We start from the raw sequence: 42142 nt of genomic DNA, 5'->3' as shown, positions 1-42142 counted from the left end.
GGCTTCAACACACTCAACCAGACGCAAGCGCAGATCGTTCGATAGCGGTTTAGGCATGGCGGTCACCTCCGCTTACCTTGAATCACTCCAGAACTGATTTGGGAAGACTTCAGATTCAATCTGACCACCCGATGCTCTAGATCGCACTCCCACACGACAATTACGGTCCAGCCCAAGGCTTCGAGGCTTACTGTGGCGCTCTCATCGCGAGTCATTGTCCGGGCGATCTTCGTCTCCCAGAATTCTCGGTTCGACATTGGCAGACGACCGCCTGGGCAATCCGTGTGATGATGCCAAAAGCAACCGTGGACAAAGATGACGACCTTGTGACGCGGCAGACAGATATCCGGCTTGCCCGGAAGGTCATTGCGATGCAGCCGGAAGCGATAGCCAAGGCGATGAAGCAACGACCTAACTTTGAGCTCCGGTCGCGTGTCTTTGCCCTTCACGCTACGCATGATCCTGCTGCGGGCTTCTTTGGAGATGAAATCGGCCATTTCAGCCGAAACATAGCAGAACGGCTACCGCCGGCCAGCTTGTCGCTTAGAAGCGGATCTTTCCAGCTTCGGCTTCGGGTAAAGCGGCTGCGGGCTAAAGAACTGGTGCCGGATGAGGGGATTGAACCCCCGACCTTCGGTTTACAAAACCGCTGCTCTACCGCTGAGCTAATCCGGCCCTCTGACACCGCGTTCGGTGCCTATTCGGTACTCGCTCGAACCGCACGCTGCATAAGCGCATGATCCGATTCGTCTTATCGCCTACAGACCCACCAATTACAAAACCGCTGCTCTACCGCTGAGCTAATCCGGCCTTCGCTCCGCCGCCTGCGGCTGGCAGGCGGTGGGGAGTGGTCAAAGCATTTTCAGGTCAAGTGGGCGCCGGTTGACCGTCGAAAATGCGACCAAAACTGCTCTAGAACGCCTCGACCCCCGTGGCAACAGGCAAGAGGTGGCTCTCCGCCACGGCTTGTGACGAATCGGTTGGCGGCTTCTAAAGTGCCGGCGTCTCAGCAGCGGTCCGGGTGTCATGTCCACTTCCACCTACAAGCGTATCCTCCTCAAGCTTTCCGGCGAAGTTCTGATGGGCGGCCAGCCCTATGGCATCGATCTTGACACGGTTGGCCGGTTGGCCGACGAGGTGCTGGCGGTGGCCCGCACGGGGGTGCAGCTGGCCCTTGTGATCGGCGGCGGCAACATCTTCCGGGGCGTTGCCGGGGCGGCGAAGGGCATGGACCGGGTGTCGGCCGATCACATGGGCATCATGGCCACCGTCATGAACGCGCTGGCCATGCAGGGGGTGCTGACGCACAAGGGCATGGACGCGCGCGTGCTCTCCGCCATCGCCATGCCCACGGTGTGCGAAACCTATTCGCGCGCCAAGGGCATTCACCACCTCGAGGCGGGCCGGGTGATCATCTGCGCGGCGGGCACCGGGCTTCCCTTTTTCACCACCGACACCGGGGCGGCGCTGCGCGCGGCCGAGCTCGGCTGCGACGCGCTGTTCAAGGGCACCAGTGTTGACGGCGTCTATTCCGCCGATCCCAAGACCGATCCCTCGGCGCGCCGCTATGACCGGATCACGTTTGGCGAGATTCTGGCCAGGGACCTGCGCATCATGGACCCCGCCGCCATTGCCCTTGCGCGGGACAATGGGATTCCGGTAGTGGTCTTCTCGATCAGAAAGCCCGGCGCCGTGCTCGAAGTGGTGAACGGCGGCGGGCTGTTTACCACGGTGACGAAGGATTGACCCCATGGCCCAGCCCCAGGCTTTCGACGCGGCGGACATCAAGCGCCGCATGCATGGCGCGGTTGACGCGCTGAAGCACGATTTCGGCGGGTTGCGCACCGGCCGCGCCTCCGCGAGCCTGCTGGAGCCCGTCCATGTCGATGCCTATGGCGCCAACATGCCTCTGGCCCAGGTCGCCTCCGTCTCGGCGCCGGAGCCGCGCATGCTGCAGATCAACGTGTGGGACAGGGGCCTCGTCATCGCCGTCGAAAAGGCGATCCGCGCCTCGAACCTCGGTCTTAATCCGCAGACCGAGGGCCAGGTGATCCGGCTGCGCATGCCCGACTTGACCCAGGAGCGCCGCAAGGAGCTGGTCAAGGTCGCCCATACTTACGCCGAAAAGGCCCGCGTGGCCGTGCGCAACGTGCGCCGCGACGGCATGGACCACCTGAAGCAACTCGAAAAAGCCCATCTCATCAGCGAGGATGAGCACAAGAAGAAGGCCGACGAGGTGCAGAAGATGACCGATGACGCCATCAAGGACATCGACCAGGCGCTGAAGCACAAGGAACAAGAGATCATGCAGGTCTGAGGCGCAGGCGGCCCCCTCCCATGTCAGCCAGCCCCGGCCCGGACGGCACGCCTGCCCACGTCGCCATCATCATGGATGGCAACGGCCGCTGGGCAACTGCGCGCGGCCTGCCGCGTTCGGCCGGTCACCGCCAGGGGGTGGAGGCGCTGCGCCGCACGGTGCGGGCGGCGGCCGAGCAGGGCCTGCGGGTTCTCACCCTCTATTCCTTTTCGACCGAGAACTGGTCGAGGCCCCAGGCGGAGGTGCGCTTTCTGCTCGAACTGCTGCGCCGCTTCATCCGCACCGACGTGGCCGAGCTTCACCAAGCCAATGTCCGCGTCATGATCATCGGCGGGCGTGACGGGCTGGAAACGGGCCTGCGCGCCATGTTCGAGGAGGCGGAGGCGCTGACGCGCGGCAACACCGGGCTCAAGCTGGTCATCGCCTTCAATTATGGCAGCCGCCAGGAAATCGCCCGCGCGGTGCAAGCGCTGGCCGCACGGGTGGCGGAGGGCCTTCTGGCGCCCGCCGCGATCACGCCGGAGCTGATCTCCGGCGAGCTGGACACCGCGGGCCTGGCCGATCCGGACCTCCTCATCCGCACCGGCGGCGAGCAGAGAATCTCGAACTTCCTGCTGTGGCAATGCGCCTACACCGAATTCGTGTTCCTGCCCGAATACTGGCCGGAATTCGACGGCCAGAGCCTGGCCCGCGCCATCGGCATCTTCCGCGGGCGCGACCGGCGCTTCGGCGGCCTCAAAGCGCAGACCGCCTGATGGCTGCCGAACCCTCGCCGCCCGTGGCAAAATGGGGCGATTTGGGCGTCCGGGCGCTCTCCGCCGCCGTGCTGATCCCGGCGGTGCTGGCGGATGTGTGGGCGGGCGGCATCTGGTTCCACCTCTTCGTGGCGCTGATCGGCATCCTGATGGCGCAGGAGTGGGTGGCGATCGTCCACAACGGCAATCCGCGGCAATTCGCGCTGCACGCCGCGGGCGCCCTGTGCGGCGCGCTGCTGCCGCTCGACATCGGGCTGGCGGGCGGGCTTGCCGCCATAGCCGTGCTGAGCCTGCTGTCCATCCTCGTGGCGCGCCGCGAGCAGCCGGATGGGCCGGTCTGGCGCTATCTGGGCGTTCCCTATGTGTCGCTGCCGCCCATTGCGCTGGTGGTGCTGCGGGACGATCCCGCCTGCGGCGCCGCCGCCATCGTGCTGGTGATGCTGATGGTGTGGGCGGCGGATACGCTGGCCTATTTCGCGGGCCGCATCATCGGCGGCCCGAAGCTTGCCCCGCGAATCTCGCCGAAGAAGACCTGGGCGGGCCTCGGTGGCGCCATGGCGGGCAGTGCGCTGGCGGCACTTGGCACCGGCCTGGTTCTGGGCCTCTCCGGCTTGTGGATACTGCTTGTGGTGGCAGCCTTGCTGGCGCTGGTGGAGCAGGGTGGCGACCTGTTCAAATCGGCTATGAAGCGCCATTACGGGGTAAAGGATTCGGGCCGGCTCATTCCCGGCCATGGCGGTGTCATCGACCGGGTGGACGGGCTCGTTGCGGTGGCCACCGCGGCGGCCCTCATTGGCGCGCTGCGCGCCGGGATTGGCCATGCGGGGGCCGGAATCCTGGTCTGGTGACCGGATTTGGCCGAAATCTTGCCGTATTGCTCCCGTCCTGTGCCGGGTCAGGGCGCGAGGGACATGACCGTTAACAATGACGGCCCCTTGGCGGGCCGGGGAAGTGGAAAATGAACCTGTCTGAACTGCTGCACCTGCCGCTGAGCACGTTCGCCGTCTATGCCATTCCCTTCCTCGTGGGGCTCACCATCATCGTGTTCATCCACGAGCTCGGCCACTTCCTGATGGCGCGCTGGTGCGGGGTCGACGTCGAGGCCTTTTCCATCGGGTTCGGGCGCGAAATTTTCGGCTGGAACGACCGCAAGGGCACGCGCTGGAAGGTGGCCTGGCTGCCGCTCGGCGGCTATGTCCGTTTCCGCGGCGATGCCAATGCCGCCAGCCTGCCCGATGCGGAGGCACTGGCGCGCGCCAAGCAGGATCCCGGAAATTTCCACGGCAAGCCGGTGTGGCAGCGCGCGGCGGTGGTGGCCGCAGGCCCGATCGCCAATTTTATTCTCGCCATCGCCATCTTTGCCGGCGCTTTCATGATCGTGGGGCGGCCGGTCATTCCGCCCAGGGCGGACGTGGTGCTGCCAGGCAGCGCGGCGGAGAAGGCCGGCATCCGTGCGGGCGACATGATCGTCTCGATCGACGGCGCGCGCATGCGCGACTTCGCCGACATGCAAATGGCGGTCATGACCAGGGCCGGCGAAGCGCTGACGGTGGAGCTGGACAGGAACGGCGAGAGACTCACCCTCACCGTGGTGCCGCAATTGCACGAGGAACCAGACGGTTTCGGCGGCAAGGTGCGCAAGGGCCTCCTCGGCGTGAAGAGCGATTCGATGGGGCCGGTCTTCTCTGAGCGGCTGGGGCCGGTGGCCGCCATCGAAGGCGGCATCGAGCGCACTTGGTTCATCGTGCACGCCACCCTCGATTATGTCGGCAAGCTGTTCACCGGGCGCGAGAACGCCGACCAGCTCGGTGGTCCCATCTCCATTGCCAAGGCGGCGGGCGACGCGGCTTCCGGCGGCTTCTGGCAATACATTATGGTGATTGCCTTTTTGTCGGTCAGTATCGGTCTGCTTAACCTTTTTCCAATTCCTATGCTCGATGGTGGTCACCTTGTTTACTACGCCGTCGAGGCGGTGCGGGGCAAGCCCCTGGGCGAGAACGCGCAGGAGTGGGGTTTTCGCATTGGTTTCTCGCTGGTGATCATGCTCATGCTGGTCGGCACCATGAACGATATCATGCGGGTGGCGACGGTGTGGCTGGGTGGGTGAGTGCGTGGGAAGGTTTCAATTGCAATGCACCGCAGGGTGGGTAAAACCCTTCCCGGCGACTCGGATGCTGACGGGACGCCGCGCGAGCGGAAATGGCCAATTGATGCGTTATAAGTTTGTATTCGTTGCTTTCCTGGCCTTTGTTCTGAGTGTTCTCGCCCCGGTCGCCGCGCCAGGAGTTGCCGCAACGGCAGTCTATGCGGACGTTGTCACCGCGATCGTCGTCGAGGGCAACAAGCGCATCGAGAGCGACACGATCCTCTCCTATGTGCAGGTCAGCCGCGGGCAGAACGCCACGCCCGAAAAGGTCGACGAGTCGGTCAAGGCGCTGTTCCAGACCGGCCTGTTTTCCGACGTTCAGATCACCCGCAGTGGCAACACGCTGGTGGTCAAGGTCGATGAAAACCCCATGGTCAACGAGGTGAACTTCGAGGGCAACAAGGCGGTCAAGGACACCGACCTGGCGAAGGAAGTGGAACTGAGGGAGCGCATGATGTTCACGCGCGCGAAGGTCCTTTCCGACGTTAACCGCATCATCGCCGTCTATCGCCGCGCCGGCTATTACAACGTCAAGGTCTCGCCCAAGATCATCCGCCTGCCCGAAAACCGCGTGAACCTCGTTTATGAGATCAACGAGGGCGGCGAGACCAAGGTCAGGCAGATCGACTTCGTCGGCAACAATGCTTTCAGCGCCGGTCAGCTCAAGAGCGTCATCGGCACCCAGCAGTATGCCTGGTGGCGTTTCTACAACCGCAACGACACATACGATTCAGACCGCCTCGAATACGACAAGGAACTGCTTCGCCGCTATTACCTTAGGAACGGCTTCGCCGATGTGCAGGTGATCTCGGCCGAAGCGGTTCTCACCCCGTCAGGCGACGGCTTCATAATAACCTTCACCATCGACGAGGGCCCGCGCTACAAGGTGGCCGATGTGGCCGTTAACGTCGGCGATGCGCAGCTCGATTCCAAGGATCTCATCGCCAAGGTCAAGACCGGGGTTGGCGACTACTTCGACGCCACCAAGGTCGACAAGACGGTCGAACAGCTCACCCTCGAGGCGGCGCGCCAGGGCTTCGTTTTCGCCCGGGTCAACCCGGATATTGCGCGCGACGCCGGCGACAAGAGCCTCAACATCACCTACAACATCGTCGAGGGTCCGCGCACCTATATCGAGCGCATCGACATCGTCGGCAACTACCGCACCGAGGACGAGGTCATCCGCCGCGAACTCAATCTCTTCGAGGGCGACGCCTTCAACCGCGTCGTCATCGAGCGCGCCCGCCGCCGCCTCACCGCGCTGGACTATTTCGAAAAGATCGACTTCCAGGAGTCGGAAGGCTCCGCGCCCGACCGCGTGGTGCTCACCGTCGTGGTGCAGGAAAAGTCCACAGGCTCGGTCAATTTCTCGCTCGGTTATGCGAGGCAGGAAAAAATCGTCGGCTCGGTGTCGCTGCAGGAGCGCAACTTCCTCGGCAAGGGCTATGACGTGAAGGTGAACGTGTCCGGCAGCTGGTATCGCCAGAACGTCACCCTGAGCTTCACAGACCCCTATTTCATGGGGCTGCCGGTCTCCGCCGGCTTCGACGTCTTCGCCACCAACGTCGACAACCAGCAGGAGTCGAACTACAACAGCCAGATGCTGGGCTTCGCGCTGCGCACCGGATTCCGTATCGACGAATACAGCGGCATCAGCTTCAGATACGGTTTCACCTGGCGGGACGTAAACGGCATCAACAAGGCCCAGGCCTCGCCTGCGGTCATCGAGTCGGTGGGCGAGTCGACGAAGTCGGCCGTCATGGCCTCCTACACCTGGGACAATCTCGACAACCCGGTGCGCCCGACCAACGGTTTCCGCGGCCAGCTCGAGGGTGAACTCGCGGGTCTCGGCGGCGACGTGCATTACGGCAAGCTGGAGGCCCATGGCTGGTACTTCCTGCCGGTCTACGAGGACGCCGTGGTGCTGAAAATCGAGGGCAACGCGGGTCAGATTCTGCCCTTCAACGGCGACAATGTCCGCCTGCAGGACCGCTTCTTCAAGGGCGGCGACACATTCCGCGGCTTCCAGCCGGCCGGCGTGGGTCCGCGCCAGCGCGGCAACAGCGGCAGCACCGACGCGGTCGGCGGCAAGACCTATGCCATCGGCACGCTGGAAATGACCTTCCCCATCGGCCTGCCCGAGCAGTGGGGCGTCCTTGGCGAGGCGTTCACCGACTTCGGCACGGTCTTCGACTCGGGCGTCGACACCGTTCTCGCGGGGCAAGGCGATTGCTCCTATGGCAACAACAAGCTGCCGCTGGGCTCCAAGGCCAGTAATTGCACCAGCTATGACTCCGCCGCCTTCCGCCTGTCGGTCGGCACGGGCGTGATCTGGTCCTCGCCCTTCGGCCCGCTGCGTTTCGAGGCGGCTTATCCGCTGCTGAAGGCCGAGCGCGATAAGACGGAGTATTTCCGCTTCTCGGTCGGCACCGCCTTCTAGACGGACGGCGCGGCACAGCCTAAGACACTCGTGGCCGGCCGCTGGGCCGGCCGCTGCCTCTTTGGGAGACAAGACCGGCAATGACCGAGACCGCGGCAGCGCCGCACCTGCAGACGGCGGATATCGCGCGCATCATGAAGCTGCTGCCGCACCGCTATCCCTTCCTGCTCATCGACCGCATGTATGACATGAATGGCGAGGAGAGCGGCGTCGCCGTCAAGAACGTCACCATGAACGAGCCCTTCTTCCAGGGCCATTTCCCCGGCCGCCCCGTCATGCCCGGCGTGCTGCTGATCGAGGCCATGGCGCAGACGGCAGGCGCTCTCGTTCTCAATCACCTGGGCGACGAGCACGCCGGCAAGCTCGTTTTTTTCATGTCGATCGAAAAGGCCCGCTTCCGGAAGCCTGTGGCGCCGGGTGACAGCGTGCACATTCATGTCAAACTCACCCACAAGCGCCCGCCGGTGTGGAAATACTGGGCCGAGGCCATGGTCGAGGGCAAGAAAGCCGCCGAAGCCGAAATCGGCGCCATGCTGATGAACGAGCGCGGCGCATAATCGTCCTATTGTTTTTCGTCTTCCCCATCGGGCGAGAGGGCAGGGCGATGGAATGCGTGCGTGCGCCGCATATTGGAAATTGTTGCTCGAACGCCTCCGGCGCGGACACATCCGCACACCCGTTCCGGAACCGGCCCGTCACCTCGCATCCGCGAAGCCGGATTAATGCGCGATGCGGCGTCTCAGGACTTCCGAAGCTGACTGCCGGCGAATGCCAGGACCGCAAGGATGATGGCAACCCAGAAGAGGATCTTGGCGCCCGCCATGGCGGTCCCTGCCACGCCGCCAAATCCGAGAAGCGCAGCGACCAGCGCCACGATGAGGAAAATGATCGCCCAGTGCAACAGGTTCGAGAAGTTCATAGGCAATGTCTCCTGATGTTGGCCGCCCTTGAATGCGGCGATGTTTTCTGAGTTATCGGACATCGTCGTCACGCCTCCGGCGGCCGGATGTCATCCGGCCGGAGCCGATGCTGCTGAGTGCGGACGACTATGTAAGTCCGTTCACCGCGTCTCCTGTCTGACCCGCCAGGTTGCAATGTCTCCCAGAGCAAATTGGAAAAAGGTCAGACAGGGAAACGGGCGGATTACCACTTCTGGTCGTTATACCAGCCTTCGATGTCCTTGCGGACTTCGTCCTTCGCGAAGCCGTAACGCTCCTGAATCTTGCCTTCGAGCTGCTCGCGGCGGCCATTGATCACGTCAAGGTCGTCGTCAGTCAGCTTGCCCCACTTCTCTTTGACCGCGCCTTTGACTTGCTTCCAGCTGCCTTCAACACGATTCCAGTCCATGACTTTCTCCATAAGACGCCGCTTGGTGAAGCTCTGGAGCGGCGCCGTTTCCAGATTGTGGTGTCAATCGAATTGGGAGTGTGGGCCAAACGGCACAATCGAACTTCGGCTCGCGGCCGAAGCGAAGTCAATTTCCGGCGGCCGGCGCCGGCATCGCAACGGTATATTCGTGCATCGAAAAAAGCTGCTTCAGGAAGTCATATCTTCCCCAGCAAGACCAAGACAAGAATAACAACAAGCAGAAGGCCAAGACCGCCGTTGACGCCATGGCCATACCCGTAGCCGGGGCCACCGCCAAACCCGCTAAAGCCACCGAGAAGGAAGATAACAAGAATGATGAGGAGGATAAGGCCGATTGACATGGAAGTTGCTCCTGAATGTCATCGCAATATGAAAATCTATGATGTCCGCCAATGCTGTGCATTGATCTAGATCAATTATGTCTCCGCGAACAGAGCGCAACCCCGAAGAGTTTCTTCCTTCAAAAGCGTCACGACTCGCCTGCTCGTCGCTGCAACTCTTTGCATTTCGCGATCTAGAGCGGCGGGCGGTCAATTGACTCCATTAGGATTTCCCTCCCCCTCGTGGGGAGGGGCAGGGGTGGGGCGCCCACGAGTCCAATTCTCAAAGATCTGAGCCCGGGGACCCCCACCCTTAATCCCTCCCCACAAGGGGGAGGGCTATCGCATATGGCCCCCGCGCCCGTCTTTCCTGGCCCCCACCGGGGGAGAGATATAAGGACGCCCCGGTGCATTCGGGGTAGGTGAGGGGAAGCCGGCTCCGAACGAACCACCGGGCTCACGTCCCCTCATCTCCCTGTTGCTTGCGCAACGCCGCAACCATCAGCCTGCTGACGATTTCACGTCCCCCGCTTCGTCATGGGAACATAATCGCGCTTTGGCGCGCCGGTGTAGAGCTGGCGGGGGCGGCCGATCTTCTGGCCGGGGTCCTCGATCATTTCCTTCCACTGCGAGATCCAGCCCACGGTGCGGGCGAGCGCGAAGAGCACGGTGAACATCGAGGTGGGGAAGCCGAGCGCGCGCAGGATGATGCCGGAATAGAAGTCGACGTTCGGGTAGAGCTTGCGCTCGATGAAATAGGGGTCGGAGAGGGCCGCCTGCTCCAGCACGTGCGCCACTTCCAGCAGCGGGTCGTCCTTGATGCCGAGCTCGGTCAGCACCTCATGCGCCGTCTTCTGCATGATCTTGGCGCGCGGGTCATAGTTCTTGTAGACGCGGTGGCCGAAGCCCATCAGCCGGATGTGCGAGGTCTTGTCCTTCACCTTGGCGATGAAGTCCGGCACCTTGGCCGGGTCGCCGATCTGCTGCAGCATTTCCAGCGCCGCCTCGTTGGCGCCGCCATGGGCGGGGCCCCACAGGCAGGCGATGCCTGCCGCGATGCAGGCGAAGGGGTTGGCGCCGGAGGAGCCCGCGAGCCGCACGGTGGAGGTCGAGGCATTCTGCTCATGGTCGGCGTGCAGGATGAAGATCCGGTCCATGGCCCGCGCCAGGATTGGGTTCACCACATACTCCTCGCACGGCACGGCAAAGCACATGCGCAGGAAGTTCGCCGCATAGGAGAGCGCGTTCTGCGGGTAAACGAAGGGCTGGCCGATATGGTACTTATAGGCCATGGCGGCGATGGTCGGCAGCTTGGCGATCATCCGGTGGCAGGCGATCTCGCGCTGGCGCGCGTCGTTGACGTCGGTCGAGTCGTGGTAGAAGGCCGACATGGCGCCCACCACCGCCACCATCACCGCCATGGGGTGCGCGTCGCGGCGGAACCCCTGGTAGAAGCGGGTCATCTGCTCGTGCACCATGGTGTGGTAGGTGATGTTTTTCTCGAATTCCTTGCGCTGCGCGGGCGTGGGCAGCTCGCCGTAATAGAGCAGGTAGCAGGTCTCCAGGAAGTCGCCGTGCTCGGCCAGCTGCTCGATCGGGTAGCCGCGATAGAGCAGCACGCCCTCGTCACCGTCGATGTAGGTGATCTTGGATTCGCATGACGCCGTGGAGGTGAAGCCCGGGTCGAAGGTGAAGGCCCCGGTCTGGGCATAGAGCTTGGTGATGTCGACCACGTCCGGCCCGATGGTGCCGGATTTGACCGGCATGTCGACCGACTTTCCCGCAAGCTCAAGAACTGCCTTCTTCGGATCGTCAGCCATGATGGGCTCCCATTGTCTGCCTTTTTCTCGTCACGAACTATTGCACCGCACCATAGAAAGGTCAACGTCACTGACCTGATGCTTTGGTCGATCGCCCGCATGGCTGGTCATCGCCGATTGCCATGCTCCGGCAGCATGCATTTTGGCAACCGCCACAACACAAGCCGGTTGCATGTCAAAACGCATCCGCCGTGCAACGGCGGCAACCGTTTTGCACACCGGCAACAACCAGTTTGCGACCCAAAAGCTACATCAGGACGACGCCTGGTCCCGCAATCTGGCGAGCGATTCCTCGCGCCCCAGCACCTCAAGCACGTCGAAGATGCCGGGTGAGGTCGAGGCGCCCGTCAAGGCCGCACGCAGCGGCTGCGCCACCTTGCCGAGCTTCAGCCCGGCCGCCTCGGCATGGGATTTCACAGCTGTTTCAAGATCATGCGCGTGCCAGTTCGAAACTTGCGCGAGCACGGGGACGACGCCGGCAAGAACCTCGGCACCGCCGTCCTTGATGATCTGTTGCGCTTTGTCATCCATCGGCAGCGGCCGTTCCGCAAACAGGAACTGCGCCCCATTCTTCAATTCTACCAACGTCTTGGCGCGTTCCTTTAATCCAGGAAGTGCACGCAAGAGCTTGGCCATCATGGCCTCGTCGATCTTCGCCTTCATCGCCTTCCCGCCCTCGGCATGCGGCAAGAAATCGATGAACGACATCAACAGCTTATCGTCCGGCATATGGCGGATGTAGTGGCCGTTCAGGTTCTCCAGCTTGGCAAAATCGAAGCGCGCGGCGGACTTGCCGATGGCATCGAGGTCGAACCACTCGACCAGCTGCTCGGTCGAAAAGATCTCGTCATCGCCATGGCTCCAGCTGAGCCGCGCGAGATAATTCCTCATTGCTTCAGGGAGATAGCCCATGGCGCGATAGGCCTCGACGCCGAGTGCGCCATGCCGTTTGGAGAGCTTCGCCCCATCCGGCCCATGGATCAGCGGAATATGCGACATGTGCGGCACCCGCCAGCCCATCGCGCGGTAGATCTGGATCTGCCGGGCGGCATTGGTCAGGTGGTCCACGCCGCGGATGATATGGGTCACCCCCATGTCATGGTCGTCCACCACCACTGAAAGATTATAGGTCGGATTGCCATCCGAACGCAGGATGATCAGATCGTCCAAGTCCTTGTTCGGAATGACGACTCTGCCCTGAACCGCATCCTCGATAACAGTCTCGCCCTGCTGCGGGGCCTTGAAGCGGATCGCCGGTTTCACACCCGCCGGCGCCTCCGATGGGGTCCGGTCGCGCCACGTCCCATCATAGCGGATCGGCCGCTTCTCGGCCTCGGCCTTGGCCCGCATGGCTTCGAGCTCCTCCGGCGTGCAGTAGCAGCGGTAAGCCTTTCCCTGGGCGAGCAATTCCTCCGCCACCTGCCGGTGCCGCTCCGCCCGGCCATACTGCGAGACGGGCTCTCCGGCCCAGTCGAGACCGAGCCATGTCAGCCCCTCGATGATCGCGTCGATGGCCTCGGCGGTTGAGCGCTCGCGGTCGGTATCTTCTATGCGTAACAACATCTTACCGCCGGTATGCCGGGCATAGGCCCAGTTGAACAGCGCCGTGCGCCCGCCGCCGATATGCAGGTAGCCCGTGGGCGAGGGCGCAAAGCGCGTGACGACTGGCGATGACATGGACGCCGTTCTCCGTATTGACTGCCGTTGGGGAAGGTGATTGCGTGCTGCGAGCCGCCCTCTAGCACACCCGTGCGCGGCCTGTAAGGGGAGTGCCATGTCGCTTGCCACGCTGGACCCTGCGGCTGCTGATGCCCCGCCCCGCAGTGCGTGGTTTTCCGCCGCCATCGGCGCGGCTCTGGAGGCCCAGCATGGCCGCAGCTTCCTGTGGTCCGCGCCGACCTTAAGCCTTGGAATCGGAACCTATTTCGCCCTCGGCCAGGAACCCGGAACTCTGCTGCTCATAAGCCTTGCGGCAGCAGGCGCGGTGCTCTTCTGGTTGGGCCGCGTAACGGGTCTGCTGCTGCTCGCCGGGCTTGTGCTCTGGGGCTTCGCACTGGCGGGTTTCCAGTCGTGGAGATCCGCGACGCCGCTCTTGGCCTTCACCACGGGCGAAGTCGCGGTCACTGGCCGGGCAGTCTCCGTCGACCGCTCGTCGCGCACCCGGCTGGTGATGATCTTGGCACCGGAGCAGATCGGCGGAATCGCACCGGAACGCCTGCCAAAACGATTGCGCCTGACTTTGCCAGAGTCGGCGGGTGCGACACCGCCCGGCGCGCTGGTCACCTTCAAGGCCCGTCTCGCACCCTTGCCCTCACCCGTGGCGCCCGGCGCCTTCGACTATGGCCGCAGCCTGTGGCTCGACGGCATCGGCGGCACCGGACGGGTGACCTCGCAAGCCATTGAAATACTTGATAATCCACGGACCATGATGCCGCTCGAAAGCTGGCTCTCCGCCATCCGCGCCGCCATGGGCGCGCGCATCCACGCCGCCCTCGCTGAACCCTATGCCTCCTTCGCCGAGGCGCTGATCACTGGCGAGCGCAGCAGCATTCCTCCGGAAATCAATAAAAGCCTATTGATTTCAGGGCTCTATCACATTCTCTCAATCTCAGGTCTTCACATGTGGCTGGCGGCTGGCAGCGTGTTCTGGGCAGTGCGCGCGGTGCTGGCGCTGGCGCCCGGCCTGGCGCTGCGCTTCCCCATCCGCAAATGGGCTGCCGCTGCGGCGCTGCTGATGGGCCTGTTCTACATGCTTCTGGCGCAAGGCGGCACGGCGACGGCGCGCTCCTTCCTCATGGTCGCCATCGTGTTCTTTGCCGTGATCGTCGATCGTCCGGCGCTCTCGATGCGCAATCTTGCGCTGGCCGCCGTGGTGATCCTCGTGCTCGATCCGCAGGCCGCCATCGAGGCAAGCTTCCAGATGTCGTTCCTCGCCGTGCTGGGCCTCGTCGCCTTCTACGAGGCCTGGGCGCGCTGGAGGGCCGACCGCGGCGCGGAGGAGGGGGCCACACCGCACTGGTCATGGCGCCTTGCGCGGTGGGCCGCTGCGGCCTTCATCGCCAGCCTTGTCACCTCGTTGATTGCCGGTTTTTCGTCCTCCCTGCCAGCGGCTTATCACTTCGGCCGCATCTCGCCCTATGGCGTGCTGGCCAATGGGCTGGCCATTCCCGTGGTCGGCGTCCTCGTCATGCCCTTCGCACTGCTGGCGGTGCTGCTGATGCCGTTCGGGCTGGAGGAGCTGCCGCTCGCGGTGATGGGCAAGGGTCTGGAACTCGTCATTGCAATTTCCAATGGCGTCGCGGCGCTTCCAGGCGCCAATGAAGTCATTGCCCGGCCGCCGCTGACGGCCATGGTGGTAATGGTTTCGGGTATGGTGCTGCTCTGCCTGCTTGCCGGTCCGGTGCGGCTCGCCGGGCTCGCGGTGATGGCGCTGGGCGCGCTGCTCATGCTGTCGGCCCCGCCGCCGCCTGACCTGCTGATCGAGGCAACGGGCGCCAACGTGGCGCTGCGCGACGCAGCGGGTCATCTCGTACCTGCCCAGCCGCGCCGGGCGCGCTTCGCCGTCGAGAAATGGCTGCAGGCCAATGGCGAGGAAGTGAGCCTCGCTGAGGCCGCCAAGCGCGCCGGTTGGACCTGCAGTCACGGACGCTGCGCGGCCAGGGTGCGGGGCAGGGCGGTCGTCTATCTCGCTGGCGGCGAGGGAAAACCGTTGAATTGCAAAGGGATGGACGTTCTTATCGCTGATTTCCCGTTGCGGGGCGCCTGCCGGAGCGTGACCTTGCGCATCGACCGCTTCGATCTTTGGCGGCATGGGGCGCATGCCATCGACCTGAGTGGTCCCGGGCCCCTGGTTACCACGGCACGCGGCGCGCAGGGGCGGCGGCCCTGGGTGGTGGTGCCGCAGCCACGCCAGTTGACGGAACCTGCGGTTGGGAGCAAGAGCGCTCCATGACCAAGACCCCGCACCTCACCATGAGCGATATCCGCAAAGAGATCGACCGGCTGGATGAAAGCCTCATCAAGACCCTGGCCGAGCGCCAGCGCTGGGTCGAGAAAGCGGTGGTGGTCAAGAAGCGCGACGGGCTTCCGGCGCGCGATGACGCCCGCGTGCGTCAAGTCATTGACCATGTGCGCGTTCTGTCCCGCGCCCACAATGTGGACCCAGCCCTGGTCGAGACCATGTGGACCGAAATGGTCGAGTGGTTCATCGCATACGAGGAACGCTCGATGTGAGGCTCGACGGCGGGCGGGGCGGCTGCTTATCATGCGAGCCATCATGATGTTCCCGCACTTATTCTCGCCCTTCACCCTTAAGTCCACCGAGATCCGCAACCGCATCTTCTCGACGGGGCATGACACCTATCTGCCGGAGGGCGGCCTGCCGTCTGACTCGCTGATCGCCTATCAGCGTGCCCGCGCCAAGGGCGGTGCCGGTCTCATCGTGATCCAGGTCGTCGGCGTGCACGAGACTTCGCGCTACACCGAGTCGCTATTGATGGGCACGTCAGATGACTGCATTAAACCCTTCAGCCGGCTGGTGGATTCCATCCACAGGGAAGGCACAAAGGTCTTCATCCAGCTCTTTCACCCAGGCCGTGAGCTGCTGGGCCGGCCCAACGGCGTGGTGCAACCGGCCTTCGCGCCATCGCATTCCCCCTCCGAGCGCTTCAAGGTCATCCCGCGCCAGATGCCGCAATCGATGATCGGCGAGATCGTCGACGGCTTCGCCCAGGCCGCCCGCCGCATGGCGGAGGCGGGTGCGGACGGGGTGGAGATCGTCGCGAGCCACGGCTACCTGCCGGCCCAGTTCATGAACCCCCGGGTCAACCACCGGCAGGACCACTATGGCGGATCGCTGGACAATCGCCTGCGCTTCACGCGCGAGACGATCTCCGCCATCCGAGCCCTGGTGCCGGGCGACTTCATCGTCGGTATGCGCATGTCGGGCGACGAGCATGACGAGGACGGCCTGGTGGAGGATGACTCGGTCGCCATTGCCCGGGCGCTGGCGCCGGAGCTCGATTACATCAACGTCATCGCGGGCACCTCCGCGACCGCTTCAGGCGCCACCCACATCGTCCCGTCGATGGCGAATTCAACGGCTTACGTAGCGCCTTTTGCACAAAAGGTGAAGCAGGCAACGGGCGCGGCGGTGTTCGTCGCGGGCCGCATCAACCAGCCGCAGATCGCCGAGCAGGTGCTGGCCTCCGGCTCCGCCGACATGTGCGGCATGACCCGCGCAATGATCGCCGACCCTGAAATGGCCAACAAGGCGAGGGCCGGCAAGATTGATCACATCCGCGCCTGCATCGGCTGCAACCAGGCCTGCATCGGGCACTTCCAGCTCGGACTTCCGATCTCCTGCATCCAGCACCCGGAAACCGGGCGCGAGCTTGACTATGCCGAGAAGCCGCGCGCCTCTGTTCGCAAGAAGGTCATGGTCGTCGGTGGCGGTCCGGCCGGCCTCAAGGCTGCCGCAGTGGCAGCCGAGCGCGGTCATGACGTGCACCTCCACGAGCGCGAGAGCCAGACCGGCGGCCAGACCCGTCTGGCGCAGCTCCTGCCCAAGCGCGCCGAGTTCGGCGGCATTGCCACCAATCTCACGGCGGAAGCCGATCGCCATGGCGCCATCATCCATCGCCGAAGCGAGGTGACGCGGGAGATGCTGCTGGCGGAAAAACCCGATGCCGTCATCCTCGCCACCGGCTCCAGGCCCCATGCTCCGCCTTTCGAGGGCGAGGTGGCGCAGATGGTCCATGTCGCCGATATCCTCGCCGGGCGGGCCAGCACCGGCCAGAAAGTGGTGGTTTACGACTGGATGGGCGATTGGGGCGGCTCCGGCATTGCCGAGAAACTGGCCGCCGAGGGCGCCCATGTGCGTCTCGCCGTGAACAACCACTGTGCCTCGGCTTCGATCCAGACTTATGTCCGCTTCGAGCAGGTCGCGCGCCTGCACAAGCTGGGCGTCGAGGTCCACCCGTGGCTGCGGCTCTATGGCGGCGATGGCCGGACGGCCTATTTCATTCACACGCCCTCGCGCGAGGCGGTCGTGATGGAGGACGTCGACACCATCGTGCTCAACACCCCCAATCTGCAGGAGGACGGGCTGGCGCCGGTGCTGGAGGAACTTGGAATTCCCTATCACCTCGCCGGCGACGCATTGAGCCCGCGCACCGCGGAGGAAGCGGTCTACGAGGGAATGCTCGCGGCTCTGGCGGTTTGAGCGGCCCCGCTGTGGCGCGGATGCAACATCTGCCCGATTTGTGATCGCTGTCCAATTCCGCCAGAATCACAATCTTTGATCCGCCCAAATTGCTGCCTAGCGTGATCGGGGTGTAGGGGAAAAGACTCCATCTGCGCGGCCGGGAGGGGCTCAGGGCTGAGCGACGCTTCGCCATCGCGCGGAAATTAGCCGGGCGGGCAAGGTGGTGCGTTGGCAGGGGCCATTGGTGTGTCCCGCGTAATGTGGAAGAGAAAAAGTGGCGTCGTCGATCATGGGTCATCCCGTTCACACTTTGAGCTTTGCGATCGCGAAGCACGGCTGGGAGGCCTAGGGAATGCTGATCTGGCCGGCGGTGCTCAGGGGCATGCAGGAGGTGCGATTCGGCATCAGCAATGCCGCCCTTGGCGCTTGCGGCCTGATGCTGATGCTGGCGCCCGCCGCCGCCGCCGATGATGACGGAAAGGGGCCTCTTTCCGAATTCTATTCCTACCTGCCAGCAGCGCCCGACATCCACCTGCCCGAAATCTCGATCCCGTTCTGGACCGATGACCTCAAGAAGGCGAAGCGCGCCTATAAGACCGGCGACTATGCCCGTGCGCTGAAGCTGTTCCGCCGTGTTTCGGACGACGGCAACATCGTGGCCGACTGGTACCTTGGCCACATGTACAACCAGGGCGTGGGCGTGCCCCGCGACGACGCGATGGCCTATAGCTACTACACGCGCGTGGCCGAGCACTATGACCCCGAGGAAACCGATCCAAACCGCCTGAAAATCACGGTCGACGCCATGGTGCGGCTGGCCGACTACCAGCGCACCGGGGCTGTCAACGCCGGCATCCAGCCCGACCCCAAGGCTGCAGCTCAGAACTACCTCAAGATCGCCACGGCCTATGGCCACCCCGCCGCTCAGTTCGCGCTTGGCGTGATGAGCATCAAGGGCGAGGGCCTGAAGAAAAATCCGGGCCAGGGGCTGAAGTGGCTCATGGCCGCGGCCCGCAAACGATATGCCCCGGCAGAAGCCTATCTCGGCGATCTCTACTGGTCTGGCCAGATCGTCAATGCCGACCGGACGCGTGCCGTGATGTGGTACATCCTCGCGCGCGAATCGGCCCGGCCCGACGAAAACCCGGAAATCTATGCCCGCGCTAAGCAGATCGAGGCCAGCGTGGGCGAGGACGAACGCATCGAGGCCGAAGCCCGCGCCAAGGTATGGGACGATCAGTATCCGGCCGAAAAGGTGAAGCCGGCAGGCGACTGATCTGGTCCACCTGCGCCCACGATTCTCGGGCAACCCAATCCGGCTTGTGTCCGGAGGGGCGAAAGAGGTCGCCTATGAGGCGCGCCGTCCCGGCCGCGACAGGATGAACCCCGCCGTGGCCCCCATCGTCAGCGCCGCGCCGGTTTCGATCCAGGCGGGGGCTTCGGCGCCGAAGTGGAGATAACTGAACGTCGCCGTCATCATTACCACGGCGATAACTTTGGCGCCGGTGAGGATAACGCCATGGTCTTCCCAGTCGCGGATGTGCTTGCCGGCATGGCGGTGGGAGCGGATTTTCTGGGCCATCACCGGGCTTGAGCGCGAGAAGGCCTAGATGGCGGCCAGCAGGAAGGGGGTGGCCGGGAACAGCGGCATGACGATGCCGAAGACCCCTAGCGCCACGCAGAGCCAGCCGGCGCAAAGCAGAACCGGGCGGCGCAGGGCTTTCATCACGCACGCCCCGCCGGGCTTGTGATCCCGGTCCGATTCATGTCAAGTGATGGCCCATGCCCGATCCGGTCGATCCCACGTCTCAACTGAAGGGCGCTGACGTCGAAATCAAGGCGCACAGCTCCGTTTTCAGCAAGCTGCGCGCCTATTTCTTCACCGGTTTGGTGATCACCGCGCCTATCGCCATCACGATTTGGGCAACCTACTGGTTCGTCACGCTGTTCGATTCCTGGATCAAGCCGGTCCTGCCGGCCTCCTACAACCCGGACACGTATCTCCCCATCAAGGTGCCCGGTTTCGGCCTGATCTTTGCGCTGCTGGCCATCACGCTGATCGGCTTCATGGCAGCCAATCTCGCCGGCCGGACGATGATCGCCATCTGGGACAAGATTCTCAACTCCACGCCGGTCGTAAGGTCGATTTACAAGGGCTCGAAGCAGATTTTCGAAACGCTGTTTTCGCAGAAGGGCGCCTCCTTCCGCTATGTCTGCCTGGTCGAATGGCCGCGGCGGGGGACATGGTCGATCGCCTTCATCTCGCGCGAGGTGGATGGCGCGCAGATCGGGCTGGAGCAGGGCAGGACGATGTATGCCGTCTACATGTCGACGACGCCGAATCCGACCTCGGGCTACGTCTTCTTCGTCGACGTCGAGGACGTGAAGATCATCGACATGAGCGTCGAGGACGGATTGAAACTCGTCATTTCCATGGGCCTCGTGTTCCCCGACAAGCCGCTGCCGCCGGAGAAGGAGACCGCCGCCGCCGTCACCCTGCCGACAGGAGCCTGACCGCCTCGTCCCGCTCGAAGAGGTAGAGCAGCACGCGCAGCGCCTCGCCGCGGGGGCTTTTGAGCTTCGGGTCCCTGTTCAGAACCAGCTGGGCGTCGTCGCGCGCCGCCTGCAGCAGGTCGCCGTCGGTCGAGAGGTCCGCCATGCGGAACAGCGGCAGTCCGGATTGCCGGGTTCCCAGTATTTCGCCCGCACCGCGCAGCCGCAAATCCTCCTCGGCGATGCGGAAGCCGTCCTCCGTCTCGCGCATGATGGAAAGGCGCGCCTTGGCCGTCTCGCCCAGGGGCTCCTGGTAGAGCAAGAGGCAGGAGGACTTGCCCGAGCCGCGGCCCACGCGGCCCCTCAACTGGTGCAGCTGGGCGAGGCCGAAACGCTCGGCATTCTCGATGACCATGACGGTGGCCTCCGGCACATCGACGCCGACTTCGATGACGGTGGTGGAGACCAGCAGCTTCAGCGTGCCGTCCTTGAAGTCCTGCATCACGCGGTCCTTGTCCGGCCCCTTCATCCGGCCATGGACGAGGCCCACCTGGCCCTTGAAGCGCGAGGCCAGCTGCAGGAAGCGCTCCTCGGCGGCGGCGAGGTCAACCTGCTCGCTCTCCTCGACGAGGGGGCAGACCCAGTAGGCGCGGTTGCCCTGCGCCAATGTGCGGGCGAGACCATCGATCACATCATCCATCCGCGCAAGGGGGATGACGCGGGTGTCGATGGGCAGGCGCCCCGCCGGCTTTTCCATCAGTTTCGAGACGTCCATGTCGCCATAGACCGTGAGTGCCAGTGTGCGCGGAATGGGGGTCGCCGTCATGACGAGAAGATCGGTTGCGCCGCCCGCCTTGGCCTGCAGCGCAAGACGCTGGTGGACGCCGAAGCGGTGCTGCTCGTCGATCACAACGAGGCCCAGATCCTTGAACGCCACATGCTCCTGGAACAGCGCATGGGTGCCTACGACGAGCGAGGTCTCGCCCGCGGCAATGCGCGCGATAATGCCGTCGCGCGTTTTACCCTTTTCGCGGCCGGTCAGCAGCGTGACGGTGATGCCTGCCGCCTCACACAGTCTGGACAGCGTTGCATGATGCTGTCTGGCGAGGATTTCCGTTGGCGCCATAAGCGCACCCTGTGCGCCACTCTCGATGGCCGTGGCGAGCGCCAACAGCGCGACCACGGTTTTTCCGGAGCCGACGTCCCCCTGCAATAGCCGCAGCATGCGGTCGCCCGAGGCCATGTCGCGCAGGATGTCCTTCACCGCTTCGGTCTGGGCATTGGTAAGACTATAGGGCAGAGCATTGATGAGCTTTGCCCTGAGGTCGCCCGTGCCCGGCAGCCTGCGCCCCTGGGCGCGTTTCATGTTGGCGCGGACGAGGGAGAGGGCCAGCTGGTTCGCCAGCAACTCGTCATAGGCGAGCCTGCGCCGCGCGGGGCTCTCGGGGCCGGTGGCGGTGGTGATCTCCGGGTGGTGCAGCGTGCGTAATGCCGCCGCGAAGCCGGGCCAGCCGTGGCGCTGCAGGAAGGGCACGTCCTGCCATTCGGGAAGCTCCGGCAGCTTCCCCAGCGCTTGGGCGATGGCCTTGGCCAGCACTTTGGGCGAGACGCCCTCCGTCAGCGGATAGACCGGCTCGATCAGCGGCATCCGATCGAACTCATCCGCCGGGACGATATGGTCCGGATGCGCCATCTGCGGCTCGTCGTTGAACCAATCGATCTTGCCGGAGATGAAGCGCGTTTCGCCCTCTGGCAGCATGCGGCGGATCGAGTCCGCATAGGCATGGAAGAAGACCAGCGTCAGCGGTCCGGTGCCGTCCGAAACGTCAACGCGATAGGGCATTCGCTTGTTGCCCATGGGCGGCGGGCGGTGCCGCATGATGGTTGCCTCCACCGTCACCACGCCTTCCCGCGGCAGGGCGTTGATCTTGGGCCTAAAGCGGCGGTCGACGACGCCGGAGGGCAGGTGGAACAGCAGGTCGATGATGCGCGTCGTGTCGCCCGGCGCCCCGTGCGCCGGGCGGAGGAATGAGGCAAGCAGCTTGTCCAGCTTGGCGCCAATGCCCTTGAGGCCGGCGGCACCGGCAAACAGCGGATTGAGGAGCGGAGGACGCATGGGGCTATTTCACCGGGAACCGGTTGCGGCGCAAGTGCGCTTGGGGCATGAGACCCTGGTGATGACGCACTTCCCCGAAACCGAAACCCGCCGCAAGCGTCTCCTGTGGCGCGCCACCCATCGCGGCATCAAGGAGATGGATCTGATCTTCGGCGGCTTCGTGGCGAAGCATCTGGACGCCTTCTCGGAGGCAGAGATCGCCGATCTCGAGCGCATCATGGATATCCCCGACCAGGACATGCTGTCCTGGGCCACAAAGCAGGCGGACGTGCCGCCCGGGCGCCTGTCGCCCTTGCTGACCCGCATCCTCGCTTATACGCCATGATTGATCTTTCGAAGTTGACGCCCAGGCTGTCACAGCCCGGCCGCACCGCCGTCTCCGGTGTGCCGCAGGGGCTGGACGCAATGCTGCTGCCCGAGATCGCCAGGGCCGCGGGCAAGCGCGTCGTCGTACATGTCGCGGTCGATGACCAGCGCGCCGCCGTGCTGGCGGACCAACTCGCCTATTTCGCGCCGAAGCTCGAGGTGCTGCGCTTCCCCGCCTGGGACTGCCTGCCTTACGACCGGGTCTCGCCGGTGGCCGACATCGTCGCCCGCCGCCTCGCCACGCTGGCGCGCCTCCTGGAGCCGGTGACGAAACCGGCCTTGCTCCTCACCACCATTCCAGCCATCCTGCAACGCGTGGTGCCGCGCTTGCTGATCGAGGCAACGCGCTTCTCGGCCGCACCCGGCAACCGGGTGAACTCCAACCAGCTGATCTCTTTTCTCGCCGAGAGCGGCTTCTCACGAACCGGAACGGTGGTGGACCCCGGCGATTTTGCAGTGCGCGGCGGCATCATCGATATCTTCCCGCCCGGCTCGGATGCACCGGTGCGCCTCGACTTCTTCGGCGACACGCTGGAGTCGATCCGCAGTTTCGACCCGGAATCACAGCGCACCACATCGACGCTCAAGCGCTTCACCCTCAATCCCGCCAACGAGGTGCTGCTGAACGAAACCTCGATCGGCAAGTTCCGGGTTAACTATGCCGGTGCCTTCGGCGGCATCGACATCAATGACCCGCTGTATGAGAGCGTCACCGCTGGCCGCAAGTATCAGGGCATGGAGCACTGGCTGCCGCTTTTTCATGACGAGCTCTCGACACTATTCGATTATCTCGATGACCCCGTCATCACGCTCGACCATTCGGCTGAAGAGGCGGCGACCGCCCGGCAGGAGCAGGTGGCGGAATTCTACAACGCGCGTCGCGAGGCCCTCATCAAGAAGGAAACCTATGGCGCGGCCCCCTATAAGCCGGTGAAGCCCGCCACGCTCTACGTCACCGAGACGCAGTGGGCGGAAGCGCAGACGAATTACACGGTTCTCGCCTTTTCGCCATTCGAAATTCCCAACGCAATTTCGTTCCATGGCCGCCGCGGCCGCAGCTTCGCAGCTGAGCGCGCACAGGCGGGTGATAATCTCTACGAGGCCGTGAAGAGCCATGCGGACGGCATCCGCCGCGGCGGACGCCGCGTCGCCATCGCCTCGTGGACTGAGGGTTCCCGCGAGCGCATGGAGACGATCCTCAAGGACCATGACGTGGCGCCGCTTGCCGCCGCCAAGGACTGGCCGGAGTTCCTGACATGGGACAAGGCCATCACCGGCCTTCTCGTGCTGGGATTGGAGGGGGGGTTCGAGACCGAAGATTTCGCCATCATTTCGGAGCAGGACATTCTCGGCGACCGCATGGTGCGCCGCGGCCGGCGCAACAAGAAGGCCTCCGACTTCATCAGCGAGCTATCGGCACTTTCACCGGGCGATCTCGTGGTGCATGTCGACCACGGCATCGGCCGCTTCGAAGGCTTGAAAACCATCGACGTGCAGGGCGCACCGCATGACTGCCTGTTTCTGTCCTATGCCGGCGGCGACAGACTGTTCCTACCGGTCGAGAACATCGAACTCCTATCGCGCTATGGATCGGACGAGCAGGGTGCGCAACTCGACAGGCTGGGCGGCGCGGCCTGGCAGGCGAAGAAGGCGAAGGTCAAGGAGCGCATCCTCAAGATCGCCGAGGGCCTGATCCGCACGGCTGCTGCCCGCGAGCTCAAGGCCGGCGACGTGCTGCCGCCGCCCGAGGGCGCTTATGAGGAATTCGCTGCGCGCTTTCCCTATGAGGAGACGGAGGACCAGCTCACCGCCATCGACGCCGTCATCGAGGATTTCCAGAAGGGCCGCCCAATGGACCGCCTCGTGTGCGGCGATGTCGGTTTCGGAAAGACGGAGGTGGCGCTGCGCTCCGCTTTCGTGGCGGCGATGAACGGCAAGCAGGTGGCAGTAGTGGTGCCGACGACGCTTCTTGCCCGCCAGCATTTCGCAACCTTCGAGGCGCGGTTCAAGGGGCTTCCCGTTAACATAGCCCAGGCCTCGCGCATGGTGCCGAAGAAGGAACTTGACCAGGTCAGGGCGGGTATCGCGAGCGGAGATATCGACATCGTGGTCGGCACGCATGCGCTTCTGGCGGAGTCGATCAAGTTCCGCGATCTTGGGCTCATGATCATCGACGAGGAGCAGCACTTCGGCGTGAAACACAAGGAGCGGCTGAAGGAGATGCGCGCCAATGTGCATGTTCTCACCCTCACCGCGACGCCCATCCCGCGCACCCTGCAGCTGGCGCTCTCCGGCGTGCGTGAGCTTTCGCTCATCGCCACGCCGCCACTCGACCGTCTTGCCGTGCGCACCTACATCACGCCCTTCGACCCCGTCATTATCCGCGAGAGCCTGCTGCGCGAACATTTCCGAGGCGGGCAGAGCTTCTATGTGGCGCCGCGTATCGCCGACCTTGACGAGATCGCCGCCTTCCTGCGCGAGACCGTGCCGGAGGTGAAGTTCCGCATGGCGCATGGCCGCATGGCGCCGACCGAGCTCGAGGACATCATGACCAGCTTCTATGACCGGAAATTCGATGTCCTTCTGTCCACCACCATCGTGGAATCCGGCCTCGACATCTCGACCGCAAACACGATGATCATCCACCGCGCCGACATGTTCGGCCTTGCACAGCTTTACCAGTTGCGCGGCCGCGTGGGCCGGTCGAAGCAGCGTGCCTACGCAATCTTCACGACCCCCGCCAACAAGACCCTCACGCAAGCGGCCGACAAGCGCCTCAAGGTGCTGCAGTCGCTCGATTCACTCGGCGCGGGCTTCACGCTGGCGAGTCACGACCTCGATCTGCGCGGCGCTGGCAATCTGCTGGGCGACGAGCAGTCGGGCCACATCAAGGAAGTGGGCTACGAGCTCTACCAGCAGATGATCGAGGAGGCGGTGGCCAAGCTCCGCACCGGCGAGGACACGCTCGAGACGGATGGCAAGTGGTCGCCGCAAATCAACATCGGCACCTCCGTCCTCATTCCTGAAACCTATGTCGATGATCTGCAGGTGCGCCTCGGTCTCTACCGTCGTCTCGCCGACCTGCACGACCAACAAGCGGTCGATGCCTTCGGCGCCGAGCTGCGTGATCGCTTCGGTCCGGTGCCGGAGGAGGTCAACCATCTTCTTGCCGTGGTCTCGATCAAGCTCCTGTGCCGCACCGCCAATGTGCAGAGCGTGGATGCAGGGCCCAAGGGCGCCGTCATGGCCTTCCGCGGCGATGCCTTCGCCAACCCGGGCGCGCTGGTGCAGTGGATCACGGGGCAGGGCGCCAAGGCCAAGCTGCGCCCCGACATGAAGCTGGTCGTCATGCGCGAGTGGGAGGTGCCGGAAGAGCGCCTCAAGGGCACGCGGCAATTGATGGAGACGCTGGTGAAACTGGCGGCGTGAGAGCCCTCCATCCGGCCTGTCGGCCACCTTCTCCTATTGTTGCGCAACGGGAGAAGGATCCGTTGGTGCAGCTTCACCTTCTCCCGCCGAAGGTGGGAGAAGGTGCCCGGCAGGGCGGATGAGGGCTGCTTCAGCGGGCTCCCTCTCAACCCTCATCCATCTCTTTCGCCACGCGGCTGATCGCATCCACCAGCACCGCCGGCGACTGCGCGCCCACCAGCGCATAGCTCTGCGCCAGGATGAAGGTCGGCACACCCGTTACGCCGATGTTTGTGGCGTGCTGTATTTCCGTCTTGGTTTCCTCAACATCCTGCGCGGTGTCGAGCAATTCGCGGATCTGCTGGGCGTTGATGCCGGCCTCGCCCGCGCATTGGGCGAGCACGTCGCGGTCGCCGACGTCCTTGCCCTGGCTCCAATAGGCCATGAACAGGCGCTCCACCATATCGTTCTGGCGGTCCACCGTGTGGGCCCAGCGGATCAGACGGTGGGCATCGAGAGTGTTGGGCGTGCGCGTGATAAGGTCGAAGCGATAGGGGATGTCCAGTTCCTTGCCCGCCTCGATCAGCGGGTCGTGGATTGTCTTCAGTTTCTCCGCCCCGAACTTGTTGAGCATGTATTCTTGACGGTCGACCCCTCCCTGCGGGATGCCCGGATCCAGCATGTAGGGCCGCCAGCGGATGAGGACATCCATGCCGAGCGCCGCCAGGGCCGCATCGAGCCTGCGCTTGCCGAGGAAGCACCAGGGGCAGATGACGTCGGACACGACGTCGATGGTGAAGCGGTCAGCCATGGCTCAGGGCTTCTCCAGTGCTTTCCGGTTGAGCTTGCCGTTGGCTGTTCGCGGGAGCGCGGGCACGAACCAGATCTGCGTGGAGCACTTATAAGCCGCGAGCCGCTCTCTTGCAAAGCCCATCACCGCCTCTTCGCCAACCTCAGCGCCGTCCCGCGGCACAAGAAGGGCGGCGATGATGGAGGCGGTGTCCGAAACGCACCACTCGCGCACGCCGGCCTCGGCAATGCCGGGGTGCCGCAGCAGCACGTTTTCCACCTCGACCGGCGAGACGCGGAATCCGCCGGCATACATCATGTTGTCGATGCGGCCATGGCACCAGACATAGCCGTCCCGGTCGAATTCGTCGGTGTCGCCGGTGGCGAACCATTTCCTGGCAAAGCACTCCTCGCCCCACTAGCCAAGGAACAGGCCGGGGTCGCTGCGGTGAACGGCCAGTCCGCCATCCCCGCCACGATAAGCGACGTCTTCTCCGCCGGTTTCCCGGCGAGGCAGTAGCGCGCGAGGTTCAGGCGCTCCGGCGGTGCTGCGCCGGTGAACGTCACTTGTTGCGCCAGAGCGCCGTCGTCTCGAAGCCGGTCAGCGGCTGGGCGTCCGGACGGCCGATGGTGTTCCAGCGCGCCACCCACTGGCCGCCGGCATTGTAGAAGGGCACCATATAGAAGCCTGAGGTCAGCAGCCGGTCTTCGGCGCGGACGGCTGCCACGAATTCGTCACGCGTCTTGGCGTCGAGCATCGCCAGTATGGCCCGGTCCACAGCCGGGTCCGCGATTCCAGGCATGTTGCGGCTCCCCTGTATCGTACGTCCATCGGAGCCGAAGTAGTCATTCTGCTCATTGCCCGGCGAGAGGGAGTTGAACCATGTCCAAGGGATCATGTCGAATTCATAGGAATTCTGAAGCAAGAGGAACTGCGCGGGGTCGACGATGCGGACATTCGCCGTGATGCCGATGGCCTGCAGTGTGCGCTGATAGTGGAGCGCGATCTTCTCCTGGTCGCGATCCTTGACCAAGATGGTGAAAACAAAGGGCTCGCCTTGTGCGTTCACGAGACCTTTGTCGCCCACGGTCCAGCCCGCCTCGTCTAGCAACCCCACCGCCTTGCGCAGCATCTTGCGGTCGCGCCCTGAGCCGTCGCTGACCGGCAGCCTGTAACTGCCATCGACGAAGTCCGGACGCAACTTCGCGAGCGCATCGCCCAGCACCTTCTTCTCGGCTTCATCAGCGGGCTTTCCTTCGGAGGAGAGTTCTGAGCCCCCGTAATAGCCAAAGGTGCGGTGGTAGGCGTTGTTGAACAGGTTGGCATTGGCCCATTCGAAGTCGAAGGCCATTAGCAGCGCCTCGCGCACGCGAGGATCCTGGAACAGCGGGCGGCGCGTGTTGAAAACGAAACCGGCTGCAGGTGCGGGCGTCTTCTGGTCCACTTTCTCCAGCGCGATCTTACCATCATTCACGGCCGGAAAGGTGTAACCCGTGTTCCAGCGCGTCGGATCGGTTTCGATGCGGACGTCCGCGAGACCGGCCTTGAATGCCTCGAAGGCGGCGTTCGCGTCGCGGTAGTAATCGAAGCGAACCGTGTCAAAATTCCACAAGCCCTTGCTGATTGGCAGGGTCTTGCCCCAGTAATCCGGATTCTTGCGATAGGCGATGGACTCGCCCGCCTTGATCTTGTCCATCACGTAGGGACCGGATCCCATCAGCGGCTCGAGGGTCGACTGGGAGAAATCCTTGCCCTGCCATTGCGTCTTGGGAAGGATCGGCATCAGGCCGACAATCATCGGCAGTTCACGGTCTCCCGAATCCTGGTGAAAGATGACGGTGTGGTCGTCCGGCGTGGCGACCTTGGTGATCTTGGAGTAGGATTTCTTGAAATTGGGACGGCCCTTGTCACGCAACGTTTCCATCGAAAACACCACGTCCGCCGCTGTGATGGGGCTGCCATCCGAGAATTTTGCCTCGGGCCGCAGCTTGAAGGTGAAGGTCTGGCGGTCATCCGACACATCGATCGTTTCGGCAATCAGGCCATAGAGCGAGAAGGGCTCGTTCCAGTTCCGCCCCAGCAGGCTTTCGAAGACATAGGTGCGCGGGCCAATGACCGCTTGCCCCTTCACAATGAAGGGGTTGACGCTGTCGAAGGCGCCGGTGATGGCCTGCCGCAGCTCGCCGCCCTGCGGCGCATCCGGATTGACATAGGGCAGGTTCTTGAAGTCTTGCGGCAGGGCGGGTTCGCCCAGCATGGCGATGCCGTGCTTGGGCTCGGCTTGGGCGAGGCTGGTAAAGGCCAGGAAGGCCGTGGCGAGGAGGGCGGTGCGGCGGAGCTTGGACATGGTCCCTCGATTGCAATGCGAATCGGAAGACATCATGGCCGGGCAAGCCCGGCCATGAAAGTCTTGGATCAGCGGACCAGGATGTTCTGGAATTGCCAGGGGTCCTTGCGGTCGAGGCCGTTGGCGAAGAGCTCGACCACCGAGTCCAGCGGCGTCCAGCCGGTGAAGACGCCGCGCACCGGACCCAGGTAGGGGGTCTGGATTGCGAGGCAGCGCTTGTAGTCCATCTCGTCCGTCTCCACGATGCCGGCCGTGGGATTTTCGATAGCCCAGATCATGCCGCTCAGCACGGCGGAGGTCACCTGCAGGCCCGTGGCGCTCTGGTAGGGGGCGAGCTTGCGCGCCTCCTCGATCGAGAGCTGCGAGCCGTACCAATAGGCGTTCTTCTTGTGTCCGTAGAGCAGCACGCCGAGCTCATCCCGGCCATCGGCAATCTGGTTCTCGTCGAGGACGTAGAAGTTCTTCGGGTGCTTGCCGCCATTGCCCAGCATTTCCACCCAGGACAGGACGGCGTCGTTGGAGGGGTGATAGGCATAGTGGCAGGTCGGCCGGTAAGTCACCTTGCGGCCCGCGCGGACAGTGTAATAGTCCGAGATCGAGATCGCCTCGTTATGGGTGACGAGGAAACCGAAATGCGGACCCTCGGTCGGCGTCCAGGTGCGCACACGGGTGTCGGCGCCGGGGGTCTCGATGTAGATCGCCGCACCGCAGCCCGTCTTGTGGCGCTTGCCCTTGGGCGGCAGCTTCTTCTCATGCGTGCCCCAGCCGAGCTCGGCGGGTTGCAGGCCCTCAGAGATGAAGCCCTCGACCGACCAAGTGTTGACGAAGGTGCCGAAGGGCTTCGGCAGCTTGGTGCGCTGCGTGTCGCGCTCGGCGATATGGATGCCCTTGACCCCCAGCTTCTTCATCAGCCTGGCCCAGCCGTCGCGCGTGGTGGGCTCCGCCACCTTCGTCTTGGTCGCCTTGGCAATATCCATCAGCGCCTGCTTGACGAACCATGACACCATGCCGGGGTTGGCGCCGCAGCATGAAACGGCCGTCGGGCCCGGCCCCAGCGCCCGCTTCAGATCGAGCATCTTCTCGCGCATCGCGTAATTTGTGCGCTCGCCCTGAGGAACCTTGGTGTTGTAGTAGAAGCCTGGCCACGGCTCGATCACCGTGTCTATGTAGAGCGCATGGGTTTCGCGCGCGAGCCGCATGATGTCGAGGCTGTCGACATCGACGGAGAGGTTCACGATGAAGGCAGGACCGCGACCGGCGGTCAGGAGCGGTTTCAGCACCTGGCGGTAGTTCTTCCGAGTGATCGCCTCCTTAAGGAAGGCAGCGCCCTGCCTCTCGGCCAACTGGCTATGTGTTGCGTCGGGGTCGATGACCGTGATCTGTTTGGGATCGCATTCAATGTGTCGCAAGATCAGGGGAAGCGCTCCCCTGCCGATCGAGCCGAAGCCGATCATCACAACAGGGCCATTCCACGCGGCGTGCACGGGCCAGTTGGTCATTTCATCGAAACTCCTGTGTTTGAGGGTTTGGGAAAGCGCCTATAGCGCCTTGAACCGTCATTCAAAAGAGAAATGTGAGATTACAACCCGGCCGGTCTTGGGCCTTGCCGATCAGCCTTCTGGAGGAAGATGTGCTTGCGTCTTGCGGCGGGAGAACTTCGCCAGTTCCCATTCGATCCGCGCTGTCTTGTAGGCATCTATCACTGAAAAGCCGTAGATCAGGATGCCGCCTGCATGACGCGTGAAGAAACTCGCCGTCTCCGGGGTCAGGCGCAGGCTTACCCATCCGAGAATGACGGTGAAGAACAGAAACATCAGTCCGCGCTGCGCCTTGCCGAGCAGCACATGGCCCGCGCCGGGCAGAATGACGGCGGCGGCGAGAACGGCATAGGGGTTCAAGGGCTTTGCAATCATGATGAAGCCGTCTCCGATGTTTCGATTTCCTGGCGCAAGGCCATGAGCAGATCGAGACTGTCGGTCACCATCAGCGGATCGATGCTGACGTCCCCGAAGTCAGCCTGGCGGAAGACGCCATAGCGCGCCCGGTCTGCTTCTGCTGCGAGCAACACGACGCGAAGTCCCTTTGGAGTGAGCAGGAGTTCCTTGCCATAACGTCCCCGGAAGAGCGCGAGATGGCGGGAGACGATACTTGGGTCTGGCATGTGCGCCGCGTCGTCGGTGCGGATGACGGCGTCCCGCGGGAAGTCAGGCGGGTTCGGCACAGTAACTGGCAGATGATCGAAGTTCGAGAAGCTGGAGAATCCCGCAGGACGCATCATCAAGTCAAGTGTTGCTCCCACCGGCAATGAACCCGGCAAGGTAACCATCAGCCACAGGCTGGGCAGCTTACGCACCGCCAGTGTGTCGGCCACCACCTTCACCTCGGCGATGCGACCCTTGTAGTGGCCCGTCAGAACATATGTCCCGGCCGTCATGCCTGCGCTGATGCGAGGTTTGTCCAGTACGGTGGCTGCCGCGGAAAGCAAACGGTCAGGCTCAGCCTTGCGCCGTCGAGCCGTGGAGATGGCATGGCGCGCGAGAAGAGCCGCGAGCGCTGCGGCCAGGGCCGTGCCGATGATCATTTGCCACATGAGGGCCGCCAGAAATCATGAGGCCCGCCACGAAGGGCGGGCCTGCATGTTGTCGAGGTTCAATAGCCCATGGGCTTTGGCCAGGGCATGGTGAATTGGTCACCGCGCTTCACGTAGCGGTAGCGGTAGAAGTGGAACCACAGCGACATGATCACGTAGAACACCACCATTGCCGTGAGCTGCGCTCCATAGCCGAGGAAGATGGCGAAATAGGTCACCACGCACAGTGCCAGCAGGACGATCGCCGGCAACGGGTGGAAGGGGTGCGTGTATCCGCGCCGGATCGTGCCAAGTGGCCACTTGTTCCGGAACATCATGATGTTGACGCTCATGAACGTGTAGTGAAGCACACCCGACAGGATCGAGAACGTGATTGCCTGCCCCAGGTTTGCGATGAAGGCGAAGGCCAGCGCGATCGGCACCAGGAAGATGATGGACCGGTAGGGGGTCCGGTACACGGGGTGCACCGCCGAAAACCACGGCGGCAGATAGCGGTCGCGGCCGAGTGAGAACCATGCCCGTGCCGCATCGTTGATGCAGCCATTGGCCGAGGCCAGCGCGGCGAGGATGGTGGCCGCGAACATCATGTTCTCCAGCACCGCGCTTCCGGTTAGTTTGCCGGCGTCGAGGAGCGGGTAGTACGTGAACCCCAGATACTGCCAGGGCATCAGTGAAGCGCAAATGTACCAGGTCAGGGATGCGCCGATGAGCAGCGTGATCATGCCGGCCATGGTGCCATAGGGCAGCGAGCGCGCCGGTGAGCGAACTTCCTCGGCCGCCTGAGTCGTCCCCTCGATGCCGAGGTAGAACCAGATGCCCCAGTGGAATGCGGCAATCACGCCGATCCAGCCATATGGCAGGGCATTCTCCGGCGTCACCATCTCGTTCAGCTTCAGGATCGTTCCCTGGCTCCACGGCTGGACCGAGAAGAACAGGACGATGATGGCCAGATAGGCAATCGCCGTGATCACAAAGTTGACGTTTAACGTCATCAGAACGCCGCGGTAGTTGAGCGCAGCGAGGCCGACGATGACAATGGCGATGATGCCCTTGTAGTGCCAGTCACTGAAACCCTCACCGGCATAGGATTTCACCGTGTCGGCGATGAGGATGGCGTTGGACACCTCCAGCATCGTGTAGGCGAAGACGAGGTAGAGCGCCACATTGAAGGCCATGAGAGGACCGACAATGTGCTTGGCCTGCGCATATTGGCCGCCGGCCGCGGCCACGGTCGAGGTCACCTCAGAATCGATCATGGCGACGGAGGTGTAAAGAAGACCGATCACCCAGCAGATGATCAGCGCGGCGAGCGTGCCGCCCTTGTCGGCGGCAAAGTTCCAGCCGGTGTATTCGCCGACGAGAACGATGCCAACACCCAGCGCCCAGACATGGCCGGGGCCTAGGATGCGCAGCAATGAGACTTTCTTCACCGTGTCTGCAGCGGAAGCGGTTGCGTTCGACATCTGACGCCCCTTAGACCCGATGGGTTTCTTGAAAAGCCTCGATCTCGCCTTCGCGGGAAGAGGTCAGGGTTGCTTCGGAATAGGTCGTGTCGACCCGGAACCAGTCATAAAGCATCCAGAGGAACAGTGCGGCGGACAGGATCCAGCCGATATTTGCAATTGCGATCCACATGGCCGTTCCCTCACTTTTCCTTGCCGTCGAATTTTTCCGCGATCACCTCACGATATTCCTTGTCGGAGGCGCGGAAGAGAAAGATGAAGTAACCGGCGATCACCGCTGCAAGGATGATGAGCTGCACCCAGTCGATCGAATAGTCGAACTTGTTCTGAATGATGTCATGCGCGGCTGCCGCGTCGGCGAAGCCGAGCTTGACCCATTGCTCGACCTGCGCCGGGGTCTGTCCAAGTGCTTCCCATGTCGGGTTCTCGATTTTCACGATCGAGCGGGACACGCCCGCCCATCCGGCCTGCAGCGGAAGCCACAAGGCGAGGAAAATGGCGGCGACAACGAAAACGATGTCGACCCATTGCATGAAACGGCTTTGTTCAGGAGGGGTATAGCGGGCCATGGTCAGCGTCCCTTCCGCATCTCGTCGAGATGCTTGATGTCGAGAGAATAGATGAACTTTTTGTCCTCTGCGTAGTGGCGCAGCATGGCGAAAACTGAAGCCGTGTTGAAGATAAGCAGCACGGCAGCCGCGATGAGCACCACGGCCCGCACCCCGGTGTCCGGGATGTATGGCCACGACATGACGAGGACGAAGATGATGGTCACCCAAAGCGCGACCACGAACAGCCATGCACCGCGGCGATCGCCTTGGTACATCGCCTCAATGCGTTGATTGAGGTCAGACATGCGTTTCTCCCATTGACCAGCCGTTATCCTCGCAGCCGGCTGGGCCAATCCCCTGTGTGTGAGTCGATTGCTGCGAAGCAATTTTGTTATCTGCGAGGAAACTCCGGCTTGTTGCCGATGTCAAGCTATCAAGACGCCTGCAGTCATAAGAAGGTCGGATTCAGGCCGTCGGGGGTTTGAAGGCAGCCATGCGCTGGCCAATATCGTGGGCCGACAGCCCGGTGCCGAGTGCCGCGACATTGAACTCGGGCTGCCGTAACAGGCGGCTGAAAAGGCCGAGCGCGCGGGCGGACCACGCGATTTGTGCAGCACTTTGGGCGGGCTCGGCCACGTCCATCTGCAGGGCATAGGACCGGCCGTTGAAGATTACCTTCCACGAGATCGCCTCCCACGGGATCGGGTGCGCCGAGAGCCGGCGGTCCATCAGCCCGGCCTCGGTCATCTCGATGGCGTTGCCGGTGAGGCGGGCGCTGCGCCAGCAATGGCCGGCCATAACGGCCCCCGCCACCGCCAGCACCAGTCCCATCAGGATAAGGACAGCGGCGCCGCCATTCCCGGACGGCCCCAGCAGCCCATAGCCTGCAACGGCGAAGAGCACGCCGACCGCGATCTCCGCCACCCAGAAAAGCAGCAGCAGGCGGGGCAATATTGGGCGGTTTGGCAGCAGGACGGGTGCGGGCATGCGGGAAGAAGGCCCGGGACAGACTTGCGAAGTCAAGTGTTGCAAGTGACCCCCATGAAGGGATACTCACCAGATGAAACGATTCAGGAACAAAAATGGCAAAGTCCGCTAAGACCGCAGACTCGCTCTTTGACGACCTTCCCGCCGCACTCCGCCCGCAAGCCCCCAAGGCGCCTGCTCGGTCTCGCGGCGAGGACAGCTATACCGCCGCCGACATTGAGGTGCTGGAAGGGCTGGAGCCCGTCCGCCGCCGCCCCGGCATGTATATTGGCGGCACGGATGAGAAGGCGCTGCATCACCTTTTTGCCGAGGTGCTGGACAATGCCATGGACGAGGCGGTGGCCGGCCATGCCACTTGGATCGACGTCAGCTACACCGCGGACGGCTATCTCTCCGTCACCGACAATGGGCGCGGCATCCCGGTCGACCCGCACCCCAAATTCAAGGACAAGTCCGCCCTTGAAGTCATCATGACCACGCTGCACGCCGGCGGCAAATTCGACTCCGGTGCCTATGAGACGTCGGGCGGCCTGCATGGCGTCGGCGTCTCGGTGGTGAACGCGCTGTCGGATCACGTGATCGTCGAGGTGGCGCGGGGCCAGCAGCTCTACCGGCAGGAATTCCGCCGCGGCAAGCCCACGGGTCCCATTCAGACCCTCGGCAAGGTTTCGGGCCGGCGCGGCACGAAAGTCTCCTTCCACCCGGACGAGCAGATTTTCGGCAAGGGCAACACCTCCTTCCAGGCGGCGCGGCTTTACAAGATGTCGCGCTCCAAATCCTATCTTTTCGGCGGCGTCGAGATCCGCTGGTCCTGCGATCCCTCCCTCATCAGGGACAAGGAGACGCCGGAGAAGGCCGTCCTCCACTTCCCCGGCGGCCTCAAGGACTTCCTCGCCGAGCGCATCGAGGGCGCCACCCGCGTGGTGGACGAGATCTTCGCCGGCCGCGTGGAGAAGGAGGGAAGCCACGGCACGGTCGAATGGGCGGTGGCCTGGTTCGGCGGCGATGACGGCTTCTCGTCCTCCTATTGCAACACCATCCCGACACCCGAGGGCGGCACGCATGAGCAGGGCTTGCGCACCGCACTCACCCGCTCCATCCGCAACTATGCCGACCTCACCCAGAACAAGCGCGCCGCCATCATCACGGCGGACGACGTGATGACGTCCTCGGGCGCGCTCCTTTCCGTTTTCATCCGCGAGCCGGAGTTTCAGGGCCAGACCAAGGACAAGCTCGCCACGGTGGAGGCCATGCGCATCGTCGAGACCGCGGTGCGCGATCATTTCGACCACTGGCTGACGGGCCACCCCGCCCAGGCCGACCGCCTCCTCGCCTTCATCATCGACCGCGCCGAGGAGCGCATCAAGCGAAGGCAGGAGAAGGACGTCTCGCGCAAGACGGCAGTGCGGAAGCTCCGCCTTCCCGGCAAGCTCGCCGATTGTTCGGCAACCCAGAAGGATGGCTCCGAGCTTTTCATCGTCGAGGGCGACTCGGCCGGCGGCTCCGCCAAGCAGGCGAGGAACCGCGAGACCCAGGCCGTGCTGCCTTTACGCGGCAAGATCCTCAACGTGGCGTCTGCCACTAAGGACAAGCTGGCCGGCAACCAGCAGCTCGCCGACCTCATCCAGGCGCTGGGCTGCGGCACAGGCTCCTCCTACCGCGAGGAGGACCTGCGCTACGACAAGATCATCATCATGACAGACGCGGACGTCGACGGCGCCCACATCGCCTCGCTGCTGATGACGTTCTTTTACCGCCAGATGCCGAAGCTCATCGACGAGGGCCACCTCTATCTGGCCGTGCCGCCGCTCTACAAGTTGGCCCAAGGCCCCAAGGTCGCCTATGCCCGCGACGAAAAGCACCGCGAGGAGCTGATGCGCACCGAGATGTCCGGCCGCGGCAAGGTGGAGGTGAGCCGCTTCAAGGGCCTCGGCGAAATGCTGCCCGCCCAGCTGAAGGAAACGACGATGGACCCCAGGAAGCGCCATCTCTTAAGGGTAACGCTCGAAGACGCCGCCCGCGCCGCGACGGCCAAGACGGTCGAGCAGCTGATGGGCAACAAACCCGAGGAGCGGTTCAACTTCATCAGCGAGCGCGCGGAGTTCGTGAGCGAGGAGGGGTTGGATATTTGACGAGTACTCTACACTTTAACAATAGCGCGGGAATGCACGTATGCGTAACAAAAACTTTATACCGAACCAGGTGTTTGTGGGACTCCCGTAGAAAACGGCGAAGCCCAAGTATGAGCGTGCGATCGAGTTTCTTGAGAAGAAGTTTCCGCTGTTTCTAACCATTGTCGGCAGAAATGATGGCCAGGATGCAGCGAACCTCTTTGAAGTTATAAAGCAACGAATACAGACTTCTACCGAGGCCATCTTTGATGCCACCGGCGGAAATCCCAACGTATCGCCGGAGTTTGGTTATGCAGAAGGGATTAATCTAAAGAAGACTATCTTTGTAAGCGTGCATAAGGCGGCAAGAAAAAATGCCCCCGGAAGCCCCATTATTTCAGATTTGGCTGGACAGAGCACAACAGGCCAAGGCTCTAGAAGCTGTTGGACGAAAAATCAGTGACAGGTCAGCGGCCCGGCCCCCACCCCGCCCTCCCCACAAGGGGGAAAGAGAAGAGATATGAGCCCGTGACCCCGCACGAAATACTCCGCAAGACCTTCGGTTACGAGAGCTTCCGGCCCGGGCAGGAAGGGATCGTCACCACCTTGCTCGAAGGGCGCAATGTGCTCGCCGTGATGCCGACGGGGTCGGGAAAGTCGCTGTGCTACCAAGTGCCGGCGCTGGCGCGGGGCGGGCTCGCTATCGTCGTGTCGCCGCTGGTAGCGCTGATGCAGGACCAGGTGGCGGCGTTGAAGCTGGCAGGCGTAGCCGCGGAGAGCATCAATTCGGCGCAAGACCGCGACGAGAATATCGCCATCTGGCGGCGCGTGGCGGCGGGGGAGGTTAGGCTCCTCTATCTCTCGCCCGAGCGGCTGATGACGGAGCGCATGATCTCCGCCCTCTCGAAGCGCGACGTCAGGCTCATCGCAATCGACGAGGCGCATTGCATCTCGCAATGGGGCCCGTCCTTCCGGCCTGAATATGACATGCTGCAGCAGCTGCGGCAGGCCTTCCCAGGCGTGCCGATCGGCGCCTTCACCGCGACGGCGGACGAGGCCACGCGGCGCGATATCGTGGGCAAGATCTTCGGCGGTACGGCGGAAATCTATGTCGCGGGCTTCGACCGGCCCAATATCAGCCTAACCGTGGCGCCTAAGGACAATGCCAAGACGCAGCTTCTCGACTTTCTGGACGGGCGGGCAGGCCAGTCCGGCATCGTTTATGCGCTGTCGCGCAAGTCGACGGAGGATTGGGCTTCCTTCCTCGTTTCCAAGGGCTTCCGCGCTATTTCCTATCACGCGGGCATGAGCGCGGAGGACCGGGCGGAGGCGCAGAGCCTGTTCATGACGGAGAAGGGGGTCATCGTCTGCGCCACTATCGCCTTCGGCATGGGCATTGACAAGCCGGATGTGCGCTTCGTGTTCCATGCGGATTTACCCTCCTCGCTCGATGCCTATTATCAGGAGATCGGCCGCGCGGGCCGCGACGGCAATCCGGCGGATGCGAAGATGGTCTATGGCCTGGGCGACATGCAGCTGCGCCGCCGCTTCATCGACCAGGAGGAGAGCGGCGACGAGCGGCGCAGGCGCGAGCACAAAAGGCTCGATGCGCTGGTGGCCTATTGCGAGGCGCCGGAATGCCGGCGGCAGAACCTTCTGCTCTATTTCGGCGAAGAGTCGCTGCCCTGTGGCAATTGCGATGTCTGCCTCGACCCGGTGCATCTGGTTGACAGTACGGTGGAGGCGCTGCGGGTGATTGACGCGGTGAAGAGCACTGGCCAGCGCTTCGGGGCCGCGCATGTCGCCGACATTCTGGTGGGTAAGGGGAACGACAAGATAGATGCGCTGCGGCACACGGAGCTGCCCGTCTTCGGCATCGGCAAGGCGCATGGCCGGCAGCATTGGCTGTCGATGATCCGGCAGCTGGTGGGCGGCGGCTATCTTGCGATCGATGTTGCAGGCTATGGTGGCCTTTCGATCTCGCCCAAGGGCCACGCGCTGGCGCGCGGCGAGGCGGCGTTCCGCTATCGGCAGGACCCGTCGCGCATGTCCCGCAAGGCGGAGCGGGCGCGCAAGATGATTGCGGCGGTGGAGGAGGGCGGCGTTTCCGACGAGCTGCTGCAGCGCCTGAAGTCGCTGCGCGCCAAGCTGGCGAAGGAGCGCCGTGTTCCTGCCTATGTGGTGTTCACGGACCGGACGCTGATCGACATGGCCGCGAGACGGCCGCTCACGCGGTGGGACTTCGGTGAGGTGCATGGTGTGGGTGAATCGAAACTTCAGCAGTTCGCCGACGTTTTCCTCGGCGAGATCACCCGCTATGTGCAGCAGGAGAGCGGAGTTGCCTGATTGGAAGGCAGCAGCTAAGCCTCCCTGAACGTCAGGACCGAATCGTGAAGTCTTCCCGCCTGCTTGAAATCAAGGCGCTGATCATCATCGCCCTGCCGCTGATCTTCGCCTATCTGGCCGATGTGGCGATGATCATCACCGCCAAGATGGTGGTGGGCAGGCTCGGCGCCATCGATCTCGCGGCGGCCGGCATCTCCACCGATCTATCCTACCAGATGTGCATCATCCTGATGGGCTTCTTTTCCGTTGTGGGTGTTCTCGTCTCGGAAGCGCGCGGCGCGCTCGACCGTGAGCGCATAGTGCCGGAGTTAATCCGCGGCATGATCCTGTCCGGATTGCTCGGGCTCGCCGTCACGGGTGCTGTGCTCAATCTCGGCTATGTGCTGACGGCGCTGGGACAGCAGCCCGAGGTGATCGATCTTGCCGGCCCCTATTACACCGGCTTCGCTTTTGCCATGCTGCCTATTGTGTGGTTCGGCGTGCTGCGGAGCTTTGCGGCAGCCATGATGAAGACCGGATTCGTGCTGGCGGTGACGGTGGTGACCGTCATCCTCAATTATTTTCTGATGCAGGGGCTTGTGCATGGCAGTTTCGGATTTCCCAGGATGGGGATGGCCGGGGCGGGTATCGCCTGGGCCGTGTCCATGTGGTTCAAGTTCCTGTGCCTCGGGGTCTATGTCTTCTTCCTCATCCGCAAGCAGCGCCTGCCGCTCTGCGCCCGCGCGATCGGCGGGCCGCGCGCCTATGGTCCGCTGGTCAAGCTGGGCCTACCGGTTGCGGGCATCGTGGCGATGGAGTCCGGGCTGTTCGCCGCCACGTCGCTCCTCTCCGGCATCATGGGCACAGTGGAGTTGGCGGCCTATCAGATGGTGATGGGGTGGATTGCCATTCCCTTCGTGATTTCGCTGGGCATCTCCGAGGGCGCCATGGTTCGCGTGGCTTATTTCGTGGGCGCAAAGGATCCCGCGGCAGCGCGGCAGGCGGGGAACCTCGGCATGCTGGTGGGGGTGGGCGTGCCGGCGTTGCTGGTGGTTATCCCGTTGTTCGCACCGGGTCTCGTCACCCGCGTCTTCCTCGGCCCGTCAGACCCGGACTTTGCGCAGATCGGTGGGCTGGTGGCCACATTGCTGCTGATCGCGGCCGTGTTCCAGGTGTTCGACGGGCTGCAGGTCATCGCCTCGCACGCGCTGCGCGGCCTCAAGGATGCGGTGGCTCCGCTGATCATCGCCGGCATCGGCTATTGGCTGATCGGGCTGGGCAGCGGTTATCTGTTCGGGTTCCACTTCGGCTGGGGTGCGCCCGGCCTGTGGGGCGGCGTCGCCTTGGGACTTGCGTTCACCGCCGTGCTGCTTGCTTGGCGCTTCGAGCTTCTGGCAAAACGTCAGTTGCCGGAGTGATTGGTGGTCGAGATGTAGGTCTCGTCCTCCTGGCCCGCACGCTCGAACTTCAGGAAGTCGTAGTAGCCGCAGTGGCCTTCGCCGGGAAAAATCCGGCAGGTGGACGGGCGCGCAGTATAGATGGTGCAGCGGCGCTCGGTGGTGTCGAAGAATTGGCAGATCTTGCCGAAGTGCTCGTCCTTCTGGCGGCGCATCACGCGCTTGTAGCCATGCGCCGGCTTGAAGAACTTCTTCTCAGCCTGCTTGAGGCTGAGGCCGAAGTGCCTGGCAATTCGCTCTGCATCCTTGTCCTTCACCTCGATGACGGGGTAGGAGCAGCAATAGCCGGGGCACTTCATGCAGTCGTATTTCGGGCGGGCCATGGATCTCGGTTCCGGATGCGATGTTGTACCGGAGGCTAGGACGATGCGGCTTTTCCTGCAACGGCTGGCGGCTTCTGGACGCTCAGCTGCGCAAATTTCCTGTTGGTATCCGCGATCTCGCCCATCATCCATTCGCGGAAGGCGCGGACGGGAACCGTTTCCTTCTGCCCCTTGCCGCGCACGATCCAGTAATGCCAATGGTCCTTCATGTCGAATTGGAAGGGCCGCACTAGCCAGCCCTCGAGGATCGAGTCGGTGGCGAGCACCTGGTCGGTGAGCGCAAAACCCTGGCCGGCCTCCGCCGCCTCGATGGCGAGGTGGTTCTGGAACAGCGTGCCCCGCCAATCTTCGACGCCTGAGACGCCTGCGGCGGCGAGCCAGTCCGCCCACCATTGTTTGCGCGATTCATGAAGCAGGTTGAAGGCCGAGAGCTCGATGGGCTTCAGCTCTGTCCGGCCCTTCAGCAGCTTTGGCGCGCAGACGGGGAAGATCATGGCGTCGGTGAGCTTCTGCGCCTCGACGTCATCCCAATGGCCCGCGCCATAGCGGATGCCGACATCGGCCTCGCCGGAGCGGAAGTCGGCGAGCTTGCTGGTCGGGTCGATGGAGAGTTCGATGTCCGGGTGCAATTCGTTGAAACGGCCGAGGCGCGGCACCAGCCAGCGCGAGGCGATGGAAGGCTCCACCGTTACCTTGAGCTGGCGCACGTCCCCGACGGCGGCAGCCTCACGCGTGGCATCGGCCAGCTGGTCGAAAAGGGGGGTGAGGCGGGCGGCAAAGCGGCGTCCGGCCTCGGTCAGTTCCACGCCGCGGCCGGTGCGCAGGAAGAGGGAGGTGCCCAGCCAGTTCTCGAGGTCACGCACGTGGCGGCTGATGGCGGCATGGGTGACGAACAAATCGGCAGCCGCATCCGTGAAGCTCTCGAGCCGGGCGGCAGCTTCGAAAGCCTTGAGCGCGTTCAGCGATGGCAAACGGCGTCCCACCGGCCCACCTGTGAGTTTTTATTACAGGCAGCGTAGATTAATGCCGTTTGCGTTGCAAGAGCGAAAGAACGATATAGATGTCATCAAGACCAGCTGATTTGAAACCCGAGGAGAGATATCATGAACTGGATTTTGGACACCTATTCAAACGTTTATAAGACTGCCATGATGCAGTCAAATGACGCTGAGCATCATGCTGCGCCTGCGAAGGAGCGCGTCCATGCCCGTCCTGCCCCGCTGTTCGGTCTGCTCAAGCGCCGCTAACAAATTCCAGCGGCTCGGCCTTATGTGGCCGGGTCCGTTGCCTCAGCCGCAGCCACCAGGTCGACTTCGACCACCAGCCGCTCATCCGCCAGGCCTGCCACGATGAGAAGCGTCGCGGCGGGCCTGTGTCCTTTCAGGAAGCGGTCCCGCGTGGCGCGGTAGATGCCGAGGTGGGAGCGCTCGGTGATGTAGCAATG

40 protein-coding genes, 1 tRNA gene and 1 pseudogene (1 of these 42 cut by a window edge) are annotated in these 42142 nt (G+C 63.4%); 19 read left to right on the top strand and 23 right to left on the bottom strand.

Annotated elements, in window-relative coordinates; all coding sequences use genetic code 11:
* Positions 1-62: 62 nt before the first annotated feature.
* Positions 63-497, bottom strand: coding sequence for a very short patch repair endonuclease (locus IOC82_RS16285; RefSeq protein WP_290547251.1), 435 nt, complete (start codon positions 495-497; stop codon positions 63-65).
* A 103-nt stretch (positions 498-600) separates the two neighbouring features.
* Positions 601-675: transfer RNA gene (locus tag IOC82_RS16280), tRNA-Thr, on the bottom strand.
* A 351-nt stretch (positions 676-1026) separates the two neighbouring features.
* On the opposite strand from IOC82_RS16280, the gene pyrH reads away from it, so the two are divergent.
* The 7 genes from pyrH to fabZ all read left to right on the top strand — a co-directional run bounded on the left by pyrH (position 1027) and on the right by fabZ (position 8215).
* Positions 1027-1746, top strand: coding sequence for a UMP kinase (gene pyrH / locus IOC82_RS16275; protein ID WP_290547250.1), 720 nt, complete (start codon positions 1027-1029; stop codon positions 1744-1746).
* Positions 1747-1750: 4 nt separating this feature from the next.
* The gene (frr, locus tag IOC82_RS16270) at positions 1751-2317 is read left to right on the top strand and encodes a ribosome recycling factor (protein ID WP_290547249.1); all 567 of its coding nucleotides are present in this window, start codon (positions 1751-1753) and stop codon (positions 2315-2317) included.
* 20 nt (positions 2318-2337) lie between these two features.
* Positions 2338-3072 (top strand): isoprenyl transferase, encoded by a 735-nt coding sequence (locus IOC82_RS16265; protein ID WP_290547248.1) that lies wholly within the window; start codon positions 2338-2340, stop codon positions 3070-3072.
* The gene (locus tag IOC82_RS16260; protein ID WP_290547247.1) at positions 3072-3920 is read left to right on the top strand and encodes a phosphatidate cytidylyltransferase; all 849 of its coding nucleotides are present in this window, start codon (positions 3072-3074) and stop codon (positions 3918-3920) included. Before IOC82_RS16265 ends, IOC82_RS16260 begins: the two co-directional genes overlap by 1 nt.
* 110 nt (positions 3921-4030) lie before the next feature.
* Positions 4031-5179, top strand: coding sequence for an RIP metalloprotease RseP (gene rseP / locus IOC82_RS16255; protein ID WP_290547246.1), 1149 nt, complete (start codon positions 4031-4033; stop codon positions 5177-5179).
* Between the two features lie 103 nt (positions 5180-5282).
* Positions 5283-7658 (top strand): outer membrane protein assembly factor BamA, encoded by a 2376-nt coding sequence (bamA, locus tag IOC82_RS16250; protein ID WP_290547245.1) that lies wholly within the window; start codon positions 5283-5285, stop codon positions 7656-7658.
* 80 nt (positions 7659-7738) lie between these two features.
* On the top strand, positions 7739-8215 hold the full coding sequence (gene fabZ / locus IOC82_RS16245; RefSeq protein WP_290547244.1) for a 3-hydroxyacyl-ACP dehydratase FabZ: 477 nt from the start codon (positions 7739-7741) through the stop codon (positions 8213-8215).
* A gap of 182 nt (positions 8216-8397) precedes the next feature.
* Here fabZ and IOC82_RS16240 read toward each other — a convergent pair whose 3' ends face one another.
* The 5 genes from IOC82_RS16240 to gltX all read right to left on the bottom strand — a co-directional run bounded on the left by IOC82_RS16240 (position 8398) and on the right by gltX (position 12843).
* Positions 8398-8577, bottom strand: coding sequence for a DUF1328 domain-containing protein (locus IOC82_RS16240; RefSeq protein ID WP_290547256.1), 180 nt, complete (start codon positions 8575-8577; stop codon positions 8398-8400).
* A gap of 224 nt (positions 8578-8801) precedes the next feature.
* The gene (locus tag IOC82_RS16235; protein WP_290547243.1) at positions 8802-9005 is read right to left on the bottom strand and encodes a CsbD family protein; all 204 of its coding nucleotides are present in this window, start codon (positions 9003-9005) and stop codon (positions 8802-8804) included.
* A 197-nt stretch (positions 9006-9202) separates the two neighbouring features.
* Positions 9203-9367 carry a DUF3309 family protein gene (locus IOC82_RS16230; RefSeq protein ID WP_290547242.1) on the bottom strand — a complete coding sequence of 55 codons (165 nt, stop codon included), beginning with the start codon at positions 9365-9367 and terminating at the stop codon, positions 9203-9205.
* Positions 9368-9864: 497 nt separating this feature from the next.
* Positions 9865-11166, bottom strand: coding sequence for a citrate synthase (gene gltA, locus IOC82_RS16225; protein WP_290547241.1), 1302 nt, complete (start codon positions 11164-11166; stop codon positions 9865-9867).
* A 252-nt stretch (positions 11167-11418) separates the two neighbouring features.
* Entirely contained in the window at positions 11419-12843 is a 1425-nt protein-coding gene (gltX, locus tag IOC82_RS16220; protein WP_290547240.1) for a glutamate--tRNA ligase, read from the bottom strand.
* 97 nt (positions 12844-12940) lie between these two features.
* Between gltX and IOC82_RS16215 the strand changes: the two genes are divergently transcribed.
* From IOC82_RS16215 to IOC82_RS16200, 4 genes are all read left to right on the top strand, one after another.
* Complete coding sequence (locus IOC82_RS16215) at positions 12941-15118, top strand: ComEC/Rec2 family competence protein (protein WP_290547239.1); 2178 nt, start codon at positions 12941-12943, stop codon at positions 15116-15118.
* Positions 15115-15399, top strand: coding sequence for a chorismate mutase (locus tag IOC82_RS16210; RefSeq protein WP_290547238.1), 285 nt, complete (start codon positions 15115-15117; stop codon positions 15397-15399). The genes IOC82_RS16215 and IOC82_RS16210 overlap by 4 nt, the downstream gene beginning before the upstream one ends.
* A 31-nt stretch (positions 15400-15430) precedes the next feature.
* Positions 15431-17389, top strand: coding sequence for an FAD-dependent oxidoreductase (locus IOC82_RS16205; RefSeq protein WP_290547237.1), 1959 nt, complete (start codon positions 15431-15433; stop codon positions 17387-17389).
* Between the two features lie 334 nt (positions 17390-17723).
* Positions 17724-18647, top strand: coding sequence for a tetratricopeptide repeat protein (locus IOC82_RS16200; RefSeq protein WP_290547236.1), 924 nt, complete (start codon positions 17724-17726; stop codon positions 18645-18647).
* 72 nt (positions 18648-18719) lie between these two features.
* On the opposite strand, the pseudogene IOC82_RS16195 reads toward IOC82_RS16200, so the two are convergent.
* Positions 18720-19097: pseudogene (locus tag IOC82_RS16195) on the bottom strand (YbaN family protein).
* Between the two features lie 56 nt (positions 19098-19153).
* On the opposite strand from IOC82_RS16195, the gene IOC82_RS16190 reads away from it, so the two are divergent.
* Positions 19154-19885 carry a DUF502 domain-containing protein gene (locus tag IOC82_RS16190; RefSeq protein WP_290547235.1) on the top strand — a complete coding sequence of 244 codons (732 nt, stop codon included), beginning with the start codon at positions 19154-19156 and terminating at the stop codon, positions 19883-19885.
* Here the strand turns inward: IOC82_RS16190 and recG are convergent.
* Positions 19863-21980 (bottom strand): ATP-dependent DNA helicase RecG, encoded by a 2118-nt coding sequence (recG, locus tag IOC82_RS16185; RefSeq protein ID WP_290547234.1) that lies wholly within the window; start codon positions 21978-21980, stop codon positions 19863-19865. The genes IOC82_RS16190 and recG overlap by 23 nt on opposite strands.
* A 61-nt stretch (positions 21981-22041) precedes the next feature.
* Between recG and IOC82_RS16180 the strand changes: the two genes are divergently transcribed.
* Positions 22042-22305 (top strand): succinate dehydrogenase assembly factor 2, encoded by a 264-nt coding sequence (locus IOC82_RS16180; RefSeq protein WP_290547233.1) that lies wholly within the window; start codon positions 22042-22044, stop codon positions 22303-22305.
* Positions 22302-25775, top strand: coding sequence for a transcription-repair coupling factor (mfd, locus tag IOC82_RS16175; RefSeq protein ID WP_290547232.1), 3474 nt, complete (start codon positions 22302-22304; stop codon positions 25773-25775). The genes IOC82_RS16180 and mfd overlap by 4 nt, the downstream gene beginning before the upstream one ends.
* 145 nt (positions 25776-25920) lie before the next feature.
* On the opposite strand, the gene IOC82_RS16170 is transcribed toward mfd, so the two are convergent.
* Positions 25921-26565: a DsbA family oxidoreductase gene (locus tag IOC82_RS16170; protein ID WP_290547231.1), complete on the bottom strand. Its 645-nt coding sequence runs from the start codon at positions 26563-26565 to the stop codon at positions 25921-25923.
* A gap of 3 nt (positions 26566-26568) precedes the next feature.
* Positions 26569-26862: a hypothetical protein gene (locus tag IOC82_RS16165; RefSeq protein WP_290547230.1), complete on the bottom strand. Its 294-nt coding sequence runs from the start codon at positions 26860-26862 to the stop codon at positions 26569-26571.
* 15 nt (positions 26863-26877) lie between these two features.
* Between IOC82_RS16165 and IOC82_RS16160 the strand changes: the two genes are divergently transcribed.
* Positions 26878-27063: a hypothetical protein gene (locus IOC82_RS16160; RefSeq protein ID WP_290547229.1), complete on the top strand. Its 186-nt coding sequence runs from the start codon at positions 26878-26880 to the stop codon at positions 27061-27063.
* A 43-nt stretch (positions 27064-27106) separates the two neighbouring features.
* Here the strand turns inward: IOC82_RS16160 and IOC82_RS16155 are convergent, their stop codons facing one another.
* The 9 genes from IOC82_RS16155 to IOC82_RS16115 all read right to left on the bottom strand — a co-directional run bounded on the left by IOC82_RS16155 (position 27107) and on the right by IOC82_RS16115 (position 34482).
* Positions 27107-28891, bottom strand: a complete 1785-nt coding sequence (locus tag IOC82_RS16155) for an extracellular solute-binding protein (RefSeq protein WP_290547228.1) — start codon at positions 28889-28891, stop codon at positions 27107-27109.
* Positions 28892-28959: 68 nt separating this feature from the next.
* Positions 28960-30390, bottom strand: a complete 1431-nt coding sequence (locus tag IOC82_RS16150) for a saccharopine dehydrogenase C-terminal domain-containing protein (protein ID WP_290547227.1) — start codon at positions 30388-30390, stop codon at positions 28960-28962.
* Between the two features lie 111 nt (positions 30391-30501).
* Positions 30502-30804, bottom strand: a complete 303-nt coding sequence (locus IOC82_RS16145; RefSeq protein ID WP_290547226.1) for a hypothetical protein — start codon at positions 30802-30804, stop codon at positions 30502-30504.
* A complete protein-coding gene (locus tag IOC82_RS16140; RefSeq protein WP_290547225.1) occupies positions 30801-31472 on the bottom strand; it encodes a hypothetical protein in 672 nt (223 codons plus the stop codon). The genes IOC82_RS16145 and IOC82_RS16140 overlap by 4 nt, the downstream gene beginning before the upstream one ends.
* A gap of 68 nt (positions 31473-31540) precedes the next feature.
* Positions 31541-32944: an amino acid permease gene (locus IOC82_RS16135; protein ID WP_290547224.1), complete on the bottom strand. Its 1404-nt coding sequence runs from the start codon at positions 32942-32944 to the stop codon at positions 31541-31543.
* A gap of 10 nt (positions 32945-32954) precedes the next feature.
* Positions 32955-33116 carry a hypothetical protein gene (locus IOC82_RS16130; RefSeq protein WP_290547223.1) on the bottom strand — a complete coding sequence of 54 codons (162 nt, stop codon included), beginning with the start codon at positions 33114-33116 and terminating at the stop codon, positions 32955-32957.
* 10 nt (positions 33117-33126) lie between these two features.
* Positions 33127-33513, bottom strand: coding sequence for a hypothetical protein (locus tag IOC82_RS16125; protein WP_290547222.1), 387 nt, complete (start codon positions 33511-33513; stop codon positions 33127-33129).
* A gap of 2 nt (positions 33514-33515) precedes the next feature.
* Positions 33516-33800 carry a hypothetical protein gene (locus IOC82_RS16120; RefSeq protein ID WP_290547221.1) on the bottom strand — a complete coding sequence of 95 codons (285 nt, stop codon included), beginning with the start codon at positions 33798-33800 and terminating at the stop codon, positions 33516-33518.
* A gap of 160 nt (positions 33801-33960) precedes the next feature.
* Positions 33961-34482, bottom strand: coding sequence for a hypothetical protein (locus tag IOC82_RS16115; protein WP_290547220.1), 522 nt, complete (start codon positions 34480-34482; stop codon positions 33961-33963).
* Between the two features lie 95 nt (positions 34483-34577).
* Between IOC82_RS16115 and parE the strand changes: the two genes are divergently transcribed.
* The 3 genes from parE to IOC82_RS16100 all read left to right on the top strand — a co-directional run bounded on the left by parE (position 34578) and on the right by IOC82_RS16100 (position 40336).
* The gene (gene parE, locus IOC82_RS16110; RefSeq protein ID WP_290547219.1) at positions 34578-36614 is read left to right on the top strand and encodes a DNA topoisomerase IV subunit B; all 2037 of its coding nucleotides are present in this window, start codon (positions 34578-34580) and stop codon (positions 36612-36614) included.
* A 507-nt stretch (positions 36615-37121) separates the two neighbouring features.
* Entirely contained in the window at positions 37122-38939 is a 1818-nt protein-coding gene (gene recQ / locus IOC82_RS16105; protein WP_290547218.1) for a DNA helicase RecQ, read from the top strand.
* A 44-nt stretch (positions 38940-38983) separates the two neighbouring features.
* Positions 38984-40336 carry an MATE family efflux transporter gene (locus tag IOC82_RS16100; protein ID WP_290547217.1) on the top strand — a complete coding sequence of 451 codons (1353 nt, stop codon included), beginning with the start codon at positions 38984-38986 and terminating at the stop codon, positions 40334-40336.
* Here IOC82_RS16100 and IOC82_RS16095 read toward each other — a convergent pair.
* Together IOC82_RS16095 and gcvA are read right to left on the bottom strand one after the other, a co-directional pair.
* Positions 40321-40698 carry a YkgJ family cysteine cluster protein gene (locus tag IOC82_RS16095; protein ID WP_290547216.1) on the bottom strand — a complete coding sequence of 126 codons (378 nt, stop codon included), beginning with the start codon at positions 40696-40698 and terminating at the stop codon, positions 40321-40323. The two genes, IOC82_RS16100 and IOC82_RS16095, sit on opposite strands and share 16 nt — an antisense overlap.
* 35 nt (positions 40699-40733) lie before the next feature.
* Complete coding sequence (gene gcvA / locus IOC82_RS16090) at positions 40734-41681, bottom strand: transcriptional regulator GcvA (RefSeq protein ID WP_290547215.1); 948 nt, start codon at positions 41679-41681, stop codon at positions 40734-40736.
* A 120-nt stretch (positions 41682-41801) separates the two neighbouring features.
* On the opposite strand from gcvA, the gene IOC82_RS16085 reads away from it, so the two are divergent.
* Positions 41802-41945, top strand: a complete 144-nt coding sequence (locus tag IOC82_RS16085; protein ID WP_290547214.1) for a hypothetical protein — start codon at positions 41802-41804, stop codon at positions 41943-41945.
* Positions 41946-41965: 20 nt separating this feature from the next.
* Here IOC82_RS16085 and IOC82_RS16080 read toward each other — a convergent pair whose 3' ends face one another.
* Positions 41966-42142, bottom strand: partial view of a RidA family protein gene (locus tag IOC82_RS16080; protein WP_290547213.1) — the 3' portion only. The gene runs 228 nt beyond the window's last position; the window shows 177 of its 405 coding nt (coding positions 229-405); the start codon falls outside the window, past its right edge — the gene reads right to left on this strand; its stop codon occupies positions 41966-41968.

Source organism: Aestuariivirga sp., assembly GCF_020252395.1.
Classification (GTDB): Bacteria; Pseudomonadota; Alphaproteobacteria; order Rhizobiales; family Aestuariivirgaceae; genus Aestuariivirga.
Note: the sequence above shows the minus strand (reverse complement) of the source record. Positions and strands in the feature narration are given on the sequence as shown.

Bases quoted from the DNA above. Each gene is read 5' to 3' on its own strand.
- IOC82_RS16180 (WP_290547233.1), top strand. From the start codon at position 22,042: ATGACGCACTTCCCCGAAACCGAAACCCGCCGCAAGCGTCTCCTGTGG.
- IOC82_RS16190 (WP_290547235.1), top strand. From the start codon at position 19,154: ATGCCCGATCCGGTCGATCCCACGTCTCAACTGAAGGGCGCTGACGTC.
- IOC82_RS16285 (WP_290547251.1), bottom strand. From the start codon at position 497: ATGGCCGATTTCATCTCCAAAGAAGCCCGCAGCAGGATCATGCGTAGC.
- IOC82_RS16085 (WP_290547214.1), top strand. From the start codon at position 41,802: ATGAACTGGATTTTGGACACCTATTCAAACGTTTATAAGACTGCCATG.
- IOC82_RS16170 (WP_290547231.1), bottom strand. From the start codon at position 26,565: ATGGCTGACCGCTTCACCATCGACGTCGTGTCCGACGTCATCTGCCCC.
- IOC82_RS16205 (WP_290547237.1), top strand. From the start codon at position 15,431: ATGCGAGCCATCATGATGTTCCCGCACTTATTCTCGCCCTTCACCCTT.
- IOC82_RS16095 (WP_290547216.1), bottom strand. From the start codon at position 40,698: ATGGCCCGCCCGAAATACGACTGCATGAAGTGCCCCGGCTATTGCTGC.
- IOC82_RS16265 (WP_290547248.1), top strand. From the start codon at position 2,338: ATGTCAGCCAGCCCCGGCCCGGACGGCACGCCTGCCCACGTCGCCATC.
- IOC82_RS16145 (WP_290547226.1), bottom strand. From the start codon at position 30,804: ATGATTGCAAAGCCCTTGAACCCCTATGCCGTTCTCGCCGCCGCCGTC.
- rseP (WP_290547246.1), top strand. From the start codon at position 4,031: ATGAACCTGTCTGAACTGCTGCACCTGCCGCTGAGCACGTTCGCCGTC.
- recG (WP_290547234.1), bottom strand. From the start codon at position 21,980: ATGCGTCCTCCGCTCCTCAATCCGCTGTTTGCCGGTGCCGCCGGCCTC.
- IOC82_RS16160 (WP_290547229.1), top strand. From the start codon at position 26,878: ATGGCACCAGACATAGCCGTCCCGGTCGAATTCGTCGGTGTCGCCGGT.
- IOC82_RS16240 (WP_290547256.1), bottom strand. From the start codon at position 8,577: ATGAACTTCTCGAACCTGTTGCACTGGGCGATCATTTTCCTCATCGTG.
- pyrH (WP_290547250.1), top strand. From the start codon at position 1,027: ATGTCCACTTCCACCTACAAGCGTATCCTCCTCAAGCTTTCCGGCGAA.
- IOC82_RS16215 (WP_290547239.1), top strand. From the start codon at position 12,941: ATGTCGCTTGCCACGCTGGACCCTGCGGCTGCTGATGCCCCGCCCCGC.
- IOC82_RS16210 (WP_290547238.1), top strand. From the start codon at position 15,115: ATGACCAAGACCCCGCACCTCACCATGAGCGATATCCGCAAAGAGATC.
- IOC82_RS16230 (WP_290547242.1), bottom strand. From the start codon at position 9,367: ATGTCAATCGGCCTTATCCTCCTCATCATTCTTGTTATCTTCCTTCTC.
- mfd (WP_290547232.1), top strand. From the start codon at position 22,302: ATGATTGATCTTTCGAAGTTGACGCCCAGGCTGTCACAGCCCGGCCGC.
- IOC82_RS16120 (WP_290547221.1), bottom strand. From the start codon at position 33,800: ATGTCTGACCTCAATCAACGCATTGAGGCGATGTACCAAGGCGATCGC.
- frr (WP_290547249.1), top strand. From the start codon at position 1,751: ATGGCCCAGCCCCAGGCTTTCGACGCGGCGGACATCAAGCGCCGCATG.
- IOC82_RS16135 (WP_290547224.1), bottom strand. From the start codon at position 32,944: ATGTCGAACGCAACCGCTTCCGCTGCAGACACGGTGAAGAAAGTCTCA.
- parE (WP_290547219.1), top strand. From the start codon at position 34,578: ATGGCAAAGTCCGCTAAGACCGCAGACTCGCTCTTTGACGACCTTCCC.
- bamA (WP_290547245.1), top strand. From the start codon at position 5,283: ATGCGTTATAAGTTTGTATTCGTTGCTTTCCTGGCCTTTGTTCTGAGT.
- IOC82_RS16200 (WP_290547236.1), top strand. From the start codon at position 17,724: ATGCTGATCTGGCCGGCGGTGCTCAGGGGCATGCAGGAGGTGCGATTC.
- IOC82_RS16140 (WP_290547225.1), bottom strand. From the start codon at position 31,472: ATGATCATCGGCACGGCCCTGGCCGCAGCGCTCGCGGCTCTTCTCGCG.
- IOC82_RS16235 (WP_290547243.1), bottom strand. From the start codon at position 9,005: ATGGACTGGAATCGTGTTGAAGGCAGCTGGAAGCAAGTCAAAGGCGCG.
- gltX (WP_290547240.1), bottom strand. From the start codon at position 12,843: ATGTCATCGCCAGTCGTCACGCGCTTTGCGCCCTCGCCCACGGGCTAC.
- IOC82_RS16260 (WP_290547247.1), top strand. From the start codon at position 3,072: ATGGCTGCCGAACCCTCGCCGCCCGTGGCAAAATGGGGCGATTTGGGC.
- IOC82_RS16130 (WP_290547223.1), bottom strand. From the start codon at position 33,116: ATGTGGATCGCAATTGCAAATATCGGCTGGATCCTGTCCGCCGCACTG.
- IOC82_RS16165 (WP_290547230.1), bottom strand. From the start codon at position 26,862: ATGATGTATGCCGGCGGATTCCGCGTCTCGCCGGTCGAGGTGGAAAAC.
- IOC82_RS16155 (WP_290547228.1), bottom strand. From the start codon at position 28,891: ATGTCCAAGCTCCGCCGCACCGCCCTCCTCGCCACGGCCTTCCTGGCC.
- gltA (WP_290547241.1), bottom strand. From the start codon at position 11,166: ATGGCTGACGATCCGAAGAAGGCAGTTCTTGAGCTTGCGGGAAAGTCG.
- IOC82_RS16115 (WP_290547220.1), bottom strand. From the start codon at position 34,482: ATGCCCGCACCCGTCCTGCTGCCAAACCGCCCAATATTGCCCCGCCTG.
- IOC82_RS16150 (WP_290547227.1), bottom strand. From the start codon at position 30,390: ATGACCAACTGGCCCGTGCACGCCGCGTGGAATGGCCCTGTTGTGATG.
- fabZ (WP_290547244.1), top strand. From the start codon at position 7,739: ATGACCGAGACCGCGGCAGCGCCGCACCTGCAGACGGCGGATATCGCG.
- IOC82_RS16125 (WP_290547222.1), bottom strand. From the start codon at position 33,513: ATGGCCCGCTATACCCCTCCTGAACAAAGCCGTTTCATGCAATGGGTC.